The 57,671-nt window shown below is 62.4% G+C and carries 51 protein-coding genes (2 of these 51 cut by a window edge); 11 read left to right on the top strand and 40 right to left on the bottom strand.

Annotation, left to right across the window (positions count from 1 at the left end):
* The 6 genes from BH682_RS12750 to BH682_RS12725 all read right to left on the bottom strand — a co-directional run.
* Positions 1-5,936, bottom strand: partial view of a non-ribosomal peptide synthetase gene (locus BH682_RS12750; RefSeq protein WP_223304445.1) — the start only. Its footprint begins 6,526 nt before the window's first position; only the first 5,936 of its 12,462 coding nucleotides appear in the window; it begins with the start codon at positions 5,934-5,936; its stop codon lies off the left edge, out of view.
* Positions 5,937-6,143: 207 nt separating this feature from the next.
* Complete coding sequence (locus BH682_RS12745) at positions 6,144-6,596, bottom strand: flavodoxin family protein (protein WP_003942217.1); 453 nt, start codon at positions 6,594-6,596, stop codon at positions 6,144-6,146.
* Positions 6,597-6,643: 47 nt separating this feature from the next.
* Positions 6,644-7,291: an isochorismatase family protein gene (locus tag BH682_RS12740; RefSeq protein WP_003942132.1), complete on the bottom strand. Its 648-nt coding sequence runs from the start codon at positions 7,289-7,291 to the stop codon at positions 6,644-6,646.
* Positions 7,292-7,327: 36 nt separating this feature from the next.
* Entirely contained in the window at positions 7,328-8,992 is a 1,665-nt protein-coding gene (locus BH682_RS12735) for a (2,3-dihydroxybenzoyl)adenylate synthase (protein ID WP_075833021.1), read from the bottom strand.
* 41 nt (positions 8,993-9,033) lie between these two features.
* Positions 9,034-9,834: a 2,3-dihydro-2,3-dihydroxybenzoate dehydrogenase gene (locus BH682_RS12730; RefSeq protein ID WP_003942103.1), complete on the bottom strand. Its 801-nt coding sequence runs from the start codon at positions 9,832-9,834 to the stop codon at positions 9,034-9,036.
* Positions 9,822-10,052, bottom strand: coding sequence for a phosphopantetheine-binding protein (locus BH682_RS12725; protein WP_003942230.1), 231 nt, complete (start codon positions 10,050-10,052; stop codon positions 9,822-9,824). The genes BH682_RS12730 and BH682_RS12725 overlap by 13 nt, the downstream gene beginning before the upstream one ends.
* Before the next feature lie 199 nt (positions 10,053-10,251).
* Here BH682_RS12725 and BH682_RS12720 point away from each other — a divergent pair, with 199 nt between their 5' ends.
* The gene (locus BH682_RS12720; protein WP_020969440.1) at positions 10,252-11,409 is read left to right on the top strand and encodes an isochorismate synthase; all 1,158 of its coding nucleotides are present in this window, start codon (positions 10,252-10,254) and stop codon (positions 11,407-11,409) included.
* 7 nt (positions 11,410-11,416) lie between these two features.
* Here the strand turns inward: BH682_RS12720 and BH682_RS12715 are convergent, their stop codons facing one another.
* The gene (locus BH682_RS12715; RefSeq protein WP_007735116.1) at positions 11,417-11,815 is read right to left on the bottom strand and encodes a DUF1801 domain-containing protein; all 399 of its coding nucleotides are present in this window, start codon (positions 11,813-11,815) and stop codon (positions 11,417-11,419) included.
* Positions 11,816-12,015: 200 nt separating this feature from the next.
* Here BH682_RS12715 and BH682_RS12710 point away from each other — a divergent pair, with 200 nt between their 5' ends.
* On the top strand, positions 12,016-12,963 hold the full coding sequence (locus BH682_RS12710; protein WP_058038678.1) for a hypothetical protein: 948 nt from the start codon (positions 12,016-12,018) through the stop codon (positions 12,961-12,963).
* A 48-nt stretch (positions 12,964-13,011) separates the two neighbouring features.
* The gene (locus tag BH682_RS12705; RefSeq protein WP_075833019.1) at positions 13,012-13,668 is read left to right on the top strand and encodes a DUF3105 domain-containing protein; all 657 of its coding nucleotides are present in this window, start codon (positions 13,012-13,014) and stop codon (positions 13,666-13,668) included.
* 34 nt (positions 13,669-13,702) lie between these two features.
* Here the strand turns inward: BH682_RS12705 and BH682_RS12700 are convergent, their stop codons facing one another.
* Both BH682_RS12700 and dapB read right to left on the bottom strand, forming a co-directional pair.
* Positions 13,703-14,167, bottom strand: a complete 465-nt coding sequence (locus BH682_RS12700; protein WP_003942246.1) for a hypothetical protein — start codon at positions 14,165-14,167, stop codon at positions 13,703-13,705.
* Complete coding sequence (dapB, locus tag BH682_RS12695) at positions 14,164-14,919, bottom strand: 4-hydroxy-tetrahydrodipicolinate reductase (protein ID WP_007735114.1); 756 nt, start codon at positions 14,917-14,919, stop codon at positions 14,164-14,166. The genes BH682_RS12700 and dapB overlap by 4 nt, the downstream gene beginning before the upstream one ends.
* Before the next feature lie 111 nt (positions 14,920-15,030).
* On the opposite strand from dapB, the gene BH682_RS12690 reads away from it, so the two are divergent.
* Positions 15,031-17,070 (top strand): ATP-binding cassette domain-containing protein, encoded by a 2,040-nt coding sequence (locus BH682_RS12690; RefSeq protein ID WP_030535578.1) that lies wholly within the window; start codon positions 15,031-15,033, stop codon positions 17,068-17,070.
* The gene (locus BH682_RS12685) at positions 17,067-17,801 is read left to right on the top strand and encodes an energy-coupling factor transporter transmembrane component T family protein (protein ID WP_042450697.1); all 735 of its coding nucleotides are present in this window, start codon (positions 17,067-17,069) and stop codon (positions 17,799-17,801) included. The genes BH682_RS12690 and BH682_RS12685 overlap by 4 nt, the downstream gene beginning before the upstream one ends.
* On the opposite strand, the gene BH682_RS12680 is transcribed toward BH682_RS12685, so the two are convergent.
* Positions 17,767-18,423: a TetR/AcrR family transcriptional regulator gene (locus BH682_RS12680; RefSeq protein ID WP_007735111.1), complete on the bottom strand. Its 657-nt coding sequence runs from the start codon at positions 18,421-18,423 to the stop codon at positions 17,767-17,769. The genes BH682_RS12685 and BH682_RS12680 overlap by 35 nt on opposite strands.
* A 225-nt stretch (positions 18,424-18,648) precedes the next feature.
* Here BH682_RS12680 and BH682_RS12675 point away from each other — a divergent pair, with 225 nt between their 5' ends.
* Both BH682_RS12675 and BH682_RS12670 read left to right on the top strand, forming a co-directional pair.
* Positions 18,649-19,596, top strand: a complete 948-nt coding sequence (locus BH682_RS12675) for a metal-dependent hydrolase (protein WP_030535581.1) — start codon at positions 18,649-18,651, stop codon at positions 19,594-19,596.
* Entirely contained in the window at positions 19,596-20,756 is a 1,161-nt protein-coding gene (locus tag BH682_RS12670; RefSeq protein ID WP_064073671.1) for a DUF7802 domain-containing protein, read from the top strand. The genes BH682_RS12675 and BH682_RS12670 overlap by 1 nt, the downstream gene beginning before the upstream one ends.
* 45 nt (positions 20,757-20,801) lie before the next feature.
* On the opposite strand, the gene BH682_RS12665 is transcribed toward BH682_RS12670, so the two are convergent.
* A complete protein-coding gene (locus BH682_RS12665) occupies positions 20,802-21,851 on the bottom strand; it encodes a lipoate--protein ligase family protein (protein WP_003942269.1) in 1,050 nt (349 codons plus the stop codon).
* 276 nt (positions 21,852-22,127) lie between these two features.
* Between BH682_RS12665 and BH682_RS36365 the strand changes: the two genes are divergently transcribed.
* Positions 22,128-22,283: a hypothetical protein gene (locus tag BH682_RS36365; RefSeq protein WP_003942131.1), complete on the top strand. Its 156-nt coding sequence runs from the start codon at positions 22,128-22,130 to the stop codon at positions 22,281-22,283.
* Between the two features lie 19 nt (positions 22,284-22,302).
* On the opposite strand, the gene BH682_RS12660 is transcribed toward BH682_RS36365, so the two are convergent.
* The 3 genes from BH682_RS12660 to BH682_RS12650 all read right to left on the bottom strand — a co-directional run bounded on the left by BH682_RS12660 (position 22,303) and on the right by BH682_RS12650 (position 24,930).
* Entirely contained in the window at positions 22,303-23,118 is an 816-nt protein-coding gene (locus BH682_RS12660; RefSeq protein WP_054188592.1) for a MerR family transcriptional regulator, read from the bottom strand.
* 52 nt (positions 23,119-23,170) lie between these two features.
* On the bottom strand, positions 23,171-23,677 hold the full coding sequence (locus BH682_RS12655; protein ID WP_075833017.1) for a glycosyltransferase: 507 nt from the start codon (positions 23,675-23,677) through the stop codon (positions 23,171-23,173).
* A gap of 71 nt (positions 23,678-23,748) precedes the next feature.
* On the bottom strand, positions 23,749-24,930 hold the full coding sequence (locus BH682_RS12650) for a GDSL-type esterase/lipase family protein (RefSeq protein WP_075833015.1): 1,182 nt from the start codon (positions 24,928-24,930) through the stop codon (positions 23,749-23,751).
* A gap of 108 nt (positions 24,931-25,038) precedes the next feature.
* Between BH682_RS12650 and BH682_RS12645 the strand changes: the two genes are divergently transcribed.
* Positions 25,039-25,614: a TetR/AcrR family transcriptional regulator gene (locus tag BH682_RS12645; protein WP_030535586.1), complete on the top strand. Its 576-nt coding sequence runs from the start codon at positions 25,039-25,041 to the stop codon at positions 25,612-25,614.
* Between the two features lie 174 nt (positions 25,615-25,788).
* Here the strand turns inward: BH682_RS12645 and BH682_RS12640 are convergent, their stop codons facing one another.
* Both BH682_RS12640 and BH682_RS12635 read right to left on the bottom strand, forming a co-directional pair.
* The gene (locus BH682_RS12640; protein WP_007735104.1) at positions 25,789-26,703 is read right to left on the bottom strand and encodes a tyrosine-protein phosphatase; all 915 of its coding nucleotides are present in this window, start codon (positions 26,701-26,703) and stop codon (positions 25,789-25,791) included.
* A 220-nt stretch (positions 26,704-26,923) separates the two neighbouring features.
* Positions 26,924-27,844, bottom strand: coding sequence for an alpha/beta hydrolase (locus BH682_RS12635; RefSeq protein WP_058038674.1), 921 nt, complete (start codon positions 27,842-27,844; stop codon positions 26,924-26,926).
* Positions 27,845-28,020: 176 nt separating this feature from the next.
* Between BH682_RS12635 and BH682_RS12630 the strand changes: the two genes are divergently transcribed.
* On the top strand, positions 28,021-29,484 hold the full coding sequence (locus BH682_RS12630) for a glycoside hydrolase family 5 protein (protein ID WP_058038673.1): 1,464 nt from the start codon (positions 28,021-28,023) through the stop codon (positions 29,482-29,484).
* 51 nt (positions 29,485-29,535) lie between these two features.
* On the opposite strand, the gene BH682_RS12625 is transcribed toward BH682_RS12630, so the two are convergent.
* The 3 genes from BH682_RS12625 to BH682_RS12615 all read right to left on the bottom strand — a co-directional run bounded on the left by BH682_RS12625 (position 29,536) and on the right by BH682_RS12615 (position 33,707).
* Positions 29,536-30,198, bottom strand: a complete 663-nt coding sequence (locus BH682_RS12625; protein ID WP_058038672.1) for a GAP family protein — start codon at positions 30,196-30,198, stop codon at positions 29,536-29,538.
* A gap of 313 nt (positions 30,199-30,511) precedes the next feature.
* A complete protein-coding gene (locus tag BH682_RS12620) occupies positions 30,512-31,939 on the bottom strand; it encodes a hypothetical protein (RefSeq protein WP_058038671.1) in 1,428 nt (475 codons plus the stop codon).
* A 103-nt stretch (positions 31,940-32,042) separates the two neighbouring features.
* Positions 32,043-33,707, bottom strand: coding sequence for an alpha/beta hydrolase (locus tag BH682_RS12615; protein WP_047271397.1), 1,665 nt, complete (start codon positions 33,705-33,707; stop codon positions 32,043-32,045).
* Between the two features lie 234 nt (positions 33,708-33,941).
* Here BH682_RS12615 and BH682_RS12610 point away from each other — a divergent pair, with 234 nt between their 5' ends.
* Positions 33,942-36,266: an ATP-binding protein gene (locus BH682_RS12610; RefSeq protein WP_058038845.1), complete on the top strand. Its 2,325-nt coding sequence runs from the start codon at positions 33,942-33,944 to the stop codon at positions 36,264-36,266.
* 82 nt (positions 36,267-36,348) lie between these two features.
* Here the strand turns inward: BH682_RS12610 and BH682_RS12605 are convergent, their stop codons facing one another.
* From BH682_RS12605 to BH682_RS12510, 21 genes are all read right to left on the bottom strand, one after another.
* Entirely contained in the window at positions 36,349-38,166 is a 1,818-nt protein-coding gene (locus BH682_RS12605; RefSeq protein WP_075833013.1) for an ABC transporter ATP-binding protein/permease, read from the bottom strand.
* Positions 38,167-38,197: 31 nt separating this feature from the next.
* Positions 38,198-38,947, bottom strand: a complete 750-nt coding sequence (locus BH682_RS12600; protein WP_054825611.1) for a DUF6390 family protein — start codon at positions 38,945-38,947, stop codon at positions 38,198-38,200.
* Positions 38,947-40,017: a hydrogenase expression/formation protein HypE gene (gene hypE / locus BH682_RS12595; RefSeq protein ID WP_058038669.1), complete on the bottom strand. Its 1,071-nt coding sequence runs from the start codon at positions 40,015-40,017 to the stop codon at positions 38,947-38,949. Before hypE ends, BH682_RS12600 begins: the two co-directional genes overlap by 1 nt.
* On the bottom strand, positions 40,007-41,119 hold the full coding sequence (gene hypD / locus BH682_RS12590) for a hydrogenase formation protein HypD (protein ID WP_007735088.1): 1,113 nt from the start codon (positions 41,117-41,119) through the stop codon (positions 40,007-40,009). Before hypD ends, hypE begins: the two co-directional genes overlap by 11 nt.
* Positions 41,116-41,415, bottom strand: coding sequence for a HypC/HybG/HupF family hydrogenase formation chaperone (locus BH682_RS12585; RefSeq protein ID WP_003942168.1), 300 nt, complete (start codon positions 41,413-41,415; stop codon positions 41,116-41,118). Before BH682_RS12585 ends, hypD begins: the two co-directional genes overlap by 4 nt.
* Positions 41,416-41,431: 16 nt before the next feature.
* Positions 41,432-43,720 carry a carbamoyltransferase HypF gene (hypF, locus tag BH682_RS12580; RefSeq protein WP_050655148.1) on the bottom strand — a complete coding sequence of 763 codons (2,289 nt, stop codon included), beginning with the start codon at positions 43,718-43,720 and terminating at the stop codon, positions 41,432-41,434.
* Positions 43,717-44,004: a HypC/HybG/HupF family hydrogenase formation chaperone gene (locus BH682_RS12575; protein WP_007735086.1), complete on the bottom strand. Its 288-nt coding sequence runs from the start codon at positions 44,002-44,004 to the stop codon at positions 43,717-43,719. Before BH682_RS12575 ends, hypF begins: the two co-directional genes overlap by 4 nt.
* Before the next feature lie 3 nt (positions 44,005-44,007).
* On the bottom strand, positions 44,008-44,502 hold the full coding sequence (locus tag BH682_RS12570) for a hydrogenase maturation protease (RefSeq protein WP_047271381.1): 495 nt from the start codon (positions 44,500-44,502) through the stop codon (positions 44,008-44,010).
* A 6-nt stretch (positions 44,503-44,508) separates the two neighbouring features.
* Entirely contained in the window at positions 44,509-44,628 is a 120-nt protein-coding gene (locus BH682_RS37295; RefSeq protein WP_003942178.1) for a DUF6893 family small protein, read from the bottom strand.
* A 48-nt stretch (positions 44,629-44,676) separates the two neighbouring features.
* Positions 44,677-46,038, bottom strand: a complete 1,362-nt coding sequence (locus BH682_RS12565; RefSeq protein ID WP_075833011.1) for a hypothetical protein — start codon at positions 46,036-46,038, stop codon at positions 44,677-44,679.
* The gene (locus BH682_RS12560; protein WP_075833010.1) at positions 46,035-46,673 is read right to left on the bottom strand and encodes a DUF6084 family protein; all 639 of its coding nucleotides are present in this window, start codon (positions 46,671-46,673) and stop codon (positions 46,035-46,037) included. The genes BH682_RS12565 and BH682_RS12560 overlap by 4 nt, the downstream gene beginning before the upstream one ends.
* Positions 46,670-47,290 carry a DUF5947 family protein gene (locus tag BH682_RS12555; RefSeq protein ID WP_058038667.1) on the bottom strand — a complete coding sequence of 207 codons (621 nt, stop codon included), beginning with the start codon at positions 47,288-47,290 and terminating at the stop codon, positions 46,670-46,672. Before BH682_RS12555 ends, BH682_RS12560 begins: the two co-directional genes overlap by 4 nt.
* A 19-nt stretch (positions 47,291-47,309) precedes the next feature.
* Positions 47,310-48,212 (bottom strand): NifU family protein, encoded by a 903-nt coding sequence (locus BH682_RS12550; RefSeq protein ID WP_003942277.1) that lies wholly within the window; start codon positions 48,210-48,212, stop codon positions 47,310-47,312.
* Between the two features lie 3 nt (positions 48,213-48,215).
* Positions 48,216-50,009, bottom strand: a complete 1,794-nt coding sequence (locus BH682_RS12545; RefSeq protein ID WP_058038665.1) for a nickel-dependent hydrogenase large subunit — start codon at positions 50,007-50,009, stop codon at positions 48,216-48,218.
* Positions 50,010-50,063: 54 nt separating this feature from the next.
* Entirely contained in the window at positions 50,064-51,179 is a 1,116-nt protein-coding gene (locus BH682_RS12540) for a hydrogenase expression protein HypE (protein ID WP_042922651.1), read from the bottom strand.
* 181 nt (positions 51,180-51,360) lie between these two features.
* Positions 51,361-52,161: a hydrogenase nickel incorporation protein HypB gene (gene hypB, locus BH682_RS12535; RefSeq protein ID WP_075833008.1), complete on the bottom strand. Its 801-nt coding sequence runs from the start codon at positions 52,159-52,161 to the stop codon at positions 51,361-51,363.
* Between the two features lie 2 nt (positions 52,162-52,163).
* Positions 52,164-52,493, bottom strand: a complete 330-nt coding sequence (gene hypA / locus BH682_RS12530; RefSeq protein ID WP_075835262.1) for a hydrogenase maturation nickel metallochaperone HypA — start codon at positions 52,491-52,493, stop codon at positions 52,164-52,166.
* 160 nt (positions 52,494-52,653) lie between these two features.
* Positions 52,654-54,348 carry a cutinase family protein gene (locus BH682_RS12525; protein WP_007735070.1) on the bottom strand — a complete coding sequence of 565 codons (1,695 nt, stop codon included), beginning with the start codon at positions 54,346-54,348 and terminating at the stop codon, positions 52,654-52,656.
* Positions 54,349-54,529: 181 nt separating this feature from the next.
* Positions 54,530-55,642, bottom strand: coding sequence for an alcohol dehydrogenase catalytic domain-containing protein (locus BH682_RS12520; protein ID WP_007735068.1), 1,113 nt, complete (start codon positions 55,640-55,642; stop codon positions 54,530-54,532).
* 28 nt (positions 55,643-55,670) lie between these two features.
* The gene (locus BH682_RS12515) at positions 55,671-57,029 is read right to left on the bottom strand and encodes a M16 family metallopeptidase (RefSeq protein WP_003942169.1); all 1,359 of its coding nucleotides are present in this window, start codon (positions 57,027-57,029) and stop codon (positions 55,671-55,673) included.
* 127 nt (positions 57,030-57,156) lie between these two features.
* Positions 57,157-57,671, bottom strand: partial view of a polyribonucleotide nucleotidyltransferase gene (locus BH682_RS12510; protein WP_003942275.1) — the final stretch only. Its footprint extends 1,756 nt past the window's final position; only the last 515 of its 2,271 coding nucleotides appear in the window; the start codon falls outside the window, past its right edge — the gene reads right to left on this strand; the stop codon is at positions 57,157-57,159.

The raw sequence follows: 57,671 nt of genomic DNA, 5'->3' as shown, positions 1-57,671 counted from the left end.
CCACGCAGGATCTCCGCGAGCCGTGTGACCATTCGCTCCGCCGTGGCGTCGGAGACAACTGCCGGATCGTGGTACAGAACCAGATCCAGACCGGTGCTCGGCGGCGCCATCAACGTCATCGGATAGTGCGTGACTCCGCGGTTGGTGAATCCCTCGACCCGCAGTGTGTGCGATGCAGGCTGTCCTGCACCGGAGTTCGGGAAGTTCTCGAACACCAGGAGCGTGTCGAACAGTTGCCCGATTCCGGCGATGCGTTCGATCTCGGCCAAACTGGTGTGTTCGACGTCCACGATGTCGAATTGGGCGTTCTGGAGATCGACGAACTGATCGAGCAAAGGCCGGTCCGCGACGATGTCGAGGCGGGCCGGAATCGTGTTGCTGAACAACCCGACCATTCCCTCCACCCCCGAGAGTTCGGCAGGTCGGCCGGACACCGTGGCCCCGAACACGACGTCCCACTGTCCTGTCGCTTCGGCGAGCGCTGCTGCCCACGCACCCTGAACCAGGGTGTTGACCGTCAGCGCTCGCGCACGGCCGAGTTCGATCAGCGCTTCGGCGTCCGATGTCGCGAGAGGAACCTCGAGCGCGACGGGCACACTTCGCGGCGCTCCGGCATCGGCAACGAGAGTCGGCGCGGTGAGCCCACGCAAACGCTCGCTCCACGCTGCGCGGGCAGAGTCCTGATCACGGCCGGCGATCCATGCCAAGTAGTCGCGATACGGCGTCGGCGCAGGGAGGCGGCTGTCGCCGTCGTGGTAGACGTTCATCAGCTCGCGCAGGACGATCGGAGTCGACCAACCGTCGGTGAGCAGGTGGTGCGCGTTGAGGACCAAACGGTGCACCCCGCCGGGCAGCCGAACCAGTAGTGCACGCAGCAGAGGCGGTGTACTGACGTCGAAGACATGCTTGGCGGCCTCGTCCTCGAGCTGATCTGCAGAGCGGAATGCAGTGTCAGCTGGAACGGAGGTCAGATCGACCGAACGCCACTCGACTTTTGCGCCGCGCGGAATGATCTGAACGGGCCGTTCGAACTGCTCGTAGTGAAAAGCTGCGCGAAGGTTCGGGTGCCTGTCGATCACGGTCTCGAACGCGTCGGCCAACTTCGCCTCGTCCAGTGGCCCGGAGAGGTCGAAGCGTGCAGTGAGCGTGTAGACGTCTGCGACTCCGTCACGGACCGCATGGAACAGGAGACCTTCTTGTAGCGGCGAGAGCGGAAGGACGTCGGCAAGCGGTCCGTGGACGGCTTCGAGTTCGTTGATCCCTGCCTGATCGACCACCGCGCCCTGGCCGAAGATCGTCGCCGAGCAATCGGAAGGCGTCAAACCACCCTCGAAGAGCGCGGCATGCGCGGTCAGGGCAGCGAGCGCACGTTCCCAATGCTCTTGCAGCTCGACGATCGTCGCGCCGTCGAGCACTGAACCCGCCGCAGTCCATTCGACTGCCAGCGTCGTCGAGTCGTCCTCTCGGACAAATGCGTTGAGCGCCAGCACTTCCGACATAACCTTCGTCGCCGGCTCGATGACCGCGAATGGATCCTGCTCCGGCAATCGCCATCCGGTTCCGGGCAAGGACGGGAAGCGGCCCAGATAGTTGAGCAGCAGTTCGGGTGTAGCGCACGCGGAAAGGTCAGGTGCGGTGTCGGGATCCAGATGCCGCAGAACTCCATAGCCGACTCCGCCTCCGGGTACGGCGCGTTTTGCCTCCTTCACCGCACGAAGGAGATGCCCCGCAGCTGCTCCGCCGCTCAGTGCGTCGGCAAGATCGTCTGCGGTGAGCAGTGCATCGGTGGGAACCCGGACGGGGAACTCACTGGTGAACCACCCGATGGTTCCGGCGAAGTCGGTGTCGCTGGTGAGCGCGTCGCGGCCATGACCTTCGACGGTAACTGTCTGCGCGGGCAGCCCGATGAGGCCGCGGCCGTGCTGCCATGAGCGCAAGGCAAGCATCAAACCCGAGAGAAGCACTTCGTCGGCCTTGGCTCGATACGCCGCCGGAAGCGTGGTCAACAGCGCGTCGGTGACGGCCGGGGGCGCAATGGTTGTCGTGCGAGAGGCGGTTGCGGTCACGTCGATCTTCGGGTCGAGACGACGACTGCCGATCGGCTCGTCGTCCGCCTGTACCGACGCGGACTTCCAGTACTCGAGCTCTGACGCCCTGCTGCCAGAGGCCCCGAATTCCGCGAGCAACCCTGCGTATCGACGCCACGAACTTCCGCCTGCAGCCAACCGGGCCGACCTACGCTCGCGCGCTGCATCGGTAGCTTCGTGGAGGTCTGGAAGCAGAATTCGCCAGGACACACCGTCGACGATCAAATGGTGAGCCACGACGATCAATTGGTCGGGTCGACCGGCCTCGGTATTGACCAGTACGACTCGCAGGAGTTCACCGGCGCGTGGGTCGAGACTCGCCGCCGACGCCTCCGCGAGCTCTCTGATCCGGGACGGCTCGGAGGTGTCGGACACCTCGCGAACGAGTCCCTCGCTGCGCACTGCACCGGCGTCCCGGACGATCAATTCGGCAGTGCCGCTGTCGTTGTCACGGCGCAGGAGCAGGCGTAGAGCGTCATGGTGATCGAGGATCGTCTGCACGCCGGACTGCAGGTCACCCAGTGAAAGGCTGTCGTCGATGCGCACTGCGGTCCATTGCGCGTAGCCCGCGATTGCCTCGTCTGTCGGATTCTTGTCGATCAGTGCTCGAACGATCGGCGGGGCGATCACGGTGCCGGTCGCCACGTCCGCAACCGAGGCTACGGCGTCGGCGTCATCGGCAATCTCACGCGCCGCAGCGGCGATGGTTCCCAGATCTCGCTGTGCCAGTAGTTCTTTGGGAGCAACGATCAGACCACGCACCCGCAGTCGACTGCTGACACTGATTGCCGTGATGCTGTCACCACCGAGGCCGAAGAAATCCTCGTCCACGCCGACGCGTTCGCGGCCGAGCACCTCGGCCACCACGTCACAGAGGATTTCCTCGTGTGGTGTGGATGCAGCGCGACCTTCCGATTCGGCAGCCGGGGCAGGTAGTGCCGCACGATCGAGCTTTCCGTTCACCGTGACGGGCAGTTCGTCCAGAACGACGATTGCGGCGGGAACGAGATGATCCGGTACGCGACCGGCGAGGTCACGGCGCAATTCTTCCTGCGGCGGAAGCGTCGCGCCGGCGGCGGCTACAACGTAGCCGACGAGGCTGGGCCGTCCCCCATCCGTACGGATCAGCGCGGCAGCGGCGCCGATTCCGGGTACCGATCCGAGAACAGCCTCGACCTCGCTCAACTCGACTCGATGTCCGCGAATCTTCACCTGCTTGTCGCTGCGACCGATGAAGTCGTAGCCCCGCCCCGGCACCCACCGCGCCACGTCCCCGGCGCGGTACATCAGATCTCCCGGAGCCCCGAAAGGATCTGCGACAAAACGCTCGGAGGTCGCGCCGGCGCGGCCGAGGTAGCCCCTGGCCAATTGCGGTCCGGCCAGGTAGAGCTCACCTCGTTCACCGTCGGCGACCGGCTCGAGCGCGCTGTCGAGCAGGTACGCACGGGTACCCGCGAGGGGGTACCCGATACGCGGTCCGGCACCTTCGACCGTGGTCGCGATCGCGTCGACCGTCGTTTCGGTGGGGCCGTACAGGTTTCGAGCCGGAACACCGGATTCGATGATCGCGTCCCACAGTGCGGGCGGTGCCGCCTCGCCACCCACGACGAGGAGCTGCAACCGATGCGTACGCAGCAACCCGTTGTCCACCATCGCTGCCGCCATCGACGGCGTCGTGTCGACCACGTCGACGCGATCTCGCTCGAACGCCGCGACCAGAGCAACCGCGTCCTTCTGCAGTTCCTCGTCGTATACGTGCACACGATGACCACACAGCAGCCACAACAGTTGATCGAGAGACGCATCGAAGGCGAACGACGCTGTGTGCGCGGTGTGCAGTTGGCGGTTCCCGACGCGCTCGGCGGTGTCCCGGTAGATGGTGGCGCGATGGTGGTGAAGCAGGTGCGCCAATCCACCGCCTCTGACCAGCACACCCTTGGGCTTGCCTGTCGATCCCGAGGTGTAGATGACATACGCCAGGTGATCACCATGCCGTGCTGTCGCCAGTTCACCGAGTTCGAGTGGAAGCTCGGAATTAGCACGGAGTTCTTCGCGGACTGCGTCGGAATCGATGACGAGGGGGTCGGGCCGAAAACCTCCGACGAGTTGCTCGGCCAGAGTGGAAGTGGTGATCACGACCTTCGGCTGCGCATCGTCGATCAGATCTCGCAACCGCTCGGCCGGGTGCTGCGGATCCAGGGCCACGTACGCTGCGCCCGCGTTCAACGTCGCGAGCAGAGCCACCACCATCTCGGAAGTACGCGGAAGCGCAAGTCCGACAATGTCGTCCGGGCCGACATCGCGGGCCCGAAGCAACCGGGCGAGCTTGTGGACGCGGCCACCGAGTTCTTCGCCTGTCACTGTTTCGTCACCGCACACGAGGACTGTGTCATCCGCGTGCTCGACGACGATGCGGTCGAACACGTCGGGAACGAGTTCGACCGAGCCGGGCAGCGGTGCAGTTTCGCGGCCGGCGAGAATCCGCGCGGCTTCGGCCGCAGGCATCATCTCCACCTGACCGACGGCAGGATCTCCCTCCCCGACCATCGCGTTGACGATGCTGACGAAACCGGCGAGGCGACGCTGAACCGATTCCCGAGTATTGGTACGCGCGTCCACTTCGAATCCGAGTAGAACTTCGCCGTCCGCAATGGGCGTCACCGTCAAACCCAGGTCCTCCGGCGGTCCCCCGGCGACGTTACGCAGTACACCCACAGCGCCGGCGAAATCGAGGGCGAAGTCGAAAGCCTTGAGATTGATTCCGATCCCGTGAAGCAGTGCGCCGGTGCCGGCGACGCCCAGGTCCCGAGCAAGATTCTCACCGCGGTAGCGCTGGTGTGCGCGCAGGCTTTTCATCGTGGCGGCCACCTGCTTGCTCAGGTCACCGAGTCGATCGTGGCTGCGAATCGTCAACCGGAGAGGCAGAACGTTGACTGCCATGGCCGGCGTCTTGAGTGCCGTGCGGCCTACGCGCGCCATGAGTGGCATCGCGATGACAACATCCGTCTCGCCGAGCAGTCGGTGGAGAAACGCGCCGTAGCAGGCGATCAGTGCCTCGGCCCACGTTGTTCCCGTCGCGTCTGCCACCTCTTTGAGGCAGCTGAGGGCGTCGGCGGTAATGACCTCGCGAACCTGGATCGTTCGTTCCGCCGGACCGGTGACCTGCTGGCCGCGTCCGTCCAACGCGGGCAACGGCGTCAGGACATCACGCCAGTAGTCACGATCTTCCGCGAACTGCTCGCCAGCCCGGTACGCCTCGTCCTCGCTGACCAGATCTGTCATAGAACCGAATCGCGTTGGCGCGACCTCGGTTCCCTTCTTCGCGGCCGTGTAGTGCGCGGCGACTCGGCGCGAAATCATTGCTGCGCTGTATCCGTCGACGATCAGGTGGTGATAGAGCTGAATGCACCAGATCTCGCGATCGGAGAGCCTGATCAGCGAGTAGGTGTACAGCGGACGCTCCACCATCAGGCGGCAGTACTCGGACGCCCGGCTGCGCTCGGCGTCGACCAGTGCGTGCGCCACGGCTACGGGATCGCGCTCGTCACGGACGTCGGTGATCGGGATGATGCCAACCGGCTCGTCGGAGATGTACTGACGCGGGCCGTCCGCCGTCTCGATCATCCGCAGCCGCATGGTTTCGGCTTCACCGATCGTCGCCGTGATGGCGGCTGTCAGCAGTTCGGTGTCGATCGGTTCGTCGCCCGAGATTTCGAGCACCTCACCGACGAGGTAGCTCCGAGATTCGGGATCAAGCCTCTGTGCGTTCCAAATCCCGAGTTGAGCTCCTGTGAGAGCAAACGTAGCTTCGCTCGCCGCTCCGGAGTTCGAACCTGGAAGAACGCTCACACTGATCCCCTCGTCTGTGGACACACGTCACCCAAGGGTGACCTAACGTCGTTTTGGGTAGCCTAAACTAAATGTCAATGAATCGGGGAATCCGCCTCGCCGGTGACCCGAGAACCGACGGCTCCCGACGCGTCAATCAGAGGACACGCGCTTCTACAACCGCTTGCGGGACAGTCTCTTTCGTGAATCGAAACGAGAAAGTGAAGGCTAGTCCATCAGCGTTGCCGCGACGGTTCCGCCCAGTTCATAACAACCATCGCGGACAGATTTGTCCACGCTCACAGTCACTTCGAGCGGATCCGCCACCGCGACCAATCCGAGCCCGGTGGCGAGTTTGCGCACCGAGGACACTGCACCGGCAGTGTCGTTGTTACCGTGAACCCACAGGCCGTACGGTCGATCCGAAACCGCGCCGAGGCATTGGTAGTACGTGGTGTCGAAGAAGTATTTCAGCGCGCCCGACATGTAACCGAAATTGGCGGTGGTTCCGAAAAGATAGCCGTCAGCAGCGAGGACGTCGGGCACCGTCGCCGCCAACGCCGGCATCACCTTCACCTCGACGCCCTCGATCTCGGGATCGCGAGCCCCGGCCAGGACTGCATCCAACAATTCGTGGGTTGTCGGCGAGGGCGAGTGGTGAACCACCAACAGAGTCTTCACACATCTGACAATACGGCGACGGGTGGCGCACCCGTCGCCGTTCACGCCTACGCCGAAACGGTTTCCGCGCTCATCGCCTTGACCAGGTCGTCGGTTCGGGTGACCGAGGCGCAGCGCCCGGCCGCGTACTCGAGCGCACCGACATGCTCGTCCAGGGAGAAGTCGGCTACCGCGTCGCCCACGAAGAAGATCTGCACGTCTTGCATGAACCCGTCCAAAGCGGTAGTCAGGCAACCGATGTGGGCATAGATTCCGGTGATGATCAGCTGGTCACGCCCACTCTCGCGCAGCCGCTCACGCAGATCCGTCTTGATGAAGGCGCTGTAGCGCCATTTTGTGAGCATCACGTCGTCCGAATGCGGAGCCAACTCGGCGATCACGTCGGTGTGAGCGGGATCTGCCTTCAGACCCGGTCCCCAGAAATCCGACAGCAACGCACGCTCCTCGGGATCCTGATCACCGGGTTGCGCGGTGTAGACGATCGGGATTCCGGCAGCTCGCGCCGACGAACGAAGCCGGTCGATGTTCGGAACCACGGTTTGGAGCGGGTCGACGCTTCGGTCGTACGCGTTCACGAAATATTCCTGCATGTCGTGCAGAAGCAACACCGCTCGGGAAGGATCGAGAGTCCAGTCGACCCGATTTTGCGGAAACTCGGTGGGCATCTCGTATCGCACTGCTGTGGGTAGCGCCATGATGAATCTCCTCGAAAATGTGGGGGTGGGAACCGATCAACTCGACAGAGTCTGTGCGGCAATCGATTCGCTGAGAACACGGCGCAAGGCCGCCTTGCTGGTCTTTCCGACGCCGGTGACGGGGAACTCGGTCACGAACTCCACTCGATCCGGAACCTTGTACGCCGCAACGCCTCGGCCTCGTATGTATCGCTTGATCTCGCCGACGGTCGGGGCATCTCCGGAAATCACCAGAACAGCACAGGTTCGTTCGCCCAGGTACTCGTCGGGAACGGCGACGACGGCCGCATCGTGGACAGCCGGATGCGAGAGCAGGTGGTTCTCGATCTCCTCGGCCGCAACCTTCTCACCGCCGCGGTTGATCTGGTCTTTTGCGCGCCCCTCGACTATCAGATGTCCTGAATCGGTGACGCTGACCAGATCGCCGGTGCGATAGAAACCTTCGGCGTCGAAGACCTCGGCATTGTGCGCATCCGCCCGGTAATAGCCGCGGATCGTGTACGGACCCCGAGTCAGTAAGTGCCCCGTGGTTCCGGGCGCGACGAGCGCGCCTTCGTCGTCGACCACACGAACCTCGTCGTCGGGTGAAATGGGCCGGCCCTGAGTGCTGACGATCAATTCTTGCGTGTCGTCGAGGCGGGTGTAGTTGACCAGCCCCTCGGCCATCCCGAACACCTGCTGGAGGGTGCAGCCCAACTCCGTGGGTACGCGTGCAGCGGCTTCGGCGCTGAACTTCGCTCCGCCGACGCCGAGAACCCGCAAGCTCGACAGATCGTGATCTGCCTTACTGGGGGCGGCCATCCAGGCCAACGCGATCGGTGGAACCAAGGAAGCGTGCGTGACTCGCTCTGATTCGATCAGACCGAAAGCTGTGGAGGGCATGGTGTCCGGCGCCAGAACCACGGAGCCGCCCGCGTGGAGAACGCCCAGGATGCCCGGCGAACTCATCGGAAAATTATGCGCTGCAGGAAGAACCACCAACATGCGCGTCGAGTCGTCGACGCCACGGATCGGGTTGGACGCTCGCACCGAGTAGAGGTAGTCGGCGTGCGTTCGCGGAATCAGCTTCGGAACACCGGTCGTGCCACCGGAAAGCTGAAGAAAGGCGACCGACAACGGATCGACGTCGGCAAGAACGGGAACCTCGTATCCGCGCAGCGAATCGAAACCGACAAACTCTTCGGGGTCACCGGCCACGATCACAACAGGCGGAGTCTCGAGGCCTTCGTTCACCTCACGCGCCAGCGCGCGGTAGTCGAACCCGCCATGACGGTCGGCGACGATATAGGCAGCGACATCAGCGAACTGGCAGAAGTATCCGATTTCGGTTCGGCGATGCGCCGGCAACCCGAATACCGGCAGGGCGCCGAGCTTCAACACACCGAACAATGCTTCGACGTATTCCACGATGTTCGGCAGCTGCAGAAGCACCCGGTCACCGGCGCGAACACCCAAGCCGGACAGGCCTCCGGCCACGGCCGAGCTGCGACGATCGAGGTCGGAATACGTCAGCCGTGTCTGTGTGCCAAAGGCATCGCTGCCGACCACCGCTTCGTTGTCGGGATGCCGTGCGGCCGCGGCCGTGACGAATCCGGCCAGCGTCTCGTCAGTCCAATAGCCTCGTTCCCGATAATACGTCACCAAATCGGGTGGATACTGTGCGACGGGTGCCAAGGGCTCGCGAGCGATCCTCGAGGTCATGCAAGTGACTCCTGTTCGAAAGTACTGTCAGCAAATACGTCTCACGCTTTGAGCGTCGCTCCACCGTCGACGTACAGCGCCTGCATGGTGATGTGGGCCGCCCGGTCGGACAGCAGGAAGTGCACCGAGTCCGCGATATCGTCTGCGGTGGCCAGTTTTCCGAGCGGAATACCCAGGCGATAGCTCGCCAGATTGCCTTCGATGACCGCGTCGGCACCCGAATCGTCGGAAGGGTCCGACCACAGTGACCGCTGCATCGCTGTGTCGGTGGATCCCGGAGCGACCACGTTGACACGAATGCCGTCAGTAGCCAGCTCCAGTCCAGCGGTTCGAACCAACATGGTGGCAGCAGCTTTGGACGAACCGTAAGCACCCATCCCGATACGTGGGACACCGGCCGCGTTCGACGAGACGACCACGATCGCCCCGGCCCGACGGCGACGCATTTCCAGTCCCACGCTTTGCAGCACGTTCAGCAATCCGAAGACGTTGACGCCGAATATCTTCCGCCACTGGTCCGGATCGGAGTCCAGCACCGATCCGGTGTCGAGAATTCCGGCGACGTGCGCGAGCGCGTCGATCCGGCCGAACGTGTCCATCGTCGAGGCCACTGCAGCGTCGACTGCCTGCCGATCGGTCACGTCCACGACGTGACTCTCGATATCGGCGCCTTCGACGATTGTTTCTGCCAATTCCGCAGTTACCCGCTTCAATTCGACGTCGTCGCGATCGAGCAACGCCAGCGAATACCCGTCGCGCGCAAGCGTACGGGCCACTGCGGCGCCGATCCCCGCCGCAGCACCGGTGACCACGGCGATTCGGCGCTCGCTCACTGCGGGCACAGGACCTGAACCCAGGCATTGATCGTGGGCTCTTCTGCCAACTCCGCGAAGTCGGCATCCGCGCCCGCTCCCCGCCACCGTTCGACGAGCGTCATCAAGCGAACCGAGTCAAGGCCTTCGTCACCCAGGTCCGCGTCGTCGCCGAGTTGTTCTGCCCTCATCGACAGAACCTCGGCGACGTCGCGCACGATCTGGTCACGGTCCACGGTGTTGCTCATCGGTCTCCTCGAGTAGTGGTCGACGCGCTCAGATCGAGCCAACCCAACCTCGTGTCGACCCCGTCCGCACGCCTTGACTTTAGGCCAGCCTAACCATAACGGTACGGAAGTACACAACCCGGACGCTCGCAACACAAATTCACCCAAACTAAGGCTAGCCTCAACATAACAAGCAATCTGTCGAACTGGAAGGGTGTCCATGTCAGCACTCGCCGAAGTCTCCGAATTCCCGTTGCGCAACAACCGGACTGACGATGAAACGGACTCCGTTTTCCTGCTCTCACGTAGGCAAACGTCGATCCGCACTTCGGGAGTAGTCGAAGAATTCGACTCGGCCTTCGACGCTGCCGAAGCCCTCAAGACCGGGCGCATCGACTCGGTCGTCGGCGCCCTGCCGTTCTCCCCGGAGACGCCGTCCGCGCTCACCGCGCCACTGAGTTTCACACGAGTCCGCGGTGATCTATATCACTCGAACATCCCGTCATTACCCACTTCGCGGGTAGCCGGATTCGAACCCAGCCCGCAGATCCACACCGACAGGGTCCGCGGAGCCATCGAACGACTTCGAGCAGGCGAACTCGACAAAGTTGTCCTCGCACGCTCCCTGACCATCGAGGCCGAGTCCACGATCTTCCCCGCCGCTCTGGCCGAGAAACTGATTGCACTCGATCACGCGCACAACGGTTTCTGCGTCGACCTGTCCCCCGCCGGAGGAAAGTACCGCGGGCGTTCGCTGGTCGGTTCGACGCCCGAGGTTCTGATCGAAAGGCGAGGCGGCGTCGTCACCTGCCACCCGCTGGCGGGCTCGATTGCACGCCATCCGAATTCGGATCAGGACGAGGCGAATGCCGAGCAACTCCGCGCGTCGACCAAAGATCTGGCCGAACACGCGTTTGTCGTCGACTCCATCAGCGCGATACTCGGACCACTGTGCACGTCCTTCAATGCACCCAGCGCACCGGAAATCCTTCGGACACCGCAACTGTGGCATCTCGGGACCAAGATCGAAGGTGTCCTGATCGACCCGAGCCTGACCTCGCTCGAACTCGCAATGGCGCTGCATCCGACTCCCGCTGTCTGCGGCACACCGACGGTCGCCGCACGCGAGCACATCACCGCAACCGAAGCCGATCGTGGGTTCTATGCCGGTGCCGTGGGCTGGTGCGACCGGACTGGAGACGGCGAGTGGATGGTAGCTATTCGTTGCGCCGAGATCGCAGCAGACGGCCTCTCGGCGCGGGCCTACGCCGGCGGCGGCATCGTCGCTACTTCCGACCCGGAAATCGAATTGAGAGAGACCAGTACAAAATTCCGCACGCTACTCAGTGCGTTCGACCTCGCTGAACATCATCTCTGACAGGGCGTCACTTCTTCGAGGTGTTCAGGGCAATCGCGGCGTGAACGAGTGCCTTGAACGCCTTTTCGTCGACGGCTTGGCCCTCGTGGAAATCGATCGCCCGTCGCGTATTGCCCTCGAGGCTGGAGTTGAAGAGTCCTGAAGCGTCGTCGAGTGATGCGCCTTTGGCAAAGGTCACCTTCACTGCGCTCTTGTAAGTCTCACCGGTACAGATCATTCCGGCGTGGTACCACACGGGAACACCTCGCCACTTCCATTCCTCCACCACATCCGGATCCACTTCTTTGATCAGAGTTCGTATCCGGGCGAGCATCTCGCCCCGCCAGTCTCCGAGTTCCTCGATTCGCTTGTCGATCAACCGAGACGGGGAATCTGCGCCTTGCTTGTCGGACTCACTCTTCGCCATCGCTTCGTCACTTCCTGCTCGTCGCCGCCGATCTCCGGTGAGTCGAGTATCCCCTCCTGCACGCGGATTCACTCGGTGAATCACTGACGCATCACGGCGTCTCGGCAGATGCGATTTCTTGCAGTTTCGGTCAAAGTGAGACGGACGTCCAGTATTCTCTGGGTACTAAGTCCCGATTCTTCGGCCTGGAGGACTGCATCGTGATCTGGAATCGACCGCTCACCCACTCAGTCGCTTGGGCTGCCGGATCGGTTGTTCTCGCCGCCGCGATTGTCGGCGTTCACACCGTTCCTGCGGCGGCGCAACAGGCCCGCGTCTTCGACGTACTGTGCACACCCACCGATGCAGGCCTTTCCGAGCTGTCCGGACTCACCGTCACCGCGGCCGGGATGTACGCAATCGGCGACAGCGGCTCCGACGATCGGGTCGCCGAACTCGATTCGAACTGCCACGTGCAGCGCTGGATCAGCGTGGGCACCCCTCGTGTCGACGTCGAGGATCTGTCGTCGACTCCCGACGGCCATCTGTGGCTGGCAGACATCGGCGACAACAACGCGGTACGAACGTCGGTCGGGCTGATCGAACTCGATCCGGCTTCAGGTGCGGCGACCTCCTACCCCCTGGTCTATCCCGACGGCGCGCACGACGCCGAGACACTACTGATCCAGAGCGACGGGGTTCCCGTCATCGTCACCAAGGACTACCTAGGTGCAAGCGTGGTCTACACAACCGCTGAGCGACAGCAGGTTCAGGATCTGAGTACGGGCTCGCCGACCATGTTGGCCAAAGTAGGTCAGCTCAGATTTACTCCCACCCTCACACCCGGTGGGCCCGTTCCCCACGCCGGAACGATGGCTGTCACCGGCGGCGCCGTGAGCAAGGACGGCACGGTGGTAGCGCTCCGCACGTATACCGACGCTTACCTGTACGCAGCTCCCGACGGCGATATCGTGAAAGCGTTGAACACCAACCCGATTCGCGTCCCCCTTCCCGACGAGCCACAAGGTGAGGCGATCGCGTTCGACGCTGCCGGTGATCTGATCAGTGGCTCCGAGGCATACCGAGGGCCATTACCACCAATCCGAATTCTTCGCGGCGCCAGCGACATCGCACTGTCGGGCGGAGCGAGCGGCTCTCTCGGGTCGTAGTCGATTCGCGTCCCCGGGAAAGCGGACAGGCGCCGCTATCATGGCCGAGTGAACAAACAACTTCGAGCGACAGTGGTGGTCTCGGCAGTTCTCGCACTGGCTTCGTGTGCGAATTCCCTCGAAGGATCACCGCGCCCGGATGCGTTTGTTCCGAGCATCGACAACCCGGATCCGTCCGAAGCCATCGACGGAGTTGTCACGGTCGACTACCCAGCAGCCCAACACGTACGCCCGAACGAACGCGTGGCGTACACATATTCACCGCCCTTCGGAGGCCGTCATGACTCGGTCTGGGCAAACTGCACCGGAGTTGTTTATCCACAAGCGATTCGGACCGAGAATGCGGTCCATTCTCTCGAGCACGGGGCCGTGTGGATCACGTACAACCCCGACCTCGTCTCGAGCGAGGATCAGGCTCGCTTGGCACAGCGAGTCGAGGGCATGAGCTACACGTTGATGTCGCCGTATCCGACCCTGGATTCGCCGATCTCGCTGCAGTCGTGGGGCCGTCAGCTCAAGCTCGACAACGCCGCGGACGCGCGCATCGATCAGTTCGTCTCGGCTCTGCGCGTCAACCCGAACACGTATCCCGAAGTGGGCGCGACCTGTTCGGTGCCGGTGACGGGCTTCGACCCGAACAACCCGCCGCCATTCGACCCCACCACTCCGGATCCGTCATCTCCCACAACCGTTCCGGAGCGGTAGCGTCTCAGCAGGCCCCGCTTCGCGGCGTAGACACCTACTTGCCTCGTGAACGGCGTTCCAGTTCGACTGCCCGTCGCATGGTTTCCCGAGCCCGGCTTCGGTCACCGGCATAGTCGTAGGCGCGAGCGAGTCGGAAGTTCTGCTTCCAGTTGTCCGGGTCTGCTTCCCAGTCGACCTTGATCTGGGCGAACAACTCGTCGGCGGCCGCTCGCTCGATCCGGCCCGAAGGCAATTTCGGAAGCGCAGACGCATCGACAGCGAGGCCCTCGTCGTGAATCTGCTGCGCGAGGCGCTGGTGCGTGAAGCCGGCACGGAGCGTGGCGATGACGAGCCACAGCCCCAGGAACGGCAGGATCAGCACGCCGATCCCGAGACCGATCGCGGCGCCGCCACCGTCCTGGATGAGCTGGATTCCGCGCTGGCCGAGCAGCACGAAGTACACCGCGAGCGCGATGCAAATCGCGACGATCAGTGCGACGGTGCGGGTGGTCTTGTTCATAGATCGAGAAAGGAATCGATACCGACCGTCAGACCCGGACGCGAGCCGATCTGGCGGACACCGAGCAGAACGCCCGGCGCGAACGAATTCCGGTCGATCGAGTCGTGGCGAATGGTCAGTGTCTCGCCCTGAGTTCCGAGAATCACTTCCTGATGCGCGACCAGTCCGGCCATCCGCACGGAGTGAACCCGGACGCCGTCGACGTCGGCTCCGCGCGCACCCTCGAGCTCGGTCGTGGTGGCGTCAGGGCTGCGTCCGACGCCTGCTTCCGCGCGAGCCTCGGCGATCATGGCGGCCGTTCGGTATGCGGTGCCCGAGGGAGCATCTGCCTTGTTGGGGTGATGGAGTTCGATGACCTCGACGGAATCGAAGAAGCGCGCCGCGGCAGCCGAGAAGCGCATCAACAGCACAGCACCGATGGCGAAGTTCGGGGCGATCAGAACACCCGTTGCCGGCTGGGCGTCGAGCCAGGACTGAACAGTCGCAAGCCTGGACTCGTCGAAACCGGTGGTGCCGATCACTGCATGAATTCCGTTGGCCACGAGGAATTCCAGATTTCCCATGACGACGTCGGGGTGCGTGAAATCGACCACTACCTGAGTGCGGGTGTCGACAAACGTCTCGATGCGATCACCGGTGTCGACCTGAGCGACGAGTTCCAGATCGGGAGCAGCTTCCACTGCCTCGCAGATCGCTCGACCGACCTTGCCCTTGGCTCCCAGAACCCCGACCCTGATGGGTGCTGCACTCACGTCTTCCACGCTCCGTCCGATGCATTGTTTGAGGTGAAGCCTACGCAATCACCCCGATGCGCTCACCATCAGTCGGGCGGGAGTTATGTCACCACTGGCACACTGGACGTAGTGAGCAACCGTCCGCAAGTCCGCGAAACCGGCAACCTTCGACCACTCGAGTTGGCAACGGGTGCCGTCATGGCCGGATTCACGGTCGCGTTGTCCGTCATTGCCACGGTCATCCCCATGGCCAGCGCCCTCAACCTCGTGGCCGCCGTTCCGATGGGAATTGTTGCCCAGCGCTTCCGAGTCCGCGCCGTGACGACGGCCGGTATCTCGGCCACGGCAGTCGCCTTTGTCGCGGCGGGTTCGGGATCTGCGGCGGCGGTCGCATTGAGCGCTCTCCTCGGCGGAATCATCGGTACGGTCAAGCGGCGCGGTCTCGGCTTCGTCTCCGCATTGCTGTCGTCATTGGTCATCGGGCCCGCGCTGGCGTTGTTCTCCATAGTCCTGTTGCTTGTTCTCGCTCCGCTGCGCACCTTGTTGTTGACCTCGCTCGAGAACACCGCGTTGGGCGTGGCCGAGATCTTGAAGCGTGCCCCCACACTGGTCGGCGCAGCCGAATGGATCGAGAACAGCATCGGCTCGATCATCGACTACTGGTGGTTGTGGATCGGCGTGTCCATCATCTCCGGAATCGTCCTCAGTACCGTCGTCTCCTATTTCGTCCTCGGCGCCGTCCTCGACCGATTGGCTGCACTCCCTTCGGCCGACCCGCTCCAGACAGCACCCGACGACCGTCCGATCGATCCTCTGCCGGTCACTTTCGATCACGTGGGCTTCACCTATCCGGGTGCAACGACACCGGCCCTCGTCGACGTCAACTTCACCGTGCGACGAGGAGAGTTCGTCACCGTCGTCGGCCACAACGGCTCGGGCAAGTCCACACTCACCCGGTTGCTCGCCGGTCGCGCGCCGACTGTCGGGACGCTGACGAGACCCGGGTCCGCCGGTCTCGGCCGACACGGCGGAACCGCCGTCGTCCTCCAACGACCCGAAAGCCAGATCCTCGGAACCCGCGTCGCGGACGACGTCGTCTGGGGGCTCCCCCCCGAGTCGCATCCCGACGTCGATGCACTGCTGGCCGAGGTGGGACTCGCGGGCATGGGTATGCGTGAGACCTCCGGGCTGTCCGGTGGCGAGATGCAACGTCTGGCTGTTGCAGCCGCGCTGGCGCGGCGCCCCGCTCTGCTGATCGCGGACGAAGCCACCGCGATGGTCGATCAGGCCGGCCGGGAGGAATTGGTCTCGCTCCTTGCCGAACTTCCGCGACGCCACCCGATGGCCGTGGTACTGGTCACCCATCACCACGCCGACACCCGCAACGCAGATCGGGTGATTCAACTACAACGCGGACGGCAGATCGATCACCAACCCGGTTGGATGACGTCGACGTTCGGGGGTCCGCCGTCTGCGCCGTGGCCGGTCAGCACTCGAGCTGTCCTCCAACTCACCGATGTCACCCACACGTACAACGACCGGACTCCGTGGTCGCGGCGCGCACTGTCGGACGTAAATCTCACAATCGGCGACGGCGACGGGCTGCTGGTTCTGGGCGGCAACGGTTCCGGTAAATCGACTCTGGCCTGGATCATGGCGGGCTTGATCGCACCGAGCAAGGGAACCGCAGTCTTCGACGGCAAACCCGTCTCACGCCAACTCGGCACCGTCGGTCTCACGTTCCAGCATTCGCGACTGCAGCTGCAACGCCGAACCGTCGCCGAAGACATCGAGGCCGCCGGAGGTCCGGAGATCGGATCGGTGCAAGTCTCGTGGGCGCTCGACGCCGTCGGACTCGACCGTCACATCGCCGGCCGCAGCATCGACGAGTTGAGCGGCGGACAGATGCGACGCGTCGTCCTGGCCGGTCTCCTCGTGCGCCAACCGCGGGTACTCATCCTCGACGAACCGTTGGCCGGTCTCGATCCACCCGGTCGACACGAAATCCTGAACGTACTCAGGTGGATTCGTCGGAACGGAACCGCAGTAGTCGTCATCTCCCACGATGTCGACGGCATGGACGCCGTGTGCAGCAGAACAATTCGACTGTCGGAGGGTCGCATCCTCGACCCTGCCGCCAGCAGCGCCTTGGAAGGATCGACGACGTGACAACACTTCTGCGCGAAGTCCCGACTTCATCGCCGATCCACCGATTGTGGGCCGGAACGAAGATCGTTGCCGTCGTTCTCGTCAGCATCGTGGTCGTGACCGCTCCGTCCTGGCCGGCGATCGGCGTCGTACTCGGATTGTTGTTGCTGACCGCGGTGATCGGACGCATCCCCCCGACTGCAGTTCCGCGACCTCCGTGGTGGTTGTGGGCGCTGATCCTGCTCGGCGCGTTGATCAATCTTCCGATCGGCCTCGACGCAGTCTTCATCTACCTGCAAGCTGTGACGTTCGGTCTTGTATTGCTCTGCGTCTCACTGATGTTGGCATGGACCACGTCGATGAGCGATGTGGCGCCGGCACTGGCAACGCTCGGTAGACCGCTGCGATTCCTCAAGATCCCGGTCGACGAGTGGGCGATCGCGACGGCCCTCTGCATTCGTTCACTTCCGCTCTTGATCGACGAGATGCTCACCCTGGTGGCGGCGCGACGACTACGCCCGAAAGCTGTGGTGAACAGCGCTGCCGACAATTCGATAGTCGATCTGATCACCACGACCATGTCGGTGGCAATTCGGCGCTCTGCCGAGATGGGTGAAGCGATCTCCGCTCGCGGGGGCACCGGTTTGATCGCGGCGTACCCCAAGCGCCCTCAGCTCGCCGACCTGTTCGCGCTGATCGTCGTCATCGCCGCGTGCGTCAGCGCGGTTGTTTTGACTCTGGTTCTGCGCTGATCGGATCACCGCTGACAGAATTTCCCTGGGCGATGATCGCAGAACCCATCCAGCGCCGTAGGTATCGCCGCAGTTCCTCGTCGCTCCGCTTCGGGTCGCCGGGCGCGAGGAAAAACGACTGCATCGTCCGCAGGACATATTCGACCAGTTCCTGAAGTGATGCGTCGTCGTATCCGAAACGCACCCAGTCCACGTCGAAGCGGGTGATCATCGCCATTCCGAAGGCCTGCGCCTCCTGAGAGGTCAGACCTTCGGGATGAAGACTCGAATTCGTGCTGGTGAGCAGAATGCCGAGATGCGGCGTTCGGTGGACCTGGGTCAGGGTGTAGACGACACCCTCGGTCATCGCCTCGACGGGATCTTCGATGCCGCTCACGTGTGTGGTGAGCCGATCGAGGTAGCCGTCGACCGACGCGATTGCAGCTGCCCGCATCAGAGCGTCAGCGCTGGGGAAGTATCGATACACGGTCTGCCGGATCACGCCCAGTGACTCGGCGACGTCGCCGATGCTGATTTCCGAACTCGTCCGTCCGATCAACTCGACCGCGGCCTCGACAATGCGACGAGACGCATCTTCGTCACTGTCCGGTGGATTGCCGCCCCACCCACGCCTTCGTGCCACTGCCCACTTCCTCGCTCGAACGAGGCTCGAACCATGTCTTTGCGCTCGAAGTCCAAGAGCCACAGGCTAACACAGGCAGGTTTTGCATCTGCGCCCCTCGAATTCACTACCCTCGCCGAAAGTGAACATACAACTGCACACCAATATGTATGATTACCGCCACACGTGGCTTCGAGTGCCAGAGCGGCCACCTGACCAGCCCCTCCGAAAGACGAGGTTCGACAAGTGACCAACCTTCAACCCCGAAAAATGGACTTCGGATTCGAGGATCAGGACGTTCCCTTCCTGTGGAACCCGGAGAATCCGGCCTGGTCGAGCATGTCCAACGCGGTCTCGTTCCTGGCCATCGGTTTCGAGAAGATGATCGTGAAGATGATCATGCAGACCAAGTCGCGGATCAGCGATCCTGAAGTGGCCGAGGAAGCCGTGGCGTTCATGCGTCAGGAAGGCCATCACTCGACCGCGCACCGCCAGCATGTGAAGGCTCTGATCAGGCGCTACCCCGGACTACAGAACACGCTCGACGCTGTGATCGGTGAATTCGATCTACTGACCGAGGCGACCTCGCTGAACTACCGGCTTGCATACACCGCGGACCTGGAGGCGACCTTCACTCCGGTGTTCAAGCTGATGCTCGACAACGAGGCGACCTTGTTCCGCCCGGGAGACGACCGCGTCGCGTCGCTGTTCATCTGGCACTTCGTCGAGGAGGTCGAGCATCGCAGCTCGGCTCTGATCATCTTCAATTCCGTTGTCGGAAGCGAGCTTTACCGGATGCGGATGGCACCGTCGATCTTCGCGCACGTGATGAAGGTGATTCGTATCGCCTGCGCAGGCTTCAACCAGCACGTTCCGCTCTCCGAGCGGCAAGTCGACTCACTGTCGATGTTCGCCACCCACCGCACCAAGCAGAAGATTCTGACGTCGTTCGCTCCGTATCTGACCAAGGGCACGATGCCTCGCGCCTTCGATCACCTTCAACTCGGAGAACAACTCGTTGCACTCGGCGGTGTCTTCCGCAGCCAGATGCCCAATCACAACCCGGACCACGAGAAACTCCCCGCACTCGCCGACCAGTGGTTCAAGCGTTACGACGACGGCTACGACTGCACACGCTGGTACACCGCCGAATCTCAGGCACAAGCCGAGTCGATCACGTCAGGGGCCAACTGATGGCAGAACACTGCTCCCCCACGTTTTCCCAGCTCGCAACAGAACTCGGTTTCTCCTGTCAGGAAGCAGGTGGACTCGTCGAGTTCCGTAACCCGGCGGCGCTGGAGAACTGGACCCTGCCCGTCCTCGAATGGACCATCATCGTCGGCTCGGTGCTCGCACTGGTCCTGGCGATCGTGCGGTTGCGCCGCAACGGCGACCCCACCAATCTGGTTCTCTGGTTCGGCGCCACCGCCTACCTGTTCATCATCGAGCCTCCGCTGTACTTCCCGGCGGCGTTCGGCATCGAAGAACAAGTGGACACGATGTTCGCGCACAACGTGTTCACCGTCGACTTCATGTGGGGTCGACTGCCGCTGTACATCGTTGCCATCTATCCACTGATGGCGACGTTGGCCTTCGAAATAGTCAGAATGCTCGGCGTTTTCCGCAAATACGGTCCACTACTGGGCGCTGTCTGCGTCGGCTTCGTCCACCATGCGTTCTACGAAATCTTCGACCACCTGGGGCCCCAGTTGCGGTGGTGGGAGTGGTCGACGTCGAACCCGATCAACCAACCCATGTTCGACGCGGTTCCACTTCCCAGCGTGGTCGTCTTCGCCGCGCTGTGGCCGATGTCGTTGGCATTCTGCGTCCAGTACTTCGTCGGACGGCACGTCGATGCCGGCAAGCACTTCTCCGGACTTCAATTGGTATGGCGCACCATCGTGATCGGCCTGCTGGCCTCGCTGGGTACGTTCATTCTCCCGCTCCCGGCGACGGTCTTCGGTATGGGAAGCGACACTGTCCGCGGGTTCCTCTACGCCGCTGAACTTGCAGTCCTCACAGTGGTCGCGATCGTGGTTCTCGTCCGCCAATGGACGCACCTGCGCTCGGCAGAATCGAACACTCCTGCACACACCAACAGGTTCGTGCAGATCTACAGCGTGGTGTACCTGGTTGTCATGGCCGTCCTGTGGGCGAGTGCGCTTCCCGACTTCTTCGACGCGGTCGACGGTTCCACCAGCGCTGGAGATCCCATCGGGAACCTCTGGTACACAGTGGCGTGCTTCGTCATCGCAATCCTGTGCGTGAGCGCAACTTTCACCATTCCGAAGCGGAACTCCGAGACGGCCGACGCCGAGCTCCTCGGGGCAAACTCAGCGACTCCGGCTACCTAGGCGACCGGGACGAGACCGCTCGGGTCTCGTCCCGGTTTCTCGGTTTCACGGGACGCGGTGAGTCCACTCTTCGGTTCTGAACTTCGTGTCCACCAGCTTGCGCGCCTGCTCCAACTCCGAGTCCGTGTAATCGCTGTCGTGGGTGTCGTATTGACCTCGGAAGTGCTGCGCAAACGACTCCAGGATTGCTGCACGCGTCATTCCGGTCTGCGAACGCAGCGGATCGACGCGCTTGGCCGCACTCTTGGTTCCCTTGTCCGACATCTTCTCTCGTCCGATTCGCAACACCTGCGTCATCTTCTCAGCGTCGATGTCGTAGGCCATGGTCACGTGATGGAGCACAGTGCCGGACGCGAATCGCTTCTGAGCGGCGCCGGCGATCTTGCCCTTGTCCGAGGCGATGTCGTTGAGCGGCACATACCGAGCGTTGATACCGACCTCGGCAAGCGCTCCCATGACCCACTGATCGAGAAACGCATAGGACTGCTCGAAACTCAAACCCTCGACCAATGACGCCGGTACTGCCAACGAGTACGTGATGCAGTTGCCCGGTTCCATGAACATCGCGCCGCCACCGGAGATTCGGCGCACCACCCCGATGCCGTACCGCGCAGCCGCCTCGGAGTCGACCTCGTTACGCACGGACTGGAACGATCCGATCACGACCAAGGGCGAGTCCCAGTCCCAGAAACGCAATGTCGGCGGACGCTCACCCGATGCGACCTCACGCGCGATGACCTCGTCCAGCGCGACGTGCATCGCGGGATCGAGAACCACCGGCGGGATGAGGTCGAAGGTGTGATCCGCCCAGCTCGTGGCGTGGCCGAGTGCGCGCCGGATCGCGATGCCGACCGACTGCGGCGTGAAGCCGATCATCGAGACGGACTCGTCGAGCGCAGTGGAGATGGCATGCGCCAACTGTTCTGCATCCGAGTCGGCGGGCATTCCGCGCAACGCCGCGTTGATGTCGTCGAGCGCGCTGTCGGGCTCGAGGAAGAAGTCCCCCGAGACTGCGACTTCGGACAGCCGACCGTCCGCCACCTCGACGTCGACCGCGACCAGTTTTCCACCAGGAACCTTGTACTCTCCACGCATCCGTCCAGCCTATCCCTGCGGGATTCTCTGCGGTGAGCGCCGTCGAAGATCACACCGCGCGCGCAGTGCGCATCTGTTCGGAAGGCAGGGCGACCAAGTAACCACACCTGTAAGTCGCTGCGGGGCTGCATAATCGCGCGGACGGGACCGCACGTGTCGACCCCTGGCAATTTGGCCGAGCAACGGCCCTGCTTCTGCCGACAGGCGAGATGATCTCTGTGGTGGGAGGATTGCCGCAACGAGCCAACTCCCTGGCGAGCCACAACGGAGGTAGACATGAAGGTCCCGGCGTTCCACTCGACGGTTCCTTCGGATCTCGACGTCTATCACGACAACGAAAGCTGCATTTTGGCCGCGCGCATCGCAGTGTCCCATCGTGCGCCCGGAGTCGACGGCCGACCGTGGTGCACTGCGTGTGCGTCTTTGGACTGACGAGCGACCACCAGTTCACTCACACCCACGTCGCCGATTCGGGGACAACCCCGTTGGCCCGAGCATTCGCATCGATGACAGCGCGGAGCCACAGTGTCAGACCGGTCTCGACCTGCTCGTAGAACGCGGTGAATCTCGGATCGGCCACGTACATCCGTCCCAGACACACCTGCATCGAATGTGTGCAGTCGAAGTAAACCCCGATCGACGCTCGGTGCCGTTCTGCCAGCGAATTCGCCTCGGCGCTTCCCGGTTCGACTCCGGACCGGCACGCCAGCGCCAGGTCTTCGTTGAGCATCTCGACGCAGTCGGCAATCTTCTGCCAATCCTCAGCGGTCCTACCCGCCGACCGTTCCGCGTGCTGCGCCCACTGCGCACTGTCACCCCAACGCTCGTGCGCCTCAGGTCCCCATGACGGCTGCCAGTGTCGGCCGAAGATCGAGACCTGCTCGTGTGCCGGCAACAGCACACCCGACTTCCTGGCATCGATGATGCGATCCAAGGACTCGCCCAGTTCCTCCAAGTCGGCTATCCGTTGCCGCAACTCGGCGCGCTGCCCACGCAGCGTCTCGTCCACGTGGGCTGCGGGCGCATCGAGCAATATCCCGATCTCGTCGAGCGACAAACCCACGTCACGGTAGACAAGCACCCGGCCGATGCGGCCGAGGTCCGCGTCGGTGTACAGCCGGTAGCCCCCGTCACTGCGCCCGGACGGGCGCACCAAACCGATTGCGTCCCAATGATGAAGGGTACGTACGGTTATGCCTAGTCGTGATGCGGCAGCACCGACAGTGAGAGCACTGTCTGCCTCGTCTCCGAAGAGTTGGTCCGTCACGTGATCCAGTCTGACAGACGCGGTTCGGGAGGCCACAGCGTCAGACCTCGGTTCAGTCGTCGGGTCCGTCAATTCCCATCCCTCGCAGATGCTCGGCCTCGGCACTGTTCGGGTCGTACGGACGAGCGGCCGTCATGATCACGCGCGCGTTCTCCGGTGTCACAATCTCCAACTCCAGTGAATTCCACGGCTTCAGATGTGGACCGCTGGTGCATCCGGGCCGCAATTCCTCACACGCCTGTGCTATCTGGTCCATCTGACTCAGCACACACGCAAAGCTCACACTGACGGACGGTGGTGAATCTGCACATTCGCCGGGCACGAGCAGAACGTCTTGAAATGCCCAGCGTCGCAGGTGCGTCAGTCGATACGGTACCGAAAAGAGGTCGAAGAAACCGAGCCCACGGATCCAGAAGTCGGCCGATTCGGCCAGATCCGATGTCGGAACCGACACGAACATGGGCATTCCGTAGAGACCTCGGAACTGTTCCGGAGGCACGGCGTCTATTGCGGGGACAGGGACGGGGCTGATGTCGAATGCTGGGTAAGTATCGGTCATGAAGTCATCGTGAGCCCTCACGCTACGTCAGGGTCAAATCGTGTGAAATCCGATCGAACCAGATTGCGCGATCACACCGAGCGTGCGAATGCGCCGTCGTCTGCGAATACCCGTTGGGCAAAGCGTTCGCCGATGAGACGGTGCGTCGCAGCGTCCGGATGGAGCTGATCGGGAAGCGGCAACTCTTCGTTCTCGGCCGCACCATAGAGATCGCACCCGTCGACGTAATGCAGATTGGGATCATCCGCCGATCGCTGGGTTACGATGCGCGCCAACTCTTCCCGAATAGAGCGCAGCGTCAGCTTTCCGGCTGCGCGCTCGGCGGGATCGCCGGTAGCAACGAATCGCATTTCGCCTCTGGCAAGCGCGTCGAAATCGAATGCACCAGGTCCAGGCGTGTCTTCGTGAATCGGGCAATAGACAGGCGAGACGACCAGCAGTGGAGCCACTGGATGGCCGTCGCGGACCGTGTCGAGGAAGCCGTGCATTGCCGACGTGAAGGCCCGCAGGCGCATCACGTCGGAGTTGACCAGATTGATGCCCATCTTGATGCTGATGAGGTCGGCAGGAGTGTCTCGCATAGCGCGGGCGACGTACTGGTCCAGCAGAGCGCTGCCGCTGAACCCGAGGTTGATCAGATCCACGCCGCCGAGGGAGGCTGCGAGAGCAGGCCAAGTGCGGGAGGGACTTTCAGCGCCGGAGCCTTGACTGATCGAGCTTCCGTGATGGAGCCACACATCACGCTTCGTGCCGACTGCGAGTTCGAGCGGGGCGTCGGTTCGCAATGCGACAAGTTCGGTGGTTTCGTTGTGCGGCAACCAGATCTCGACGGTCTTGGATCGCGCGGGCAAGTCCGCGAAGCGGATGGTGCTGACGGGTCCGGATTGTCTCTGAGCGGTACCGGTCGCCATGTCGATCGTCACCGTGTTGCCACCCTCAGCGATTGCGTGCCCGGTTGGTTCGCCGTCGACGATCAGGTCGTACACCCCTTGCGGCCTCGGCGGAGCACCGATGTAGATCATTTTCGTGGGCAGAGTGTCGAGTTCGATGGCCGTAGCGCTGGTTCGGAACACCAGCCGCACTCCGGACGGTTGTGATTGCGCCATTGCCATCTGCCCGTCAGCGAATTGCGTGCGAGCTCTGGCAGGCAGACGGTGTGTCAGCACACCGCGTTCGGTCCGCTCGAGCTCGAGGGCTCCGCGCACGACGTCCTCGGAAATTGCGGTAGTAATCCAGCTGCTCTGGCTGTTCATCTCATTCACCTGTAGATAAGTTGCGAAGGTTTTAACTACAGCACACGGTAATTTGCCTATACTATTTAGGCAAGCGGTTTCACTTCTCGACGAACAGGACCAACGGACATGCCTCGCGCAGGACTGACACCCGAACGCCTCGCCGTGGCGGGCGCCGAATTGGCCGACGAGGTGGGCTTCGAGCAGGTGACCGTATCGGCGGTCGCCAGAGCGTTCGACGTCAAGGTCGCAAGCCTGTACTCGCACGTGAAAAGTTCGAACGACCTCAAAACCAGAATCGCGCTGCTTGCCTTGGAAGAGATGGCCGACCAGGCTGCTGACGCCGTGGCCGGTCGGTCCGGCCGCGACGCCTTGACCGCCTTCGCGAACGTGTACCGCAACTACGCGAGGTCACACCCTGGTCGGTACGCCGCGTCACAGATGCGCCTCACCCCGGAGGCCGCGGCCGCGAGCGCGGGTTTCAGACACTCGCAGATGATGCGATCGATTCTGCGCGGGTACAACCTCACCGATCTCGATCAGACCCACGCAGTTCGGTTGCTCGGCAGCGTTTTTCATGGGTACGCCAGCCTCGAGCTGGGTGGATCGTTCAGCCACAGTGCACCGGACAGCGCCGAAAGCTGGGCAAGAATCCTCGAGGCTCTCGATTCGATGCTGACCAATTGGCCAGCGTCGAGTCCATGACCAGTCGTGATTCTTGCGCGCCAAGTTCTTGCGCCACTTGGTGATCGCACACGGCCAAGAAACCTCGGGCCCACCCCAGGAGCGGCGCCACACAATCGCGCGCTCCCGCAACCACAGGTCGCACTGGGACAGAAGAAGGTCCGAGTAGGCAAGAAGCCGGGCGTGGAGCTCCGCTTAGAGGAGAAGCTTGGCGCGCAGAGAGTCGACAGTGCCCTGGTCGACGCCGAGGCCCTCCCGTACGTAAGTATCCATACCGCCGTAGAGCCGGTCCACCTGTGCATACGCCGCATCGAGCCACGACAGGTCCACCGCGTCGTCCCGGCCCAGGTACGTGTTCGACGCCATGAAATCGGCACTGATGAACTCACGCGGGACACCCAGAATGGTCAGCAGGATCGCGGTACCCCAGCCGGTGCGGTCCTTCCCTGCACTGCAGTGGTAGACGGTTGCGCCGTCGGAGTTGTTCGCGATCGCAGTCAGCAGGTCACGGAAGGCGACATCGGAACCACGGTAGTTGACCATGAACGGGTAGCCGATGCTCTGGCCGATGTTCGAGGTTCCCTTGACTGCGCCGTCGATCAACGCGCGACCGAGGGTCAGGGGAACGAACTCGTGGAACGCGATGCCGTGTTCGATACTGACGACGTCGGCGACCTGGTAGGTGACCCCGGCGGGGATCCGATCGGGATCCTCCGCACGTTCGGAGGCGTTGCGCAGGTCGACGTCGAGGGTCAGGTTCGCGGCGGTGAGTTTTGCCAGATCAGTCTCATTGAGCGAGCTGAGCTTGTTGGAACGGAACACCAGGCCTGTCCGGACGGTCCTGCCGTCGGTAGTCCGATACCCGCCGATGTCGCGGAAGTTCCGCGCCTCGTCGAGCCTGATCTCGGCCGCGGACGGCGGTGGGATCTCCGGCAGCGGCGGTTGCTCCCCGGACGATCCGAACTGACTCGAACCCAATTGCAGGTCGCCGCTCGAGGCGGAGGCGAGTGTGGGGCCTGTCAGGGCCGCACCCATGGCGACCAGCGCAGCGAGGGCGATTCCGAAAGGGCGCGCCCCTCGGCGGCGCGTGTAGACAGTTGTCACCTTCATCCTCTCATTCGCTGTGCGGGATACCCCGCGCCCCGCAAACTCCCGTGCGAGATTACAAGGGTGGCACGCTCCTCGTCCCGACTTTGCTCCAGAAACCGGACATGTGTTCAGGTGCCCGGCCAGCCGCCATCCGGCAGGAAGAAACTCTTGCCCGTCACTGCGTCGCCATCGACCACGCCGGGCCCGTTCGAACGACAGACCGCGGCCGCGCCCGTGCTTGTCACTCCGACTCGCCGTCGAGACATTGCCCAAGCCAGGCACCCATATCCGACGCAGCGCGGCGGGCAACAGGCGTTGGATGGTTTGTAAATCCATGCGGGACATCAGGATAGAGACGCAAGTCGACGTCGTTTCCGGCCGCCGACAGTCGCGCCACCATGGCAAGGTTCTCTGCCAGGACCACGTCTTCTGATCCAACGACAACGAGGGTCGGCGGCAGGCCGCTGAGGTCGCCGAATGTCGGAGAAATATCCGGGAGAGTGCGATCATCGACATGGCCGACGTAGGCTTCGATGAAGTATTCGTCGCTGATGGTGCGGCCCGCGGGAGTCTGGGCACTGACGTCGTACGTACCCGCTTCCAGCACCGCACCCGAAAATGCCTTGGCCAGACCTCGATCACGAAGGCGCAGCAACGTCGTCGTCACCAAGGTTGCTCCCGCCGACATGCCACCGATGGCGAGCCTGGTCGTCCCGAACCGTTCGGCAGCGACCTCAAGCAGCCACAAGGCGACTTCCTCACAATCGTCCGGCGCTGCCGGCCAAGGGAATTCCGGTGCAAGCCGGTAATCGACGGTAACCACTACCACCCCGACCTCGTCGGCAAGTCTCATGCTTCGGGCGTCAGCGCTGGCCGCTGAACTCATGTAGAAACCCCCACCCGGAAGATACAGATAGACCCCGTTGACATCGCCGTCTTTCGGAGTGACTACGCGCACCGAAACGGATCGGCCCTCGATGTCGAGTGCGTGTTCAACAGCCCGGCTCGCCGTGGGATCAACCACCCTGGATGCTCGCACCACAAGCAGTTCCTGCAGGGAACTCGGACCGACACCGGCAGGCCGCGACGCATAGAACGCTCGCGTACTCGCCAAATCGTCACGAGGCATTTGTTCGATCAGATCAGTCAATGCAAGCTTCACCAGGGCTCCCTCGGGTCGAGACTTGTCGACAATGATGACACCTCCAGCAGGAGCACGTGTCCGACGTGTTCTCGGCAACGCGGGGCCGTGACAGGTATGAGCAAACCGCGCCGGAAAGAGGTCTTCTCACGCTAGCCTCGACTCGGAATTGGACGTTTGTCTAGAAAGGTCGATGGATGCGTGCGCTGTTGCTTGCCACCCTCGCAATCCTGGTCCTCCAGATTGCAACTCCGGCGGCGAACGCTGCACCACCGGATCCGGGCTGGACTCTCCCCCAACTGACCGTCGCAGATCGAACGATCAAGGACGTCGACGGACGAACGGTGTTGCTCCGCGGCGTGAACGCCAACGGTCTCAATGACTACGCAACCAACGGCACCGGTCTACCCACCGTTACGCCGCTGGGAAGAACGGACTTCGCGCAGATGGCAGCGCTGGGCTTCAACGTCGTCCGACTCAACGTCGCGTGGTCCCTCCTGGAACCGATCCGCGGTGCATTCGACACTGCGTACGTCGACCGCGTTCGAGTAGCGGTCGAGGATGCAAAAGACCACGGCATCTACACCGTTCTCGACATGCATCAGGATGCATGGGGCCCGTACGTCGGCACCCCGAGCGACCAGTCGTGCCCGTCATTCATGCGGCCGGGAGTCGGCTGGGACGGCGCACCCGAGTGGGCAACCCTGACCGGCGGATGGACAACCTGCAACATCGGTGGACTCAGGGAAGCCGCACCCGCGATCGCCCATGCCTTCCAGGCGTTCTACGACGACGAGCAAGGAATCCAGAGTCGCCTCGTCGCGACGTGGGCGCGGTTGGCTGCCGAGTTCAAAGACGAACCAGCTGTAGCCGGATACGACCTGTTGAACGAACCGAACCCCGGCCTGCGCGATCCATTCACGGCAGCTGATCAGATCGGGCAGTTCTACAAGCGGGCCACCGACGCCATCAGACAGGCCGAAGCAGGAGGATTTCCACACCTCGTGTTCTTCGAGCCCAGCGCGATCTGGTCGGCTTTCGGCCTCGACGCGCTGCCTTCACGCCATTACCTGACCGATCCCCTGGTGGTCTTCTCGCCCCATCTCTACAGCGAATCGATAACGGTCAGTAGCGAATTTCCCGGAATCGAAGACGGATTCAAGATCGCCGACCTCGCTGCCGCCTGGTACGACGCACCGTTGTGGACAGGTGAATGGGGTTGGTTCGGCGACGCCGACGAGCAGAGAGCAGACGTCGACCGCTTCGTCGATGCCACCGACAGGTACCGGATGGGCGGCGCGTGGTGGTCGTGGACACAAGCGTGCGGTGACCCCCACCCGGTTCGCGACGGCAATACCCACCAGCCGCAGGGAAATCTGAATCGCATCGACTGCCCGTCCGGTGAATCACTCGGGCTCGTAGAGGGATTCGCCGCGCCACTCTCGCGAGCGTATCCGCGGGCAGCGCCCGGCTCGCTGACGGAGGTATCGCGTGACGGGTTTGACGGGAGCGGCACCGGACGGGTCGAGGCCTGGTACCCCGGCACCGACCGGCCACAGCTCGAGACCACGAATCTCTCCGACGTCCGACTGTCCCCGATCGAGGGCGGATGGCAACTGATCGGTCACGCCGACGGCGACTACGCGGTCAAGCGCGCCTGATCGAACGATCATCCGGGAATCGCGCGTTCACACCACGCGAAAGAGCGGGTATCAGAAGATTCCGCCAATTCCCTTGCCGATCAGAACAACTCCGACGACCAAGATCAACACACTCATCACCGTGGTGTTGTTGTCCTCGAGCCAGACTTTGAGATAGGCCAATGGCTTTCGCAGGCGATCAGCAGCCACCAGGTATCCGATGACCGGGATCGCGACAGTTGAACTGGCGATGACCGTGAATACGAGAATCGAGGTGATCGCTCCGCTGGTCGCCAACGACGCCGAGCCGATCGACACTCCGGCCGCGATGCACATGAGCAGGTTCTTCGGGTTGATCGCGGCGAGCGCGAATCCAAGGCCCAATCCCTTGACCGCGGTCATCTCGTCGACGGCTTGCATCCACTTCGGTGTTTCGTGCTCGCCGCTGCGCCCCCGCCACTGCTTGACCCCGACGGCCAACAGGAGGACACCGAGAGCTAGTTTGATCCACGAAACCGTGGCGGACGGTCCGTCGTCTGACGTGCTGACGGCACTGGACAAGATGACGAAAAGAACTGTAGCGATGAAGATTCCGAGTAACCAGCCCACCGCGAACCCGGCGCTGGTGCTACCCGCTCGCTTGGAGAGCAACATCAAGATAGTGGCGATGACGGCCACCGGCGACACGGCGACACCGACGGCCAATGGGAGAAGTTCTCCGACAACGGAACCCATGTCAAAACTCATTTCTGATTGCAGCAAGCAGGATAGGCGGTAGGCGAGAAAAGGCGCCCCTGTCCGCCACGGCGGACAACAGAGCACAGCTGATACCGCTGCGCGACAATGCTGACACTGCGAGCGCCTGCGTAGTTGATGCCTCATTCGAAAGGGATGAGTGCCTGAACCGCAGGCCTCGATTCCCCACCGAAGATCGCGAAAAGACTTGGCTAACGGTGTGTCGGCTGCGCTCGCAGCAGAGCGCAGCCGACATCATCGAGGAGGATCACCAGACACAATCTCGAGTAGTGACCTCACGCGTAAAGACGGGTTACTTCGCGCAGCCACTGCCCTCGAACGCGAGCTTGGACGTATATTGCCCGTCCGGCAAATACTCTCCCATCACGGCCTTCTCGTCGCCGGGCGTCTTGGTATCGTGTGCAGCGTGGCTGAAGTCCTTGGCCGGCAGCATGTTCCGCATGATCAAGAGGGAATCGTCGGGATGCCCTGCGCCGTCACCGGCCGGCGAGAGCGAAAGCCATGACACCCCACATTCCTTCGTAGCGTTTGCGGGTCGGTCTTCAGGGAGCGACGCGACAATCGTGTAGCGACCATCCGCATCAGTGGCCATCTGCTCGTCGAACAGACACGTCGCTACCTTCGTCGTTGCCAGCGATTCATTGCTGCACATCGACCAGAACCGCATGTCGACCGCGCTGTCGAGATTCTTTGCGCCGCCTGTAGTCTTCGGAGTCCTCGGCAACTCTCCCCGAAGTACTAGAACTTCGCCGAACCCACGGTTGACTTCGGCTGTGACGTAGCTGTTGTCGATGTTGGAGTACTGCCCGCCCACCCGCTGGGGTGTGCCATCGCATTTGCCGAGATAGGTACAGCCGAGCGTGAACTCGGCGCTGTAGTACGCCCGCCAGACTGGTGCCTGCTCGGAAGGGAATGTCGCAGGCTTGCCCGGTTGGTCACGCAATGCCTTGTACGTGTCTAACGGCAGCGAAGCCGGCTTCAAGATTCCGTTGTCCGCACCGACCGCTGAACACAGATCCTGCCCCCGCAGCACTTGACCACCGGGAAGGTGCAGCTCTGGCTCAGGCAGTCCAACGCCGCCGGTGAGATCACGCCCGTTGTCCGGCAGGTAGATGCGATAAAGCAGGCTTATCCGGTCCTGACCTGGCACACCGGCATACAAGGTGTTGGGTTTCGGCTCAACAGGCGAGGCCTCGTTGAGGACGGAAGCCGTGTACGACCTGGCACTTTCGTTCGATCGATCGGCACCGGGAAGATAGGTGTTGCGCGAACCTGCGTCGGGAGCTGTCGAAATGTCATTGAGGACGGCGGTCGGCATCGCGGTTGCCGCGTTGTACGAGTTCAACGACTGATAGCGCGCATGCGCATACTGCCCTCGGATAACCAACTCGGCGTTCTCGGGGATTGTGAACTGCGCAGCCCAGTAAATCGCCGCAGTGTCAGGAAAGGCGTAGTTGAGCTGTGGGTCCGCGCGCTCGGGATTGATCGGCACGGACCAGAAGCAGGTCGACACCGGATGCTCGACGTCCGGTCCGCCGGATCCGAAATCGACAGAACCAGATTCGGATCCGCTAGCCGAACCGGTTCCTGATCCGGATCCGCTCGACGAACCGAAATCGACAGATCCGACCGCCGGCGCGGCAACCGCGGACCCAGCCCCGGCAAATACAGTGATCGCGCTCAGCGCCACCGCAGCTACGAGTGTTCTTGATGAATGCATCGCGCTCCTTGTTAGATAGCTGACAAACAGTGATAGAACGATCTAGAGCGAGTACTCCCGGTCCAACGACGAGAGACCGTCACGAGGTCCGCACTCCGCACTACTACTTGGTGGGTTGAAAGTCGTTCGTCAGAGCGCCGCGAATCGCGTCGGTGTCCGACTGAGACCAGTTGTCGGGGTGCAGGATCCGCGCCCACATGTCCGCCGCCTCGGCACCGTAGTTGTGCCCGTGACCTGGCGGAACGTCCGCCGAGAAGACCATGTCGAGTGTCACCTGCCAGAATGTCACGAACGGTATCCACGTCATTCCCGGATCGACATCACGGCCGAGAGGCTCGGCAAGCCAGTCCGGCTTGTTCAGAAGCAGGTCGAAAGACCACCAGACAATTGGGTCGCTGGCGTGCTGCCAGTACATGACGCGTGAGTCGTTCCACGGCGCATCCAGTTCGAGATCCTCCGGATAGGCAGCGAAACGAATCGACTGCCCGTCGTCGATCACCGGCACGGCTTCCCGTGAGCCGGAGTCACGACTGCTGGTGATCTCCTGCCATTGAGCGGTGAAGTTCGGAGTCCCCGACCACAACGCCCCATCCACCCGCGTCGCCATGTCCTGTGCTCCCGCGAACGCGGCCTGCCCCCCGTACGATCCGAGGCTCTCGCCGAAAACGACAAGCTTGGGGCGCTTGTCGAGCGGCAGATCGATCCACTTCGCATAGACAGAGTTGAACAGCGCCCGGCCTGCGGCCATCGGGGTTTCGCGATCGGCGATGAATGCCAAAGGGCTGGGAAGGAACGAGTACTGCATCGCCGCGATGGCGGTGTCGCCGCCCTGGACGTATTCGAAAGCGGACGCCACGTCGTCGTTCACCCAGCCGCGGCCGGTGGTGGTCACTACTGCCAGGACGGCACGGTCGAAGCCGCCGGTGCGCTCGAGTTCGTTGACGACCCGCTGCGCGACACCGTCGACGGAATCCGACGACTCACGGCCGGCGTACACGCGGATGGGTTGCTTCGCGTCCCGGCCGGTCAGCGCGGAAATCTGCACCGCAGACGGCCCGCTACCCATGAAAGTGCGACCCTCCTTGCCCAGCGAATCCCATGCCTCGGCAGACATGGGTGAACCACTGCGTTCGGCGATCAGAGGCTGGTCGATACCATCGGGCGTGTCGTTGTCCGCGCCGGAGAAACTCCAGTTCGCAAAAGCGATGAGCCCGTTGTAGAGGGCACCGTTGACGACGAAGATCGCCAACGCGAAGACGACGACCAAGCTCGCGACTTTCGCTGCTTCCTTGGGAACAAACCGCAGAGCAACTGCAGCGAGCCCTCTGGTGAGATACCGCAGACCACGACCCACCTCCAACAAGGTCAACCACACCACCAGCGAAATCAGCAGCACCAGAAGATAGTTCGCCCGGTTCACGCGAGGCGCCTCGACCAGATCACGGACGATCTGCTGCCACCACGAACCCAAGATCAGAAACAGAGGCACCAATATCACTGCCAGTACGGCGAGTACGGCCCAACCGATCCGCTTGGTCCGGTCCGACCATCTCGGTTCGACTCCGCATTTGCGGATCATCCACGCCACGCTCACACCGATGCCGTACCCGGTGGCGACGGAAATACCGGTTGCCACGCCCTGCAGGTACCACGCGCGCGGTAAGAGGGACGGGCTCATCGAGAGGACGAAAAACACCAGACCGAACGACAACCCGACCGAGTGCAGCGTTTTGCCGTAGCGCCGCACACCTTCCCACACACGTTTCATGCCCGAATCGTAAGTGCGCCAGAAAGATGAAATGCGCCTCTCATCCCTTTCGAATGAGGCGCGAACTACGTCGGTGGAAAGTGCTCGCTATTCCGCGTCATGCACCGAAAAGCTTCGGCCCAACGGCAATCACGGGCGAACACCGGTGGTGCCTTGACAGATTTCGCACACGCGATTCCGCGTACACTGTGTGGGGTCAATCCACTCAGGACGTACAAATTCGGCGCGATTCTCATGGCGGCAAAACGAGGAAACCTACCGATCGAACTGAGCAGTTTCGTCGGTCGTCGGTCCGAGGCCAAAGAAGTCCGACGCCTGCTGTCGGACTACCGGCTTGTGACCCTTACGGGCCTGGGTGGGGTCGGCAAAACCCGCTTGGCGCTCCGTGCCGCCGATGATTCCTCCCGTGCGTTCCCCGGGGGCGTCTGGTTCGTCGACTTCAGCGAACTGCGGGAGCCGGCACTTCTCGATCAGACGATTCTTGCCGCACTCGGAGTACAAGACCGATCTACGCGGTCACCGCGATCGGTACTGATCGGCCGTCTCGTCGACGAACGTGTCCTGCTTGTTCTGGACAATTGCGAACACCTCATCGGCTGGGTTGCCGACACCGCCGCCGAACTTCTCCGGTGCTGTGCCCGATTGGCACTTCTGGCGACCAGCCGAGAACCGCTCGACATTCCCGGCGAGATGGTATTACGGGTGCCGCCTCTGCGATTTCCCACCGAGGCGCCGTCGCCAACCGACACCCGTGATGGTGATGCGATGATGCTGTTCGAGCAGCGGGCACGTTCCTCCGTGACGGACTTCCGCATCACCAGCGAGAACAGCGCGGCTGTGGAGAAGATCGTCCGCCGGTTGGAAGGACTACCACTGCCGATCGAGTTGGCGGCTGCCCGACTGAGGGCGATGTCGGTCGATCAGATCCTGCAAAAACTCGACGACCGCTTCCAACTGCTGACGCGGGGCAGCCGGAACGCTCCAGCGCGTCAACAAACGCTTGCACAGAGTATCGACTGGAGCTTCGCTCTGTGTACGCCGCCGGAGAAGTCGTTGTGGGCGAACTCGAGCGTATTTGCGGGTAGCTTCGATCTCGGGTCCGTCGAAGGAATTCTCGCCGACGAAGCACAGAACGACGACTTGGGCGATCTCGTGATGTCCCTTGTCGACAAGTCGATCCTCATCCGTGAACAAAACGGCTCTTACGTCCGCTACCGCCTACTCGAGACTCTTCGCGACTACGGGCGTGAACTGGTGTCAGTCGACGAGTGGGTCTCGCTGCAGCGCAGGCACAGTGAGTGGTTCAGGCAACTCGTCTTCCGCGCCGGAGTCGACTGGACGGGGCCGCACCAAATCGATTGGATGACGCGGATCGACCGCGACTTACCCAACGTGCGCACCGCGTTGGAATTCGGTCTGACCGAACCCGACTCGGTCGAAGCCACATTGCGTACCGCAAGTGCCTTGCATGATTACTGGCTTGCACGTGGTCGATTCAACGAAGGTCGCTACTGGTTGGGTCGCGCCCTGGCCGAGGTGCCCGAACTGACCGAGGGCACTCTCGATGAGGCGGTAGTCGAGGCCGCCGCGACAGGCGCACTGCTGGCAGCCCTCCAACGAGATATCGCTTCGGCGACAAGCATTGCCGAAGAGGCTCGGCGACAGGCCGAGATGCAGCGGAACGACGACGGACGCATACTGGCGCGGTACACGCTCGGATTCGTCGCGGTCGCCGACGGCGATCTCGTGCGCGGCGCCGAGTACCTGGAGCAGGCTGTCGCAGCATTCCGGGCAAACGACGACATCGCCCGTCTGGTACCCGCGCTCTACTGGTTCGCCTTCGTCGTCGACGCACTCGGCGAAACCGACCGGGCTGCAAGTATTTACGAGGAGGAGTTGGCCCTCACCGAATCGCGCGGCGAAATCTTGTGGCGGTCGATGACGATGTCGGACTACGGATCCGCCCTGTGGCGTCATGGCAACCACGCTCGCGGTATCGAGCTACTCGAAGATTCTCTCCGATTGCTGCGAGGGCTGGGTAACCAGTTCGGATGTGCATGGTGCCTCGAGGAAATCGCGTGGACGCTTGTCGACCGGGACACAAAGCTGGCAGCCACACTGATGGGAGCTGCCGACACGCTGTTCACCGCCACGGGCAGCCCGATGGACACCTTCAGGAGCATGGTCCCGTACCACGAAAACAGCGTGACCGAGGCTCGTAACCGGATCGGAGACAGGGTGTTTCAAACAGCATTCGCTCATGGACGAGCTCTGACTCTCGACGACGCAGCGGCCCGCGCGCTGAGAGAGCAACCGCCCGGTGGATCACCGAAATCGGCGGCCGACGAAGTGCTGACTCCGCGGGAGCAGCAGGTGGCCGAACTCGTCGCACAGGGCCTGACCAACCGAGCAATCGCGGACAAGCTGGTCATTTCTCAGCGCACTGTCGACGGCCACGTCGATCACATACTGAACAAACTGGGGTACGGCTCGCGCACCAGGATTGCGGCCTGGGTGCTCCAGCGCACAAACGACTTCCGCAACCCTTCGACCTCGTGACGGTCCGTGTCTCCGATCGATCGCGGCGCGGCGGGTAACCCGGCCGAATCCTGTCGCAAGAATCCGACTGTCGAAAGTTTTCTCAGCCTTCGTGATCAGCGAGAGTCCAGTGTCCCGCACCGCGCAGTTCGAGTTGTCGATTGTGAAAAACGTCGAGGGTGCTGCGATGCCCGACGCTGACAATGATGCTGTCGGGCAGTTCACGGCGAAGGATGTCGTAGAGCGTGTACTCGAGGCCTTCGTCGATTCCGGATGTCGCCTCGTCGAGAAATGCGGTTCGCGGTCGGATCAGGAGGACTCGGGCGAACGCCAACCGTTGTTGTTCGCCCGGCGACAGAATTCGACTCCAATCAGCCGGCTCGTCGAGCCGACCGATCAAATGTGCGAGATGCACCTCGGCGAGCGCATCGTGGAGCCTGCGGTCGTCGAAGTTCGAGCGCCCGGTGTTCGGCTGACCTGAGGGCAACTGGTCCGGATATGCCAAACCCGCGCGCAGAGAACCCAATGGTAGGTATGGCCGTTGTGAGAGGAACAGGACGTCTCCGACCGGGGTGGTCACGGAACCGTTTGTGTACGGCCACAACTGCGCGATGCTGCGGAGCAGCGTGGTTTTGCCGCTACCCGACGGACCCTTCACCAGCAGTGCATCGCCGGGCCCCAGTGACATGTCGAGTTCGGAGATCAACGCCTCACCAACCGGCGTGCGCACGTCGAGTCCCCGAACAACCAAATGACTGCCAGCGGAGAACGCGTCGAGCACGGGAAGTGCGCGGGCACGTCGATTGGCATCGGCGAGCCCGGTCAAACGGATCAGTGTGGCCCGGAAACTTGCAAAATCGGCATAAGACTCTCGAAAGAACGACAACGAATTGTGCACCTGGCCGAATGCTTGAGCAGTTTGCATCACGTCGCCGAAAGTGATCTGCCCGCTGAACAATCGAGATCCCTGGACCAGAAACGGAAACACCACCGCTGTCTGATCCACTGCCAGATTGAAGCCACTGAACTTGAGCGTCCGGAAGACGATCGCCCACATATTGCGGATCACTGCAGCAAAACGTAGTCCGAGCGTGCGTCGTTCGACGTTCTCTCCGCGATAGAAGGCGATGCTTTCGCCGTACTCCCGTAGTCGAACCAACGCGTACCGGAAGCTGGCGCCGAGTTTCTCGTTCAAGAAGTTCAGCATGATCAAAGGCCGGCCGATCCAGAATGCGAGTGCCGTGGTCACCAACACGTAGATGTAGACGAAAAAGATCATCGCTCGCGGAATCTCGGCACCGAAAACAGTCAAGGGACCGGACAGATCCCACAGGATCTTGGTGAAGCTGACGATCGAGACCATTGCGGCGACGGCGCCCATGGACAACGTGCGGGACGACGTCGCGAATGCGGTGATGTCTGCCTGAATACGTTGGTCCGGATTGTCGACCGGGTTCTCCAGGAAGTTTCCGCGATAGTACGCGCGGCCGTCGAGCCAATCGTCGGTCAATGTGTCATTGAGCCAACTGCGCCAATTGATATCGAGTGTTTGGCCTACCAGGTAGACGACGAGTGAGCTAGCGACGTGGACTGCGGCCAATATCGCGAACACTCGCAGGTAGTGCCAGAAAGCGGTTTCGTCGAGGTTCTGAATGGCGTCGTAGAAATCCTTGTACCAGTACGAGAACAACACCGTCACGCGGACACCGAATATCGTGAGCAGCAGCAGTAACGCGAGAATCGACAGCGGAATGACGGTGCGCCGGGGATCGAAGTAGGGCCAAGCCATTCGCCGAAACTGGTTGCCCCAGACGGTATACCGAGCAAGCAGCAGCGCGGTGACGACGAGAACCGCTACCGTGATCGCATATGCCTCTGCCAACCACAGTGCGCTGTCCGGTACCGCGCTACCCCAATTCACCGTAGCCTCCGTCCTGGAGGGGAACTGACGATCACATATCGGTCGACAGCATTCGGTTCGCGATCCGCAATCCCGAGTCTTCCGCGGCATCCAATGCACGTGATTGCTCTGCCGTTATCCTGTCGCACACCCAATCCCAGTGCATCGTCACCACAGCGCCGGGGACGGGCATCGCCGCAAGCGCGTTGCCCTCGACCCTCCACCGCACTCTCTGCGTTGCCGGTCGGCCGCGTGCGAGTTGCTCACCGTCGAACTCGAGCGGGGACGAAACCACCAATGCATGCTCCTCGCCGACGTCCTCGACCACTCCCCATCTGATCCGGCAGTTCTGGAGGACGGACAGTGGGACCGCACCGCGCTTCCGAAGAAGCTTGACCCACGGATACACCAGAAATACGTGAAAACTGTGGTGCGCGAGCGCGCGGTCCCGACCCCCGAGGACGGGGAGGAACCCGGTGTTCTCGCGTTCACCGAATGCCCCCCTCAAGTGCTGTAACAACTTCCCCGAATCGAGAGAGTCGAGGAGATCACCTCCCACCCAATAGGCTTCGATCACTCGCGAATCCAGGGGGTCGTCGATGCCCGCTCCTACAGCCAATGCCTCGAGGTACGGCCACGCACCGTCGAATTGACGAGCGTGATCACGGTCGCCGCTGCCCGAGTTGCCGCTGGCCAGACGAAGCAGCACTGAAGGATCGTCGGGTCCGCAGTAACCCAACTCGTTCGGCGGATACGCGTAGCGGGCAAACAACGCCGGCCCGTTCATACCGACGGCAGTCATCAGCAGATCCGAGGAAGTTGTTCACCTGCCGGCAAATCCACTACCCGATTGCCTCCCAATGCCGTACGCGCCACCACCATTGTGCGATGTTCGGCCACGCACTCCCCGATCACGGCGGCTCCCACACTCAGTGGATTGCCGTGCATCGCTTCCAGAACCAGGGCGGCATCTTCGCGTGGAACGAAAGCGATCAACTTGCCCTCGTTTGCGACGTACAACGGATCCAAGCCGAGTAGCCCACAGGCGTCGCGCACGTCAGCGGGAATCGGCAGATCTCGCTCCACCAGCGCAACCCCGATGTTCGACGCCTGAGCGATCTCGTTGAGGGTCGCGGCGACTCCGCCCCGCGTAGGGTCGCGCAGGACGTGGATGTCGACACCGGTGGCAATCATGTCGGCCACCACGCCGTTCAGGGCCGCACAATCACTGCGCACTTCGGTCCCGAATTCGAGACCTTCGCGACAACTCATCACGGCCACGCCGTGAACGCCGATGTCGCCGCTGACGATCACGACGTCACCCACTTGTGCGCGAGTGGGGCTGATGTCCACCCCGTCTGCGACAATCCCGATTCCTGCGGTGTTGATGAAGACTCCGTCGCCGTGACCGGCATCGACGACCTTGGTATCACCTGTCACCAGCCGAACGCCGGCAACGTGCGCGGCCTCACCGAGCGCCTTCGCGATTCCCGCGATGTCGGTCAGTGCCGTCCCTTCTTCCAGGATGAATGCCGTCGACATCACCAATGGCTGCGCTCCAGTCATCGCCAGGTCGTTCACCGTTCCGTTGACAGCGAGATCGCCGATAGTTCCGCCGGGAAACACCATGGGTTTGACGACATACGAGTCGGTCGAGAACGCGAGCCGCACCCCGCCGACGTCGAATACGGCCGAGTCACCGAGTTCTGCATCGGCAGCGCTTCCGAACGAGGGCAGGAACAGGTGCTCGATGAGCTCGGCGGACATCGCTCCTCCACCACCGTGCCCCATGACGATGTTCGGCGAATCACGCAGCGGCAGTGGGCAGACCCACGCCGACAAGTCCACGACAGCGGTCTCCTCAGCCGGCATGACCCGCCTCCTGAAGTTCCAGGCGCCGGTACAGGTAGTACGCGGCGCACGCCCCCTCGGACGACACCATCGTGGCACCGAGCGGATTCCGCGGAGTGCATTCCTTCCCGAAGGCACTGCACTCGTGTGGCTTGATCAAACCTTGCAACACTTCTCCGGAACGGCAGACGCTCGACTCGTCAGTGTGGATATCGGTCACCGAAAAACGCTCTTCGGCATCAAAATACGCATACTTCGGTGCCAGCTGCCAACCGCTGTCCGGGATCGATCCGATGCCGCGCCACGTCCGGTCCGACACGGCGAACACATCCTCGAGCATCGCTTTCGCTGCGGTGTTGCCCTGCGCGGTGACGGCACGGGCGTAGGCATTTTCGACCTCGTATCGACCCGATTCCAACTGCAGCACCGTCTTTCGGATGCCCTCCAGCAGATCCAGCGGCTCGAATCCGGTGACGACGATCGGGACCTTGTACTTCTCGGCCAGCGCCGGGTACTCCGACGTTCCCATCACACTGCACACATGCCCGGCCGCCAGAAATGCCTGCACGCGGCACTCTGGCGAATCCATGATCGCGGCCATCGCCGGCGGGACCAGAACGTGCGAAACGAGTAGCGAGAAGTTCTCGATACCCAGGCGATTGGCCTGATAGACGGTCATGGCGTTGGCCGGCGCGGTGGTCTCGAATCCGATCCCGAAGAACACCACTTGCCGGCCCGGATTCTCCTTGGCAATAGTCAGTGCATCCAACGGTGAGTACACCACCCGCACGTCACCGCCGGCGCTCTTGATGCGGAACAGATCCGACGAACTCCCCGGAACTCGCAACATGTCCCCGAAGGAGCAGAAAATGACATCGGGTCTTGCCGCGATTTCGAGAGCTTTGTCGATGATCTCGAGCGGGGTGACACAGACCGGGCATCCGGGTCCGTGGATCATCTCGATCTGTTGGGGAAGTAATTGATCGATGCCGTGTCTGATGATCGAATGTGTCTGACCACCACACACTTCCATGATCGCCCATCGCCGTGTGGCCAGCGCACGGATCTGATCCAGCAGTTTGCCGGCCAGTTCCGGATCGGAGAACTCGTCCAGATATTTCATGATTCCGTCTCCTTCGGTTCGATCCCCGCGGCCCGGGCAGCCCTTTCGAACCCGTCACCGAATTCCTCTTCCAGTACGCCGAGGTGCTCGAATTCCGCCAGCGTGCTGCGAGCGGATTCCTCGTCGAGTCGCTGGATGGCAAATCCGACGTGCACCACGACGTACTCGCCGACTTGGGCGCCCGGAATGTACTCGAGACACACTTCTTTTCGGACGCCACCGAAGTTCACCACCGACATCGTCGTTCCGTCGCGTTCCTCCAGGGACTCGATACGTCCCGGTACGGCTAGGCACATGACACAACTCCTGACCTCATGACGAACTCCCCACCAGCACTTGGCCGTAGGCGAGACCGCCGTCGTTCGGCGGCAACTCCAGTCCTGTCAACGGCGTGAATCCAGCGTCTGAGAGCAGAGCACACGCCCGAACGAGCAGTAGAGGGTTCTGAAAGACACCTCCGGTGAGTACTACCTCGTCCACTCCCGCCAGTTCCCGGCCACGAATTGCCCACTCGAGCACCAGGTGCGCTACGGATTCGTGGAAACGGGCGCCGATCACTTCAGCGGGCAACTTCTCCCGGAGATCGCGGACAACAGCCCGAATGACCGACCGCGGATCTGCTGTCCACGAATCGTCGTCCGACTGCGTCCAATCGAAGGTGTACCGCGAACCGGCGCTGTCGACTCCCCTCGACACCCCCTCCAACTCGATGGCAGCCTGCGCTTCGTAGTCGACCCTCTGACGGACCCCGGTCAGCGAGGAGACTGCGTCGAACAACCGCCCCATGCTCGAGGTGTCCACGCACCCGAAACCGGTTTCCATCTGGTGAAGTAGGACCGACTGCTCTCGGGGCGGACAGGCTGCCACGGGCGCGAGGTCGGATTCCCAGTCCAACCCGGCATGCCACAGGTGGGCGAGCGCCATTCGGTACGGCCGTTCCACTCCGGCATCGCCACCGGGCAGCAGTACGTATCCCAGATGCGCGAGACGGCGATAACCCTTGTACGTCGCCAGCAGTAGTTCCCCTCCCCACACTGCGCCGTCCGCCCCGTAGCCGGTGCCGTCGAACGCTATTCCGAGAACTGGTTCGCTCCCGTCCCGGCCGTTCTCCCCCATCACGGAAGCCACATGTGCGTGGTGATGCCCGACGATGCGCACCGGTCGGTCACCACTACGACTGCGAGCCCACGAGGACGAGCGATACCGAGGATGCTCGTCACAGGCGATCTGGTGCGGCACCACCCCCGTGATCGATTCGAAGTGACTCTCCGACGCAGCAAAACTGTCGATGACAGCGAGGTCGCCCATGTCTCCGATGTGCTGACTCGGCCACACATATCCGTCCTCGGCAAGACAGAAGGTGTTCTTCAGGTCGGCCCCGACCGCCAAGGTAGGCGGTACGTCGAACGGCGCGGTGACGGGCAGCGGAGCATATCCGCGCGAGCGACGAAGCAACTGTCTTCCACTGCCGACTATTCGCATCACCGAGTCGTCACACGGCATCAAGATCGGACGGTTGTGGGTCAATACCCCGTCGGCCAGGTCACCCAATCGTTCGAGATCGTTGTCGGAGTACAGAATCGGCTCACCGCCGATGTTCGCCGATGTCATGACCAACACCGCTGGGCCCGCCTCTTCTCCGGCCAAACCCAGAAGAAGATGCTGAATCGGGTTGTAGGCCAGCATGATTCCGATATCCGGAATGCCGGGGGCAATCAAGGGGGAAAGCGCGTATCCAGACGCTTTGGCAACCAGCACAATCGGGCGCTCGCGCGAGGACATGGCATCAGCCTCGGCATCACCGACCACACCCAACTCTCTGGCTTCTGGCACATCGCGCACCATCACCGCCAACGGCTTGCTTGCTCGATGCTTGCGTTCACGCAACTCGTGAACCGCGCGGTCGTCGCGGGCATCACAAGCCAGGTGAAATCCTCCGATTCCCTTGACAGCAAGAATCTTCCCGTCTCGCAGTAGGGATCGGGCTCGTAGCAGTGCACCCTCACCGGTCACGGCGGGCGCGTCCCCTTCCACGAACGATAGCGTTGGACCGCACTGCGGGCAGGCAATCGGTTGCGCATGAAACCGGCGGTCGGCGGGATCCACGTACTCCGCCGCACAGTTCGCGCACAACGGGAATCGCTTCATCGTCGTAGCGGCCCGGTCGTAGGGCAGCGATTCGATGATCGTGAATCGCGGACCGCAGTTGGTGCAGGTGATGAATGGATGACGATATCGCCGATCGCTCGGATCAGTCAGTTCCCGGAGGCAGTCGTCGCAGATCCCGACATCCGCCGGCGCCAAGGTTCGCCCGACCGACCCCGCATCCGTCTCGACTATGCGAAACCCCTCACGACCAACCGGCCGCGAGTCCTCGCGCTCCACCGACTCCACCCGTGCCAGCGGTGGGGGGCGGTTTCGCACCCGAGCGACAAATGCATCGATTGTCTCTCCGTCGCCTTCGACGTCGATCACGACACCGAGAGCAGAATTTCCCACCGAACCCGACAGTCCCAGTTCGGTGGCGGTCGCATGGACGAACGGCCGGAAGCCCACCCCCTGGACTACGCCACGAACGATGACACGGCAGGCGATCTTCATGTCCCGACCTCGCCGTTACCAGTATCGGAGTCGACTACCTCACCGTCGTGGCCACCACGGCCCATCAGTTCGAGGCCGGCCCGAGCATGGCGAGCTCCCTGCTCGTCGACCTTCTCGACTGCAAAGCCCATGTGGATCACCACCCAGTCACCTGCCGTGACGGTGCCTTCGTCGAGCATTCCGATGTTGACCTTGCGTGGTGCCCCCTCCACGTCGACGAGAGCGAGTTGACCTCCGTATCCGTCCAGTAGTTCGCGTACCCGTCCCGGAATCCCCAGACACATGACTCACACCTCCGGCCCCAGTGTGGTGGCATCACAGTCCACGTCGATGGACCGGACGAGTGCCAGCACCGCAGAAGCGGCTTGCCTTACCGAATCACGCATCTCCGCACTCAATCCGATTCCGTCGCCGATCGATTTCGCATGTGCCCCCACCACGAACGTCCGCGGGAGTGTTCCGCCGAGGGCCTGCAGGCTGGCAAACACCGAACTCGGATGCATCGAGTGCGCGTCGAAACCTCCTTGCGGGCCTTCACTTTCGGGGTCCACTTCGATGATCGCGAGCTTGCCCGGGACTCCGGTCGCCGGTAAGGCATCGATCAGGACCAGGGCGTCCCACGACTCCAACAAGTCGTACGCCAGATGCACGCCCCGAATCCCGTAGTCGACCAGGTGAGCTCCCGATGGGAGATTCTCATGCTGCAGCGCCCGAACAACTTCGGGGCCGAATCCGTCGTCTTCGAGAAATATGTTTCCGACACCTGCAATCAGCACGCGCACAGCGCTTTACATCTTTCGCATTCGCAGATAGCGCTGGATGTCCGGCATCGACACCACCAGGACGATCGCGGCTGCGATCGCGGTGGCGCCGAGAAGTGCCGTCGACAGCAATCCCATGCTCCTCATGGCGAGTTCTCCTCTCGATAGCTGTGAAGTTCGATAGCTGTGAGTACGTCACGCGCTGTCGCGCGGCATCGGCTCTATCTCGTCCGGCGCGAAGTACAGGTAGCGGCCGTACCAGTTGTGCAGATCGGCGGCCGGATCGTCCAACAGTGTCACCCCAACATGAATGTCGCCGTCCACGTCTTCATGAATGGTGGCGACGTGGGCGATCCGGCCGTCGAAGAACAGGTCCTGAGCATCAGCGCGGCGTGAGGGGTGGAGCCGAACTGTACTTCCACCAGAGACACGGACGCCGTTGATCAGAACTGCGTCGGTGCGTGGTTGGACACTGGTGTCGGCTTCCGGGGTCCACCAGTCCACACCGTCAGGCACCTCGGGTATCAGATCAGAACCGGCGTGCGGATTTCGCAGCACACCGTGCAGGCCGGCTAGATCGTCGTCCGTCAATCGCTCACATCGGTCGATGATGTCGGCAGCTCTGGAGTCGGTAGCTCGCGCCCGCGCCTTTTCCTCGTCGGTCATGGCAAGGATTCTCAGGGTGAGAATTTCGTCGATCTCGGTCGAGTCGAAGAGAGATCCCTCGCTCTGCGGCGCAATCTCGGGAAAGTCGTACAGGATGATCGGTGACACCAGAACGGTGGGAGATGTGCCAGGGTGAGTGGGGTCCTCGGTCCCCGCAAGCACCGGATAACAGCGATTTTGCCGCAACTGCTCCGAGTGATCTGCTTCTTCGAACAACGACAGGAACCTCGAGCCTGTGCAGTTCACAATGACGTGAGTCCCCAGCATCGATTGCGCGGTGGCCGTGCCCTTGTCCCGTGCGTCGACGCTCGTGGCGTTCATGATCGTCACGGAAATCACCGTGCGTCCGTCCCCGGCGGAGGCGCTCACTGCCAAGAGGCCATTCACCGGAAGCCGTGTCCGAACGATCCGTCCGACCACCCTGCCCCGAGAGCCCGACAAAGTCGCTCCTTCGACAACTCCGGCCGCACAGAAGGTTTCTTCGACGCCGGCCTCGAGTTCGTCCAGACCCCACGGACCCAACACGATCTCGGACTCGGTGGCTTCGTCCCACGAGATCGACTCCCGCTCGCCGACTACCAACCGATCGACCGGGATCCACGCCCCGCCGGCGCCGAGTCGTTCAACCGTCCGCGACTGGTGGTGCAGAAATCTCACAGTCGCAGAAACCTCGACGCCGTTCCGCTCGAATTCGCCGAGCAGACATTGCGCGGACATCGACGGTTCCTCGCCGACTCCGACCTCGGCGGCGCCGGGCGGTCCGAGAACCCCGAACTGCCAACGGGATTGATTCTTCGCCGAGCCGGCCCGGTAGGGATAGAGAAGATATCCCTCGTACAGGACGGCGTCGGCCACGGCCCGAACGTCGTGATCCATCCCCGTTCGAGTCATCGCGGCACCTGGCTCGCCGTCAGCAACTGCCGCACGGCTGAATCGAGGTCCGTGAGGCCGTGCGCTGCCTTGAACCGCACGAGATCGGCAATCGTCTCATGGTCGAGGCGTACCCAACCAGACGCCGGATAATGCGCAGCCATCAGCTGTTTCCACACGTCGACCGGCAATTCGTAGGCAGCAGATCTGTCCCACGGGATCTGCTGCACGGAGAAACCACGCGGTCCGTCGGTGAATACCGTGCCGCTCAGTAGAACCACGATCGGAATCGTTCCGTCTCCGAGTGCGTGCATGTACTTCGACGCCGTCACCGAGAAGTCGTACGTACACGCCATGGGCAAGGCCGCGACCGTTGTTCCGGTGAATCCTTGAACGACCGTGGAACATTCCATCCACAGGAAGGTGCGCAGCGTACTCGACCAACGCTCCCGCGGACCGAAGAGATCGCGCAGACCTTCGCCTTCGGCGTCGGAGTACGGTCGGCTGTGTGGTTCGATTCGTACCTGCGCGCGCAGAGCCACCGCACGGACGGTCGTGCCGGTGGATTCCGACATTCTCAATCTCACCGTCAGATTCGGCGTAACCGCGTACGGTTCCACCTCCATGTTGTCGATCGAGAAGTCGAGAACAGTCATGCCGACCTGCTTCGCGCCTCGACGCGCCCGAAGAACTCGTCCACTGCGCGTGCGGCATCCTGGCCACCGTCGAATCCGCGCCACACGGTGCGCAATCGTCCCACCAGTTCGTAACAGGCGTCGATGGGAACAACGAAGCATCTCGGCGATTGTCCTGACGTGGGCACCGACACGATCAACGCCTCGACGTCGGCCCGCATCTGCGCGAGCCCCGGATTCTCCTCGAGCACAGTCTCGAACGAGTCGATGGGCAACTCGGATTCGGTAGCTCCGGCCGGTCCCGGATAGAGGACTATGTACTTGTCGAGGAGTGAGTTGCGGAAGAAGAATGCCAGGCCGACGGGGATTTCCAGAGACTCCCACCGGCCAGGGCCGAGGTCGAAGTCCGGAAACTCGAGGTACCGATCGGGAACCGCTTTGTATCGAAGGTCCGCGTCGACCGGTGCAAAGAGTAGATAGCAGGGTCGGCACACGCACATCAGGCTCCGGACCTGTACGTCCACGACGTGCTGGTGTTCGTCGCCTATGCCCGCCGCACACATCTCACACCTCGGTCCGGTCGGAACGACACGCGACGAGGCGATTCGTGTGAGCACCTCTCCCACAGTGACTTTCATGACCGGGCTGCGTTCACGGCTAGGTCACCGGTATCACAGAATCGTCAGCAAGCGCGACCGAGAGCACTCCGTCGCGAATCAGCACCGGCACAGGCGCCAGGTGCTCGGAGCCGGTGCCCACCCGCGCTCCCGCCCCGTACACACTGAAGTGGGCAGAGCACGTCGGACAGGTGAGGACAGCGGCGTCTCGGGCAGGACGGCCCATCATGCGTTCGAGCACAGCCCCCGCCATCGAGTGCTCACACACCGGGCAACGGTCGCGATACGCGTACAGATCGTCACCGGAGCGGCAGACCAACAGATCGGTGCCCGACACGCGGAAGCCCGCGACCTCTCCCACCTCGACTTCGGCGAATTCGGGGACCTCCACCCAGTGCGTACCTCCCCCGTCGGCGTGAACGTGCGAGAACAGGGACTCGACCGAAATCACACCCGACTTCAGCTCATGCGAATCCGGTGTTTCGACGTCGATTCCGGTGGTCTCGGGTGCCGCCGCCTGCACCGCGTCCTGGACCGCGGTTTCGAGGGTCACCGAGGACGAAGGGCAACTGTTACAGCTTCCGAGAAGCCGTAGTCGCACTACGCCGTCCGCCACCTCGATCAGTTCGACGTCGCCTCCGTGCGAACCGAGGTACGGACGCACGCTGTCGAGCGCAGTGCGGACGCGGGTCTCCACGTCGTGCGGGTGAAGTCCGTGCACCAGTAGCAGGCTGGACACCAGATCGTCGCGAACCATCGCATCCATCGTGGCCGGATCTGCCAGAGCGACGGTGCGTTCGAGTGCTGCGCCGTACAACTGCACGACTTCACGCACCAGTTGCTCGGCGCGATCTCTCGCCACCGGGCCTGCGCCGGCATTGGCCTGCAACAACGTCTCGATGCGCTCACCTGCTCCGCGCCAGTAGTCGGCCGATTGCTCCATCGATCACTCCCCGGTCACGGACTGCGTCGGAGAGTGCAACTTCTCCAGAGTCTTGCCACCGCCGAGATACATGTGAACACCACACGGCAGGCAGGGATCGAAACTACGCACGGTCCGCATGATGTCGATGCCCTTGAAGTGGTCTCGATCGTTCTCCTCGAAGATCGGCTGACCCTGCACGGCATCCTCGTACGGACCGGGGGTTCCGTAGCTGTCGCGCGGGCTCGCATTCCACGGTGTCGGTGGGTACGGGTGATAGTTCGCGATTTTTCCGTCACGAATCACCATGTGATGTGAGAGAACTCCGCGGACGGCTTCGGTGAATCCGCAACCGATACCCTCGTCCGGGACCTCGAACGACTCCCACGTCTTGGTCCGGCCGGCCCGGATCTCGACAAGCGCCTTCTCAGCGAAATGAAGGGCAGCCGCGGCTGCGTATGCCTGGAAATACGTTCGCGCGCGGTTTCTTTCGAGGGTATTGCTGCCATGTTCGGGAATCTTCCACTCGAGCGAGACAGGAGCCTTCAGTGCTGTTTTCGGAAGATTGATCTTCACACTGTGTCCGGTCGACTCCAGGTATCCGATGTCGACCAGGCCGGCCAGAGCGGTGCTCCACAGGCGAGCCAATGCTCCCCCGCCCGTATCCAGAGCAAGGTTGTCTTTTCCGTCGAACCATCGCGGTGACATGACCCAGCTGTACTTGTCCTCGAGGTTCCGCTTCTGCGGGTGAGGGTTGGTGTGCTGATTCCACGGGTGCCTGCGATCGACCGGGTTACCCAGCGGATCGGTTTTGACGAACATCTCCTGATCACTCCAGTCCTCGTAATACGAGGAGCCCAGCATGATTCGGATACCGAGGTTGATGTCCACCAGATCCGTGGTGACCAACTTTCCGTCGACAACCACACCGGGAGTGACAAACATCTTCCGGCCCCAGTCGGTCATGTCCTTGTAGGAGAAATTGCAGTACTCGGGGTCTTGGAACGATCCCCAACAACCCAGCAGGGTCCGCCGCAGGCCAACCTTTTCGTAACCAGGCATCGCCTGGTAGAAGAAGTCGAACAGGTCGTCGTGCATCGGCACGACCTTCTTCATGAATTCGACGTACCGCATCAGCCGCGACATGTAGTCCGTCATCAGTTCGATCGTCGCGACGGTGCCGACGCCGCCGGGATAGAGCGTCGACGGGTGAACGTGCCTGCCCTCCATCAAGCAGAACATTTCGCGAGTCGAACGCGAGACTTGCAACGCTTCGCGATAGAACTCACCCGTGAACGGATTGAGAGTCCGCATGATGTCCGCGATCGTGCGATACCCGTGCTGCTCCTCGTGCGGGCAGCGCGTGTTCTCTGCCTGCGCCAGCACACCGGGATTCGTCTCGGAGACCATCTTCTCGCAGTAGTCGACGGCGACAAGATTCTCTTGAAAGATGTTGTGGTCGAACATGTACTCGGCGGCCTCGCCGAGATTGACGATCCACTCGCCCAGATGCGGCGGCTTGACGCCGTACGCCATGTTCTGTGCGTAGCACGAGCATGTGGCGTGATTGTCACCGCAGATGCCGCAGATACGACTGGTGATGAAATGCGCGTCGCGCGGGTCCTTCCCCTTCATGAACAGGGAATACCCGCGAAAGATCGACGACGTGCTGTGGCACTCCACCACTTCGCGATTGGCGAAGTCGATCTTGGTGTAGATGCCCAGACTGCCGACGATTCGGGTGATGGGGTCCCACGCCATCTCGACAAGACCGTCGCGGTCCGCAGTCGAGGTGGGTTCGGGAACGATGGCCGTCATTGCAGTGCCTCCCAGAGACGTTGCTCACGAACTGATTTGAATGTATCCGGTCGGTCACCACGTACGCGTCGCACCGGTGAGTAATTTCGACCCGCGCTCGCGCCAGTGCGGTTCCTTGTCCAACGTGTTTCCGGTGATCCGGCGGAGACTGTGGATCACGGACCCGTACATTCCCACCGCATTGGTGGAGAGTTTGCCGCCAGGTGGTTCATCCATGAACGGCATGAACTTGTCGGGGAATCCCGGCATCGTGCACCCGATGCAGATCCCGCCGACATTAGGACACCCGCCGACTCCGTTGATCCAACCACGTTTGGGGACATTGCATTTCACGACCGGTCCCCAACATCCGAGTTTGACGATGCACTTCGGTGACCCGTACTCCGTCGCGAACTCACCCTGCTCGTAGTACCCACCACGGTCACAGCCCTCGTGTACGGTGGCACCGAAAAGCCACTGCGGGCGCAGGGATTCGTCCAAGGGAATCATCGGCGCCTGATCAGTGGCCATGTACAGAAGGTAGGTCAGGGTCTCGGAGAGGTTGTCCGGCTGAATGGGACACCCGGGAACGCAGACGATCGGGATGCCCGCCTTCGATTTCCAGGTCCACCCGAGATAGTCCGGCACGCCCATCGCACCGGTCGGATTGCCGGCCATCGCATGTATGCCGCCGTAGGTCGCGCACGTACCAACCGCAACTACCGCAGTGGCTTTCGGTGCCAGCTTGTCGAGCCATTCGCTCGTGGTGACCGGTTGGCCGGTTTCGCGATTGTTCCCGAAGCCGCACCAATACCCCTCGTCGTGAAGTTTCTCGTTCGGTATCGATCCTTCGACGACAAGAACAAAGGGTTCCAGTTCTCCGCGGTCGGCTTTCCAAAACCACTCCAGGAAATCGTCAGCGCCACCCTGCGGTCCGCATTCGAAGTCGATGAGCGGCCAATGAACCGCTACCTGCGGCAGGCCGGGCAAGGCGCCGAGCGCGATCTCCTCGATACTGGGTTGCGTGGCTGCAGTGAGCGCCACCGAATCTCCGTCGCAACTGAGACCGGCATTGATCCACAGCACGTGGATCAGAGTTTCTTCCGCTTTGGCCGCTGCGCTTGCGGGGGTAGCTGCGCTTTCGGAGGCAGGTTCCGCCGTGGTGCCAGCAGTCGATTTTTGTGTGTCCATGTCAGCCGCTTTCACGGGTGCACTTGCGCCTTGACTCTCAGCGCCGCGACTGGCCTGACACGCTATGGCCTCAAGACTCTGTGGCCTCGAATTGCCGCGGCACCGAAACGCTGACGCCACCGGAGTCGAACCTCGGCCCACTTGCGTGGCACCCACTCATTTCATTAACTACCCGAGCAGATCAGTTGTCAACGGCCACCGGAGAAATCGCCGAACGACTACCGATCCACTCGTACCACTCGTCCATGCCCTCACCTGTCGTGGCAGACAGAACAACAACGCGCACAGCAGGATTGAGTATTCTCGCCTGCTCGACGCAGGCATCGACGTCGAACTCGACGTACGGGAGCAAGTCGATCTTGTTGATCACCACGAGGTCCGCGACAGCGAAGATGTGTGGGTACTTTTTCGGTTTGTCTGCCCCCTCCGGCGTAGAAATTAGGACAACCTTGCCTTCCTCGCCGAGGTCGAAGAGCGCGGGGCACACCAGGTTTCCGACGTTTTCGATCAGAAGCAGCGATTCTTCAGCGGGATCCAAGGCGCGCAGTGCGCGGTCGATCATCGCGGCATCGAGGTGACATCCGGCCCCGGTATTCACCTGCACCACCGACGCGCCGGTCTCTCGGATCCGCTCGGCGTCGAGCCGGGTTTCCTGGTCACCTTCGATCACGGCTATCGGTCGCTGACATCCGAGCTCCCGGATAGTTCGCGCCAGCAATGTCGTCTTCCCCGCGCCGGGGGAACTCATGATGTTGAGCGCCGTGATTCGGCGGTTCCGCATCCACTGACGATTGTGAACCGCAATGCCGTCGTTCTTGGCGAGCACCTGCTGCTCGAGAATCACGGTGTGGTCGGGGTGGCCGCGCTCATGGTCATGCTCGTGACCGTGCCCATGATCGTCGTGTTCCTGCTCGTGTTCTCCGTCTGCGACAACCGACACCCGAGGTCCTGTGGTGTCCCCGCACCCACACGTCGCGCACATGCTCAGCTCACTTCCATCGACAGGATCCGTAACTCTCGGCCGGCAAGCACCTCGACATCAGCACTGCCGCATTCACACAGCAAGAACATGTCGGGCGGCGAGAACATCACGCCGCAGCTTCTGCATCGCGCGCTGGTTGCAATCTCATCGATGTGCAAGCTGGCACCTTCGGCGTGAGTACCCGCGGTGACGACGTCGAAGCAGAACAGCAGAGAGTGTGGAACCACCGCGCAGAGTTGCCCTACTTCAAGCCGCACGCTCGATACTCGTCGCTCGCCGGCACGCTCACACACGGCTTCGACCACACTCTGCGCAATGGACAGCTCGTGCACGGTGAAACCCACGATTCGTGATCCGGAAACCTCCCTTCCACGATAAGCACCAACGGTCGTTGTGCGTAACCCGTACACGAAAACAGGCTGCGATCCGCAACTAATTGCGGATCGCAGCCTGTGACAGCGTTATTCGTGTGACGAACGCCGGCGAGAAGGATTACGGGTTCGGAACCGGCACCTTCGTCGTCGTGGTCGTCGACGTCACTGTCGTAGTCGGGGGCGCCGTCGTTGCATCCGTTCCCGCTACCGGTGTGGTCGGAACTGTCGACGTCGGCGTCACTGCCGCCGAACCCGTCGGAGTGGCAACCGCTCCCGATGTGACCGACGCCGATCCTGCCGCAGGCACCTGTGACGTGGTTGCGGGCGCTCCAGCAGATCCCGTGGAGCCAGTGGTCCCGGCCGGTGCCTGACCGGTTCCGGTGCCTTCAGCCACCGCGGCGTCGCCCTCAGCATTGCCGTCAGCCATGTAGGCATCGACAGCGGCACTGATCTGTTCCGGGGTCGGCTTCGCAGTTGTGTCGACGGGCTTTCCTTCCTTCGCCTGCTGGGCGAGGTAGGTGAGCCAGGCCGCTGCGTACTCAGCTGAAGTCAACGGCTTGCCGTTGGCCGCATCCGCATCTCGCCAGTAATCGAAGTGGTGTCCGACGTCTGGAGCGAGTGTCTGCTGGTAGGGGTCGCTCAAGATCACGGGAATCGTGTTCTGGTTGGTAGCAATCAGACCGACAATCTCCTTGAAAAGCTTCTGCGGCAGATATGCCAGCGGAGACACCTTGTCGGTGGACACCGTCTCGCCCTCGGCTACCGGCGCCGGCGCGGGTGTTTTTCCGGGCTTGTACTCCGGATCCGAGACCTTGAGCATCACCTGAAGGAATGTCTCGTCACTCTGCATCCAGTTGGGATTGGACGAAATGTCTGCGAACGCCTCGAAGACGATCTGGCCGAACACCACCGCGACGTCCTGACCGGTGGCCGGGTTCAGACCCTGCGCTTCGAGTTGGTCGATGTTCAACTGCCGACCGACATTTGCCGCCAAGATCAACAGAGAGATGTTGCTGGGAGCCGAGCAGGTGAAGTCACCGTCCGAGCAGAAGGACGCGACCTTGCCGTTCAGCTTGCCGAAACCTCCGGCAGTGCCGGGGAGTACACCTTCGCCAGGTGTCGCGGAGGTGCCGTTCTGGTACTTCGTATTGAAGTTATCCGGGTTCGTGAACGGATTCGTGGCACCGAGGAACGTGCCGTCGCCCGCTTCACGGCCTGCATCCGCCAGCATGACCACACCGACAACCTTGTCCGGGTCGACCCCGAACTCGTTGTTCTCCTGCGTACCGATGTCCATCGCGACGCGACGCACCACATCGGCGCCTTCGCTGTACCCGACGATCGAGAACTGAGTCTTCGGGCATTCCTTGGCGATGGCACTCATCACGGACTGCGTATTTGCAGCGCCGGCAGCGACGGCATCCTCGTAGGACGCCATGTTGGCCGGGTACGCGATATACACAGCCGCGTACGAGCCGGGCTTGTTCGCGTTGACGGAGCCTGCCGGGTTGATCACCTGGTCGACGCGTTCACTCTTGTAGTCACCGGACAGGGCGGCCGGCAGCGGCTTCCCGTCGGCTCCCAGCAACATCTTCACCGTCGAAGCGTCCGGTGTGTCGTGTCGACCGGCAACCGCGATGCTGACCATGTCGTGACACTCGGTGACCGACGACGTCAATTGTGTCTCGATCGTGCGTGACTCCGGAGAGTCCACAGCGACCGCAACCGCGACCAGTGCGGCCACGCCGAGCGCTGCGGGCGCTACTGCACCCGCCAGTATTCGATGTCGCGAAAAGAACCCACGAACCGGCATATCTTCTCCCCAATCAACTTTTGGAAAACGTACGACCGACCCCCGGGGCGTCACGCAACGTCATTCGAGTAGTCGTCCAGTACGAGAGGAGCGTTACAACGGGTAACGATTTTCCGTGGCGACTCGGGAGGGAATCGGGAGCGCAAACGCCTCATTTCCGCTGCATAACACCGACGTGCACCTACTCCGCGTCGAAGATAATGACCTGTCGGATTGCTTTTCCGTCGGCGAGTTCGTCCATACCCGAATTGATGTCGGCCAATTCGATTCGCGAGGAAATGAGCTTCTCGACCGGCAGCTTCCCGTCGCGCCACAACTGCGCGTAGATCGGGATGTCGCGGGACGGGACCGCAGATCCCAGGTAGCTGCCGATAATGGTCCGCGCTTCGGCGACCAGTCCGAGAGGTGAGATCGACGAGCGCGCGTCAGGCGCCGGCAACCCGACCGTGACGGTCGTGCCACCCGCTGCCGTCGCAGCCACCGCTGTCTCGAAGGCCCGAGCATTTCCCGCGGCCTCGACGACGATGTCTGCGCGAACGCCACTCTCGGACAGGCCGGACGGTGTGAAGACCTCGGTCGCGCCCAGTTCCAGCGCCTGAGCCAGCTTGGATTCCAGTGCGTCGACACCGATGACGTTCTCGACCCCGAGTGCCCTCGCCGTCAGGATTGCGGCCATCCCGACGCCACCCAAGCCGACCACCATCACGGTGTCTGCCGGGCGAGGCTTCGCCGCGTTGAGGAGCGCTCCCCCACCGGTCAACACCGCACAACCGAGTACGGCTGCAATTTCGGCCGGGATGTCGTCGTCGACGGGAACAACCGACTTGGCGTTGACCACAGCATGCGTCGCGAAACCCGAAACACCGAGATGATGTTTGACGTTCTCGCCGGAGCGCCGCAGTCGATGCGCGCCACCGAGCAAACTGCCGTCGTTGTTGGCAGCGCTACCCACCGTGCAAGGCATCCGGCCGTCAGTGGCGCATCCCGCACATTCACCGCACCGCGGAAGAAAAGTCATCACGACGCGGGTGCCCACCGACAACGAATCAACTCCGTCGCCGAGTTCGATGATTCGACCTGCCGCCTCATGGCCCAACAACATCGGCACGGGTCGTACCCGATTGCCGTCGACCACGGAGAGGTCGGAGTGACAAAGCCCGGCAGCTTCGATCTTGACCAGGATCTCACCCGGGCCCGGGGATTCGAGGTCGAGTTCCGAAATCGAAATCGGAGTCGACTCTGCGAAGGGACGCTTCCGGCCGATCTCTTCGAGCACTGCACCACGGATCTTCAACTGCACACCCCGATTTCGATAGTTCGAACTACTTGCCCACGATCCCGCGTACCGACGCGGGGAGGTCACGAACCCGCTTGTACGGACCCACGACGGCGGCTGCAAACGGCCTCGTCAAGAGCACCTGCGCCACCTCGAGCACCTCTTCGGAGGTGACTGCGTCGATGGTTGCGAGCGTCTGAGCAACACTGCGATGGTTGCCGTAGTTCAGTTCGCTGCGACCGATACGGTTCATGCGTGAGCCTGAATCTTCCAGTGCCAGAACCAATCCGCCGCGCAGCGATCCCTTGGCGCGGGCGATCTCGGCATCGGTGATTCCGTCCGTCGCCACGTTCGCGAGTACCTCGCGGATCACCGTAGCAACCTCCCCGAGGTTCTCCGGCTGGCAACCTGCATACACGGAGAACGCTCCGGTGTCCGCGAAGGTGTCGACGCCGGAATAGACGGAGTACGCCAGCCCGCGCTTCTCCCGAATCTCTTGGAACAGACGAGAACTCAGCCCACCGCCCACTGCGGCGTTGAGCACCGACAGCGCCCAGCGATGGCCCTCGTGCCGGCCGAACGCGCGTACCCCGAGCGCAAGGTGGACCTGCTCGCTGTCGCGGTGGGTCAAGCTCAGTTCAGGCATCGTTCGCAAACGCAGAGTGCCTTCGCGCCGCGGCGCCGGCTTGACCCCGCGCTCGAGATGTCCGGCAAATGCACGGCGAGCGAGCGTCACAACCTGCTTGTGGTCGACGTTTCCCGCTACGGCCAGCACCATCCGCTGCGGTGTGTAACGCCGAACATGGAAGGAATGCAACTGATTGCGCGACATCGACTCGATCGATTCGACGCTACCGATGATCGGACGGCCGACAGGATGATCGCCGAACAACGCGGTCAGGAACGCGTCGCCGAGCAAGTCTTCCGGATCGTCGTCACGCATCGCGATCTCTTCGAGCACTACTTGCCGCTCGACATCGACGTCCGCGGTTCTGCAACGCCCTCGCAGCACGACGTCGGCGACAAGGTCAACCGCCATCGGAAGGTCGTCGTCGATCACGTGCGCGTAGAAACAGGTGTGTTCCTTCGACGTGAATGCATTGAGTTCGCCGCCCACACCATCCATGACCTGCGCGATGTCCAACGCCGTCCGTGACGGCGTCGACTTGAACAGCAGGTGCTCGAGAAAATGCGCGGCACCGGCCACACTCGGCTGCTCGTCGCGCGAGCCGACTCCGACCCACACACCGACGGAGGCGGAACGCACACCGGGAATGAACTCGGTGACGACGCGCAGGCCGCCGGGAAGGACCGTGCGCTGTACTCCGGATTCGGGAGTCGCATCGATCGGCGATTTCAGCACAGCGCTGCGGCTGCGCGTGGTGTTGGGAGTGGTCTTTGCCATGAAAAGGTTCAGCAGTCCTCGGTGCAAGTGGTCAATCAGGTATCTACAGGCTCTGTGTCTACAGACAGTACAGATGCGGCCCCGCACGGAAATCCGCGCGGGGCCGCATCAGAGTACGAAGTGAGATCTACTCGGAAGCAGCCTCGTCGGCGGCCGGAGCGGCAGCCTCGTCGTTGCCCTCTTCGACCGGGATCAGCGAGATCTTGCCGCGAGCATCGATGTCGGCGATCTCGACGCGGATCTTGGATCCGACGTTGACCACGTCTTCGACCTTGGCAATGCGCTTACCGCTGCCCAGCTTCGAGATGTGCACCAGTCCGTCGCGTCCCGGCAGGAGCGAAACGAAGGCACCGAAGGCGGTGGTCTTGACGACCGTGCCCAGGAACCGCTCGCCGACCTTGGGGAGCTGCGGGTTGGCAATGGCGTTGATCATGTCGATCGCGGCCTGTGCAGACGGTCCATCGGTGGCGCCGACGAACACGGTGCCGTCGTCTTCGATGGAGATGTTGGCACCGGTCTGCTCGGTGATGGAGTTGATCATCTTGCCCTTGGGGCCGATGACCTCACCGATCTTGTCGACGGGGACCTTGATGGCCGTCACGCGGGGAGCGAACGGGCTCATCTCGTCCGGGGTGTCGATGG

This window comes from Rhodococcus sp. YL-1 (genome assembly GCF_001942025.1).
Classification (GTDB): domain Bacteria; phylum Actinomycetota; class Actinomycetes; order Mycobacteriales; family Mycobacteriaceae; genus Rhodococcus_F; species Rhodococcus_F qingshengii.
The sequence above is the reverse complement of the archived record's forward strand: the minus strand, read 5'-3'. Positions and strand labels throughout refer to the sequence as shown.

Coding starts and splice junctions, on each gene's coding strand:
- BH682_RS12740 (WP_003942132.1), bottom strand. CDS start 7,291: ATGGCGCTACCCACAGCAGTGCGATACGAGATGCCCACCGAGTTTCCG.
- BH682_RS12735 (WP_075833021.1), bottom strand. CDS start 8,992: ATGACCTCGAGGATCGCTCGCGAGCCCTTGGCACCCGTCGCACAGTAT.
- BH682_RS12725 (WP_003942230.1), bottom strand. CDS start 10,052: ATGAGCAACACCGTGGACCGTGACCAGATCGTGCGCGACGTCGCCGAG.
- BH682_RS12720 (WP_020969440.1), top strand. CDS start 10,252: ATGTCAGCACTCGCCGAAGTCTCCGAATTCCCGTTGCGCAACAACCGG.
- BH682_RS12715 (WP_007735116.1), bottom strand. CDS start 11,815: ATGGCGAAGAGTGAGTCCGACAAGCAAGGCGCAGATTCCCCGTCTCGG.
- BH682_RS12700 (WP_003942246.1), bottom strand. CDS start 14,167: ATGAACAAGACCACCCGCACCGTCGCACTGATCGTCGCGATTTGCATC.
- BH682_RS12670 (WP_064073671.1), top strand. CDS start 19,596: ATGGCAGAACACTGCTCCCCCACGTTTTCCCAGCTCGCAACAGAACTC.
- BH682_RS12665 (WP_003942269.1), bottom strand. CDS start 21,851: ATGCGTGGAGAGTACAAGGTTCCTGGTGGAAAACTGGTCGCGGTCGAC.
- BH682_RS36365 (WP_003942131.1), top strand. CDS start 22,128: ATGAAGGTCCCGGCGTTCCACTCGACGGTTCCTTCGGATCTCGACGTC.
- BH682_RS12655 (WP_075833017.1), bottom strand. CDS start 23,677: ATGACCGATACTTACCCAGCATTCGACATCAGCCCCGTCCCTGTCCCC.
- BH682_RS12650 (WP_075833015.1), bottom strand. CDS start 24,930: ATGAACAGCCAGAGCAGCTGGATTACTACCGCAATTTCCGAGGACGTC.
- BH682_RS12645 (WP_030535586.1), top strand. CDS start 25,039: ATGCCTCGCGCAGGACTGACACCCGAACGCCTCGCCGTGGCGGGCGCC.
- BH682_RS12640 (WP_007735104.1), bottom strand. CDS start 26,703: ATGAAGGTGACAACTGTCTACACGCGCCGCCGAGGGGCGCGCCCTTTC.
- BH682_RS12630 (WP_058038673.1), top strand. CDS start 28,021: ATGCGTGCGCTGTTGCTTGCCACCCTCGCAATCCTGGTCCTCCAGATT.
- BH682_RS12625 (WP_058038672.1), bottom strand. CDS start 30,198: ATGGGTTCCGTTGTCGGAGAACTTCTCCCATTGGCCGTCGGTGTCGCC.
- BH682_RS12620 (WP_058038671.1), bottom strand. CDS start 31,939: ATGCATTCATCAAGAACACTCGTAGCTGCGGTGGCGCTGAGCGCGATC.
- BH682_RS12615 (WP_047271397.1), bottom strand. CDS start 33,707: ATGAAACGTGTGTGGGAAGGTGTGCGGCGCTACGGCAAAACGCTGCAC.
- BH682_RS12610 (WP_058038845.1), top strand. CDS start 33,942: ATGGCGGCAAAACGAGGAAACCTACCGATCGAACTGAGCAGTTTCGTC.
- BH682_RS12600 (WP_054825611.1), bottom strand. CDS start 38,947: ATGACTGCCGTCGGTATGAACGGGCCGGCGTTGTTTGCCCGCTACGCG.
- hypE (WP_058038669.1), bottom strand. CDS start 40,017: ATGCCGGCTGAGGAGACCGCTGTCGTGGACTTGTCGGCGTGGGTCTGC.
- hypD (WP_007735088.1), bottom strand. CDS start 41,119: ATGAAATATCTGGACGAGTTCTCCGATCCGGAACTGGCCGGCAAACTG.
- BH682_RS12585 (WP_003942168.1), bottom strand. CDS start 41,415: ATGTGCCTAGCCGTACCGGGACGTATCGAGTCCCTGGAGGAACGCGAC.
- hypF (WP_050655148.1), bottom strand. CDS start 43,720: ATGAAGATCGCCTGCCGTGTCATCGTTCGTGGCGTAGTCCAGGGGGTG.
- BH682_RS12575 (WP_007735086.1), bottom strand. CDS start 44,004: ATGTGTCTGGGGATTCCGGGACGGGTACGCGAACTACTGGACGGATAC.
- BH682_RS37295 (WP_003942178.1), bottom strand. CDS start 44,628: ATGAGGAGCATGGGATTGCTGTCGACGGCACTTCTCGGCGCCACCGCG.
- BH682_RS12565 (WP_075833011.1), bottom strand. CDS start 46,038: ATGACTCGAACGGGGATGGATCACGACGTTCGGGCCGTGGCCGACGCC.
- BH682_RS12560 (WP_075833010.1), bottom strand. CDS start 46,673: ATGACTGTTCTCGACTTCTCGATCGACAACATGGAGGTGGAACCGTAC.
- BH682_RS12555 (WP_058038667.1), bottom strand. CDS start 47,290: ATGAAAGTCACTGTGGGAGAGGTGCTCACACGAATCGCCTCGTCGCGT.
- BH682_RS12550 (WP_003942277.1), bottom strand. CDS start 48,212: ATGGAGCAATCGGCCGACTACTGGCGCGGAGCAGGTGAGCGCATCGAG.
- BH682_RS12545 (WP_058038665.1), bottom strand. CDS start 50,009: ATGACGGCCATCGTTCCCGAACCCACCTCGACTGCGGACCGCGACGGT.
- BH682_RS12540 (WP_042922651.1), bottom strand. CDS start 51,179: ATGGACACACAAAAATCGACTGCTGGCACCACGGCGGAACCTGCCTCC.
- hypB (WP_075833008.1), bottom strand. CDS start 52,161: ATGTGCGCGACGTGTGGGTGCGGGGACACCACAGGACCTCGGGTGTCG.
- BH682_RS12525 (WP_007735070.1), bottom strand. CDS start 54,348: ATGCCGGTTCGTGGGTTCTTTTCGCGACATCGAATACTGGCGGGTGCA.
- BH682_RS12515 (WP_003942169.1), bottom strand. CDS start 57,029: ATGGCAAAGACCACTCCCAACACCACGCGCAGCCGCAGCGCTGTGCTG.